Here is a 57,231-nt window from a genome sequence, read left to right on the forward strand (position 1 = left end):
CCTCGACGCACACCGGTAGCCCGGGGCTCGGACACCACCCGTTCGGACGACAGGCCAGCCGCCCGGATGAACCCTCCGTTACGCCACACTTGCGGCCGAACGCCGCGAAAGCGGACGTGATGGAGGAGGTTGACGATGGCCATTTCCATTTCCGTGGTGCTGCTGCTCTTGATCCTTGCGGTCGTCTTCATGCGCAACAGCGGACTGAAGATCTCGCACGCCCTGACCTGTCTGCTGCTCGGCTTCTTCCTCGCCGGCACCAGCATGGCCCCCACCATCCACAGCGGCCTCATGGCGACGGCCGATCTCGTCGGCAGCCTTCGCCCTTGAGGCCGCTCCGGACCCGGTGGGGGACCGGCCCTACGACGTGAACACCCCGATGCCGTTGGCCACCGACCGCTCCACCCCGTCCGACGGATGGTTGCGGACGCCGACCCTGGTCGAGCCGGTAGGCCGGGACACCAGGGTCGAGGAGCCGCCGCCGTCCAGTCCGAAGCCCTCGGTGGCCCCGAGGTTCCTCAGGGCCGAGGCGACCTCGGCGACCGTCAGGCCCCTGCGGTAGGCGCTCCCGCCGTCGAGGGCGAGCAGGAACACCCGTCGGCCGCCGTCACCGATGCCCACCGCCGTCCGCACGGCCGAGGTGCGCGTGTCCAGTCCCGCCAGCGGCTGTCTGCCCGTCAGCAGCGGCTGCCCGCCGATGGCGAAGCGGTACGCCGTCCGCGAGCCCGACGTGAGCCCGTAGCGCACCGTCACCCGGTCGCCCACCTTCAGCACCCTCAGCTGCTGCGCGCCCGCCTCCCTGCCGACGAGGACCGTGGTGCCCGCGGCGACCGCGCCGCTGCCGGGCGCCGTGGAGACCGCGACCACCCGGTCGTCGCGGACCGTCACCTCGTGGGTGCGCGTACTGCACGGCGCGCCCCGGCTGGTGTCGGTGCCGCAGGTGGCCCGTTTGCGCGAGGCGCTGCCCCAGTCCGCGGTGAACGCGCCGACGGAGTTCTCCGGCAGCGCGTACTGGTTGAGCCCGGCCAGTCTGAGCTGCCCCGGCGCCGCGGTCACGGTGCCGTCGAGCGTGAGCGTGTCCAGCCGGGCCCGGCCGTCCGCACCGACCCCGAGGACCGCCCGGGTGCTGGTGCCCCGCGGCAGCGCGGGCCCGAACCGCTGGCCGTTCGGCACCGCCGCCTTCAGCTCCCTGCCGTCCGCGATCGCCGGACCCACGCTCGCCCCCGTCACCGGCACGCCGGGGTGCTGGGTCTCGGAGACGTTGAAGAAGTCGCCGTTGACCCCGGCGACGGCCTGCTGGGCGTCGGCCATCGCGGAGACGGAGGCGCGGGAGGCGACCTTCCCCGGGTAGAGCAGGCCCAGCCGCACCCGGCTGTCGGCGAGGTCCACGTCGAGCACATGGACGCGGGCGACTCCGGCGGAGGCCGACACGTCGTACTGACGGTAGGTCACGCCCGGCGCCACGGGGGTCCAGCTCGCGGCACCGGCCGGCGCGGCCCCCGCGAGGACCGCGCCGGCCAGTGTGCCGAGTGCGGTGAGCAGGGTCGCCGCCGTACGGCGTGATCGGGACCGGATATGACGTCTTGTCATGAAATCCCCTGACTGGATGGGGCCGCAACCTTCTCACGGGCCAGGGGACCGACCGCCAGAAGGCAAGCGGGCAGCACCACGAGAACGGGTGACAGAACCACGAATCCGGGTGTCTTCCCGCGGCATTCGGGCGTGCCGCCGTGCGGTTCGTGCTAGGGGGTGTTGGCGTACAGCCCGGACCGGTCAGCCCACGGGCGGGGGAGCGGCGAGGGGGGCCGCGTAAGGCGTGAAACGGGCCGGGGCGTGATCGATCGGCAGGTCCGGGCGCCACGCCGTCAGGGACTGGGCGCTGCACTCGAACAGGGACGGCGGCAGCCGGTCCAGCGGATACCAGCGCCAGTCGCCGACGCTCTCGCCCGGCTGGTCGGCCGCGTCGCCCGTCCACCGCTCGACGACGGCGCCGACCGTCATCCGCACCACGCCGCCGACCCGGTCCAGGCTGGTGCCGAGGAGCCGTACGTCCGCCGGGTCGGCGCGCAGCCCGGTCTCCTCGCGCAGCTCCCGGACGACCGTCTCCTCCAGGGACTCCCCGGGCTCCACCGTGCCGCCGGGCAGCTCCCAGGTGCCCCGGCGGTGACGGCCGAGCAGCAGTCCCCGGGGACCGTGCAGGATGGCCCCCACGCCGAGGGCCGCGTGTGCCACGGGCGGGTGCGCCGTGCGGGGGCGGGCGGAGATCCGCGACGGGCGGCGGGCCCGGAACACCCGGTAGGACGCGGGGTTGACGGCCGGGTCGGGAGCGGCGACCGTCTCCACCCGCTCGACGCGCAGGCCGTGACCGGCGATCAGGTCCTCCCACACCTCGGTGCCGAGCACCCACATCCGTACCGTCGCCTCGCCGCCGCCGGCGAACCGCAGGACCTCCGGCCGGGCGGAGAACTCCGCGCCCGGCCCCTCCCCGGCGGAGTCGGTGTGCAGCACGCTGAAGCACAGCGTCCCGCCGGGTTTCAGGGCGGTGGCCAGCGCGGGCAGCAGCCGGCGGGGATCGACGTACGGCACGGCGTTGACGGAGTAGATCACGTCGTACGGCGCGCAGTCCCGCAGATGGGCGACGGCGTCCGCGTGGACCAGGCGCAGACCGGGCAGGGAGCCGTACCGGGCACGGGCCCGTTCGACCTGACCCGGCGCGAGGTCCACCGCGTCCACCTCCGCGCCGTACGCGCGCACCAGCCGGGCGGCGTGCCGGCCCGTGCCGCAGCCGAGGTCCAGCACACGCCGCCCCGACAGCTCCCCGAGGAACGACTCGTCCGGTCCGGCGCCCGGGAACCCCCAGTCGATCCGCTCCGCCTCCGCCAGGACGGTGCCGCGCCGCAGATGGTGGACCGCGTACGCCTGCCAGGCCGCGGCGTTGACGGACTCGGGTCCGGGGGGCGTGACGGGTTCGGGCATCGGGCGGGCCTCCGGGGGGCGACGGTCGACGGACCCGGCGATTCTTACCGGGCCGGGCGGCCGGCAATCACCCGGTGGCCTCCGGCGGTTTGCGTGGGCCGGGTGTGCGCAGAGGCCGACTGCCGCGCCCAGCCCCGGGTCACCTTCACCGACCCCGAGATCGCGGCCGGGGGCCTCACCGAGCGGCAGGCCGGCGAGCGGGGGCTGCGGGTGCGTACGTCGTCGGTCCCGCTCTCCGCCTCGACCCGCGGCCGGATCCACGGACCGGGCGGCGAGGGCGTCCTCGAACTCGTCGAGGACGCCGACCGGACGGGGTCAGCGCACGGGGTGCTTGCTGAGGACGGACACCCGGTTGAAGGCGTTGATGGTGACGGCGACCCAGACGACCGCGGAGATCTGGTCGTCGGTGAGCACCTCCCGGGCCTCGGCGTACGCGGCCTCCTGGGCGTCCGCGTCGGTGGGGTGGGTGGTCGCCTCGGCGAGCGCCAGGGCCGCGCGCTCCAGCGGGGAGAACAGCGCGGTGTCCCGCCAGGCGGCGAGCACACCGAGCCGCCTGGTCTCCACGCCGGCCCGCACCGCGGCCTTGGTGTGCACGTCCAGGCAGAACGCGCAGCCGTTGAGCTGAGAGACCCGCAGGTTGACGAGCTCCACGACGGTCCGTTCCAGGCCCGCGTCGGCGGCGGTCGTCCGTACGGCCTCGGAGGTCTGCACCAGAGCGTGATAGGCCTTGGGGCTCTGCTTGTCTATGAAGATCCGACCGGTCATAGTTGAATATCTAACCATCCATGGAGGGGGCCCAGTGGTGAGCGAGCCGAGCAAGGTGGAGGTTCTCACGCCGCGTGACGTACCGCTGGGCGGACCCCGGGCCATGACCGTCCGCCGCACGCTCCCGCAATGGCAGCGCAGCCTGATCGGCGCCTGGTGCTTCGCCGACCACTACGGCCCCGACGACGTCGCCGCGACCGGCGGCATGGACGTCGCCCCGCATCCGCACACCGGGCTCCAGACCGTCAGCTGGCTGTTCAGCGGCGAGATCGAACACCGCGACAGCCTCGGCAGCCACGCCTTCGTCCGCCCCGGCGAGCTCAACCTCATGACCGGCGGCCACGGCATCGCGCACACCGAGGTCTCCACCCCGCGCACCACGGTCCTGCACGGCGTCCAGCTCTGGGTGGCCCTCCCGGACGCCCACCGCGACGCCCCCCGCGACTTCCAGCACCACGTACCGCAGCCGGTCCACCTCCCCGGCGCCACCCTGCGGGTCTTCCTCGGCACCCTCGCCGGGACCAGCTCACCGGTGCGCACCTTCACACCCCTCCTCGGCGCGGAGCTGCTCCTCGACCCGGGAGCGGACCTCACCCTCCCCGTCGACCCCGCCTTCGAACACGGCCTCCTCGTCGACACCGGCACGGTCCGCTTCGCCGGCACCCCGCTCGAGCCCGCCGAACTCGGCTGCGCCGACCCCGGCCCCGACCACCTCACCCTGACCAACGACTCGGACACCACCCCGGCCCGCGTGATCCTCCTGGGCGGCCCGCCGTTCGAGGAGGAGATCATCATGTGGTGGAACTTCGTCTGCCGCACCCACGACGAGGTCGCCCGGGCCCGCGCGGACTGGATGGCGGAACTGGGCGGGCTCCGGTTCGGCGAGGTGGAGGGGTACGACGGGGCACCGCTGCCGGCGCCGGAGCTGCCCACGGTCGCGCTGAAGCCGCGGCGGAGGGTCCGCTGATCCGCCCGGGTGGTGACCGTCCGCCGCCGGCCCGGACGGATCGCCGTCGCCGTCGCCCCGATGCCTGATGCCCGCCGCGCGCCGCGCGAGGATGGCCTCACGCGCCCGCCCCCACCCCCCGTTCCGCCGCCTCGACGATGTTCGTGAGCAGCATGGCGCGGGTCATCGGGCCCACGCCGCCGACCGGCCTGGTGAGGGTGCCGGCCACTCGGTCGACGTCGGGGTGGACGTCGCCGAGGATGCCCTCCACCGTGCGGGTGAGACCGACGGACAGGACCGTCGCGCCGGGCTTGATCCAGTCGGGCCGGACCAGATGGGCCACCCCGGCCGCGGCCACGACGACGTCCGCCTCCCGGGTGTGCGCGGCCACGTCCCGGGTCGCCTCGTGGCAGAGGGTCACGGTGGCGTGTTCCGTGCGCCGGGTGAGCATCAGCCCGAGCGGCCGGCCCACGGTCACGCCGCAGCCGATCACGCAGAACTGCGCGCCGGTGATGGGGACATGGTGCCGCCGCAGCAGGTCCAGGATGCCCCGGGGCGTGCACGGCAGGGGCGCGGGGACGCCCAGGACGAGGCGGCCGAGGTTCGTCGGGTGGAGACCGTCGGCGTCCTTGTCCGGGTCGACGAGCTCCAGGACGGCGTGCATGTCGAGGGTGCCGGGCAGGGGCAGCTGCACGATGAAACCCGTGCACGCCGGATCGGCGTTCAGCCGCAGGACGGCGGCCTCGACGTCCGCCTGCGTGGCGGAGGCCGGCAGGTCGACCCGCAGCGAGGCGATGCCGACCTCGGCACAGTCCCGGTGCTTGCCGCCCACGTAGGAGTGGCTGGCCGGGTCGTCGCCGACGAGGATCGTGCCCAGTCCGGGGACGATGCCGCGCTCCCGCAGGGCGGCGACGCGCCCGGTGAGTTCACGCTTGATGTCCGCGGCGGCTGCGGAGCCGGAGAGGACGGTCGCGGTGGCCATGGTGGACGCCTTCCGTGTCAGCTGAAGATGACGGTGCGGTTGCCGTGCAGCAGGATGCGGTTCTGGCAGTGCCAGTTGACCGCCCGGGCCAGCGCGAGCCGCTCGGCGTCCCGGCCGACCAGCACGAGCTGGTCCGCGGAGAGCCGGTGGTCGACGCGGATCACCTCCTGCTCGATGATGGGCCCCTCGTCCAGGTCCGCCGTGACGTAGTGGGCCGTGGCACCGACGTGCTTCACACCGCGCCGGTACGCCTGGTGGTACGGCTTGGCCCCCACGAAGCTCGGCAGGAACGAGTGGTGGATGTTGATCGCCCGGCCTTCGAGGGCCTTGCACAGGTCGTCCGAGAGGATCTGCATGTAGCGGGCCAGCACCACCAGGTCGACGGCGTGCGCCTCCACGAGGTCCAGCAGCCGGGCCTCCGCCCGCTGCTTGGTCGCGGCGGTGACCGGGATGTGCTCGAAGGGGATGCCGGCCGCGTCCGCCATGGGCTTCAGATCGGGGTGGTTGGAGACGACGAGTGCGATGTCGGCGTCGAGCGTGCCGCTCCGGGAGCGGTAGAGCAGATCCGCCAGGCAGTGGTCGAACTTCGACACCATCACCAGGACCCGGGGCCTCGCCGTGGCGTCCCGCAGCTCCCACCGCATCCCGTACGTGTCCGCGATCGCCCCGAACGCGTCCTTCAGGCCGTCCAGGGTGACCGCCCGGTCGGTGCTGGTGAAGCCGGTGCGCAGGAAGACCCGGCCGTGTTCGGGGTCGTCGAACTGCTGGTGCTCGGTGATGTCGCAGCTGTGCCGGACGAGGAAGCTCGTCACGGCGTTCACGATGCCGGGGCGCTCGGGGCAGCTCAGGGTCAGGACGAACGGGGTGCTCATGGCTGTCTTCTCCTTGTACGTGTCCGGGACGCCGGCGGTCATCCCGCCCCTCCGCCGTACTCCGTGGCCGCGTCGACCAGCCACGCGGCGGCGTACGGGGCGAACGAGGAACGGACCAGCAGCCACACGGCGGCCGCGGCCTCCGCCCGGACGACCAGCGTGATCCCGGTCTGTGCGAGCAGGGTGCTGTAGCAGGCGCCGACGGGCGCCGCCCGGCGGTCCAGGTCCAGGGCGCAGCCCTGCGCCAGGACGTCGCGGGTGAGGCCGCCCCGCAGGGACAGCACCGTGCGCTGCGCGGAGACGTCGGTGACGGTGGCGAACTCCTCGCCGATCGCCGTCCTCAGCCGTCCGGCCAGCTCCTCACCGGTGTCCGCCGGAGCGACCAGCAGCCATTCGTCGGGGCCCATCCACAGGGCCTTCACCTCGCCCGCCATCTCGGCGCGCGAGGCGCACGGCAGCCGGACGCCGAGCACCGACTCGACCGCCTTCGCCGCGGGACTGTCCGCGGTCACCCGCAGGGTGAGCTGGGTGAGGTACGGCAGCTCCCGGACCTGGAAGCCGTCGGGGAGCCGGCCGAAGGCCTCCTGCCAGTCGGCGAGCGGGCTGAGACGGGCGGGGGCGTCAACCGTCACGGCGGGTTCCCTCCTTGTCGTAGAGCACGGGATCGGTCACGGTCACCGCGACGGTGCGGTCCTCCAACGGGACGTAGAGGGTCTCGCCGACCCGCCCGGTGCCGCCGCGCAGCAGGGCGAGGGCGAAGGTGCGGCCCAGGGCGTCGCTGCGGTAGCTGGAGGTGACGTGCCCGAGCATCGGCACCGGCGGCGCGGGCACCGTCTCGGTGCCGATGATCTGGGCGCCCTCCGGCAGCAGGGTGCGTTCGTCGACGGGCAGCAGCCCCACCAGTTGCTTGCGGTCGGAGCGCCGGTTCTCGGCCCGGTCGAAGGAGCGCTTCCCGACGAAGTCGTCCTTCTTCCTGGACACCACCCAGGACATGCCGAGGTCCTGCGGGGTGATCGTGCCGTCGGTGTCCTGTCCGATGATCGGGTACGCCTTCTCCGCGCGCAGCACGTGCATGGTCTCCGTGCCGTACGGCGTGATCCCGAAGGGGCCGCCCGCCGTGTACAGGGCCTCCCACACCGTGCGCGCGTACCAGGCCGGGACGTTGATCTCGTAGGCGAGTTCACCGGAGAAGCTGATCCGCGCCACCCGGGCGGGTACGCCCGCCACGACGGTGTCCTGCCAGGTCATGAACCCGAACGCGTCGTTGCCGACGTCGAGGGCGGGCGCCACCAGGGCCAGGACGTCACGCGAGCGCGGCCCGACCAGCGGGATCGTCGCCCAGTGCTCGGTGACGGAGGTGAGGTGGACCCGCAGGCCGGGCCACTCCGTCTGCAGCCACTCCTCCATCCAGTCCAGCACCTTGGCGGCGTTGCCGGTGGTCGTCGTGACCAGGAACTCCTGTTCGGCCAGGCGCAGTACGGTTCCGTCGTCGAGCGCCATGCCGTCGACCCCGCACATCACGCCGTAGCGGACCCGGCCGACCTTCAGCGAGCTCATCACGTTGGTGTAGAGCCGGTCCAGCAGTTCGCCGGAGTCCGGGCCCTGGACGCTGATCTTGCCGAGGGTGGAGCCGTCCATCATGCCGACGCCCTCACGGGCCGCCCGGCACTCCCGCAGCACGGCCTCCTCGAGGGTCTCCCCGCCGACGGGGTAGTACCACGGCCGCTTCCACTGGCCGACGTTCTCGAAGAGCGCCCCGTGCTCGACGTGCCACCCGTGCAGGGACGTCACCCGGACCGGGTCGAACAGAGCGCCGCGGTTGCGTCCGGCGAACGCGGCGAACGCCACCGGCAGCGCGGGCGGCCGGAGCCGCGGGGTGCCCAGCTCGGCGATGTCCACGCCCAGGGCCTCGGCGACGATGCCGGAGGTGAGGACGCCCGAGGTACGGCCCTGGTCGTGGGCGGTGCCGATGGTGGTGTACCGCTTGACGTGCTCCACCGAGGTCAGGCCCGCCCCGGTGGCCCGCAGGACGTCCGCGACGGTCCCGTCGCGCTGGAGGTCGACGAACTGCAGGGAGTCCTCCGTGGCGCTCGGTACCCGCCAGAGCACCGCGCCCGGTGCGTCCGCGGGCGCCTCGGCGACGGCCGGCAGCGCCACCCGCGGGGCGCTCCGGCCGAGCGCCGACAGTGCCTGCCGGGCCGCCTCCGCGCCGTCCGCCAGGGCCCCGGCCAGGCCGGGGACCCCGCTCGCGGCACCCGCCGTACGCACCGTGTCCAGGGCGGCGGCCGGGACGAAGGCGCCCAGCTCACCGTCGTAGCGGAGCCGTCCGCCGGACTGGCTGAACAGGGCCACCGCCGGGTTCCAGCCGCCCGAGACCAGCAGCAGGTCGCAGCCGAGGTGTTCGGGGCCGAGACGGACCCCCTCGATCCGCCCGGTGCCGCTGGTCCCGGTCATCACCTGCCCGGCCCGCACCTCGATGCCCCGCGCGGCACACGCCTCGCGCCAGTGGGCCGGTACCTCCTGCCGCACGTCGACCACGGTGTGGACGCGGGCACCGGCGTCGGCGAGTTCGACCGCCGCGCGGTAGGCACTGTCGTTCGTGGTGAACACGGCGATCTCACGGCCCGGGAGCACGCCGAAGCGGTTGAGGTAGGTCCGGGCGGACGCCGCGAGCATGATGCCGGGGCGGTCGTTGTCGTCGAATGCGATCGGCCGCTCGTAGGCGCCCGTGGCGAACACGACCTGCCGGGCCCGGACACGCCAGACACGCTGCCGGGAGACATGGGCGGGCGCGGCGGCGCCGAGGTGGTCGGTGCGCTTCTCCAGGGCGAGGACGAGACCGTCGTCGTAGGACCCGATGGCGGTGGTCCGCCGGAGCAGCCGGACGTCGGGCAGCGACGCGAGTTCGTCCGTGACCTCGGTGACCCAGCCGTCCAGACCGTCCCGGCCACCGAGCAACGAGCCGCCGGGGCTGGGGAGTTCGTCGATCACGACGACGCGCACGCCGGACCGGGCGGCGGTCAGGGCGGCGGACAGACCGGCCGGACCGGCGCCGACGACCAGGACGTCGCAGTGGGCGTGCACGGTGTCGTACCGGGCCGGGTCGGGCCGGCTGCTCAGCCGGCCCCGGCCGCTCAGCCCCCGGGCGACGAGCCCGTCGTAGAGCTCCACGGTGGTGGCCGTGAGCATCGGCTCGGGGAAGGGGGCCTCGATCTGCACCAGCGCGTTGGGCTCCTCGACCCCCGCGGTCATGATGCCGCGGGGCCGGCCGTAGGTGATGCCGGTCGCCACGTGGTGGACGCCGTTGGCCAGCAGCGCCGAGGCGAGGGTGTCGCCCGGGTGACCGGTGTACGCGGTTCCGTCGAAGGTGAACGACAGGGTCGTGCCGCGGTCCACGGTGCCGGCTCCGTCGACACGGAACGGGTTGCTCATGCGCCGGCCTCCTGACCGTCGGCGCCCAGGAGGGGAGCCGCGAGGAACTGGTGGGTGGCGGTGTCGCGCACGGCGTTGAACCAGCGGCGGCATCCCGCGGCGTGCATCCACCGCTCCGCGAACGGGCCCTTGGGGTTGTCGCGGAAGAAGACGTACCGGGCCCACTGCTCGTCGTCGAGGTCGGCCGGGGCAGCGGGGTAGGGGACGTGCGCCTGTCCGCCGTAGTGGAACTCGGCTTCCTCGCGCGCGCCGCACCAGGGGCAGGCGATGAGTTGCATCGGAGTCTCCGGGAGAGGGGTCAGTGGGCCACGGCGGCCGCGCCGTGCTCGTCGACCAGCGCGCCGGTGACGAACCTGGACAGGGCGAAGGGCGCGTTGTACGGGTGGGGTTCACCGGTGGCGATGGTGTGGGCGTAGCACCAGCCGACGCCGGGGGTGGCCTTGAAACCGCCCGTCCCCCAGCCGCAGTTGAGGTACAGGTCCTCGACCGGGGTGAGCCCGACGATGGGGGAGGCGTCCGGGGTGGTGTCGACGATGCCGGCCCAGGTGCGCAGCATGTGGGCGCGGGCGAACACCGGGAACAGCTCCAGGGCGGCGGCCATCTGGCGTTCGATGATGTGGAACGCGCCGCGCTGGCCGTAGCCGTTGTAGCTGTCGATGCCGGCGCCCATGACCAGTTCGCCCTTGTGCGCCTGGGAGACGTACACATGGACGGCGTTGGACATCACGACCGTCGGGTGCACCGGTTCCAGCAGCTCGGACACGAGCGCCTGCAGCGGGTGGCTCTGCAACGGCAGTCTGAGGCCGACCATCTCGGCGAGCACGGAGGTGTGTCCCGCGCCGGCGAGCGCCACCTTGCCGGCGGAGATGTCGCCGCGTGTGGTCCGTACGCCCGTCACCCGGCCGTCCGTCACGTCGATGCCCGTGACCTCGCAGTTCTGGATGAGGTCGATGCCGTACGCGTCGGCCCGCCGCGCGAAGCCCCAGGCGACGTAGTCGTGCTTGGCGATGCCGGCGCGCGGCTGGTACGTGGCGCCGAGCACCGGGTGGCGCACGTCCTGGTCGATGTTGACGACGGGGCAGACCTCGGCGACCTCGTCCGGCTCCAGCCACTCGGCGTCGATGCCGTTGAGCCGGTTGGCGTACACCCGGCGCTTGCTGTCCCGGATGTCCTGGAGGGTGTGCGCGAGGTTCAGCACCCCGCGCTGGCTGAACAGAATGGGGTAGTCGAGGTCCTCCTCCAGCGTCTCCCACAGCTTCAGGGAGTGCTCGTAGATGCCGGAGCTCTCGTCCCACAGGTAGTTGGAGCGGATGATGGTGGTGTTGCGGGCCATGTTCCCGCCGGCCAGCCACCCCTTCTCCAGGACCGCGATGTCGGTGATCCCGTGGTTCCTGGCCAGGTAGTAGGCGGTCGCCAGGCCGTGCCCGCCGCCACCGACGATCACCACGTCGTACGACCGCTTGGGGTCGGGGTTGCGCCAGAGGAAGTCCGGGTGGTCCGGAAGCGGCGTGCCGGTCATGCCGCGGCTCCGTTCAGCTCGGGGTGCAGGGGGAACGAGGCGGCGACCTCATGGTCGAACAGGGTCAGCGGCTGGGAGAGGCTCATGCGGTCCCCTTGGACGACTGGGCGCGTACAGCTGGGTAGCTGATATATCAGTTGTAGGCGCAGTGTGGGTCAGTCGTCAAGGAGTCGTCGGGTAGTCTGGACGGCGTAGGAGCAGCAGAGTGGGCGAGGAGGGCGCGCCATGTCGGTCGTGGTGGCGGAGGAGGGGCTCACCCTGGCCGAACGGGCCTATCGGGCCCTGTGCGACCGCCTGGTGACGCTGCGGATCGCGCCCGGGACACCCATCAACGACGAGCAGATGGCGGCGGAGCTGGGGGTCGGACGCACCCCGGTGCGCGAGGCGCTGAAGCGTCTGGAGGCCGACCGGCTCGTGGTCTCCTATCCGCGGCGCGGCACGTTCGCCTCCGAGGTCCAGATCACCGACCTCGGCCATCTCACCGAGGTGCGCCTCCGGCTGGAGCCGCTGGCCGCCGACTGCGCCGCCCGCCGTGCGGGCGCGGGGGACCGGGCCGTACTGAGCCGGCTCCTGGAGGAGCTGGACGCGGCCGCCGGGCGGGAGGTCGGCGAACTCCTCGCGCTGGACCTCCGGTTGCACCGGGCGCTGTACACCGCCACGGCCAACCCCTTCCTGCAGGACACGCTCGTGCGCTACGACAACCTGGCCACGCGCATCTGGTGCCTGTTCCTCGACCGCCTCCCCGGACTGGCCGGCCACGTCGGCGAGCACGGTCCGCTCGTCCGCGCGGTCCTGGCGGGTGACGGGGACCGCGCCGCGGCCCTGGCCGCCGAGCACGTGGAGCATTTCGAGAGCGCGATCCGCTCCCTGCTCTGAGCTTTCGGGGCGGGAGTCCGGCGAGCGGGACGCGGGCGGCTCGGCCGCGGGGGACGAGCCGGTGCGCACCGGCGTGGACGTCAGGCGGTCCGCTCCCGGCGAAGGCGCCTGACGTCACGCACCCACGCGGACAACGCGCCCAGGAAGACCACGCCTGCCGCCGCGAGCCCCGGAGCCGAGGCTCCCGAGCGGCGCTCGCGAGCGGCCGCGACGAGCAGGACCGCGCCGGCCACGGCGCCGAAGGCCGAGAGCGGCGCGCCGAGGCGAGAGGTCGGATGGGCACGGTCGGCGATGACGTCGGCCGGCGGGCGCACCGGACCCTACCCGGCTTGATCCGTCGGGTCCGTCAGGGGGAGGGGGCAGGTCAGGGGGAGGGCGCGTTCGGTGAGTTGTCCGGTCAGGCGGGTGTCGGTGAGCGTGGCCTCGGTGAGCCAGGCCGCCGCCGTGAGTTGGTCCAGCAGGTGCGGCAACTCGCCGGCGTCCACCGGGACCGCGGCGGTGAGGAAACTCAGGTCGATGCCGCGCTCGTCGGCGCCGAGGCGGCCCGAGCCGTCGGCGTGCGCGGCCAGCGTCATGGCCAGCAGGCGGGTGCCGGCGTCGGCCCGGGCCTTGCGGAGCTTCTTGTCCGAGACGACCCGCTGGGCCCATCCGCTCAGCCTGGGCCGGGTCTTCCTGCCGAACGCGAACGGTCCGGAGCCGTCCTCGCGCGGCGCCAGCGAGGGGACGGTGACCGCGACGGGGCTCTCCGGCCGGGCGGCGATCAGGTCCTCGGCGGTGCCGGGGACGACCAGCCATCCGCAGTCGATCAGCTTCTCGACCAGGTCCTGCGGCTCCGTCAGGTTCAGCGCGGTGACGTCCTGGCCCACGACGTTGCCGGCCCCGGAGTGCGCGGCGCGCAGGGTCAGCATCAGGACGAGCAGCCGGGCGTCCGGCCCCGGCAGCGGGCTGTGCCCGGCCACGTGGGCGAGGACGGAACGTACATGCTCCCACTGAGCCGGAGTGTTCAGCACACGGCTGACGGCCGGCCCCTCGGCGTCCGTGCCGACACCCGTGCGCTGGAGGTGCTGGGAACGGGCCGCGGCGGCGGCCTGCTCGGCGCGCAGCGCCTCCCGCCGCAGCGCCCTGTCCCCACTGACCTCGGCCCAGGTGGTGAAGGCGCGCGCCTTGCGTTCATGGAGGTCCGCGAGGAGCGCCAGATCGGGTTCGGCCTGCTTCTGGTACGTGCGGAACAGGTCGCCGAGTGCGACGAGTTCGTCCCGCAGCGCGGTGGGCCGCAGATCGTGCGGGACGATCCGCTGAGCGATCTTCCCGTGCGGGCGGATGCGCGGCGCGGGCGAGGAGCGGGGCGCCGGCACACCGCGCGCACCGGCCGCGGACGGGGAGGTGTCGGAGAACCGCGGCGTCCCGGCCGACGCGGCCACCGGGCGGCCGGCCGCCGGCCCGGCCGGGAGCGGGGCGGCGGTGACGACCTTCGCGCCGGGGGTCGCGGCCGCGCAGCGCGCGCAGCACTCGATCGCCTGCCACCAGCGGCCCTGCCGGTCGCCGACCACGGCCAGGACGACCGCCCCGCCGCACCGCCAGGGCTGGCCGCCCGGCTGCCGGTCGGCGGGAGAGATGTGCGTACGGCAGCTGTCGGCCCGGCACGCGCAGTACGCCCCGGCCCGGGGCTCCGCGACCGCCCGCAGATGGGACTTGAGGTGTTCGACCGCGGCCGCGCGGCCGGCGGCCGCGGACGGCAGTCGCTGCTCGGCGCAGGCAGGGCGGCTGCACGAGACGCGTACCGCCGCGCTGCCACGGCCGGCGGGGTCCAGTCGCACCGTCCACCGGCGCCCCAGCACCCGCTCGTCCGGCTCGCTCGCCGTGGCCTCCGTCATCCTCGCCCGTTTCCTTTCCCTCTTGCCGTTCCCTCACTGTGCGTATCCGCCCCACCGCACAGAGCGAGGCGTGGCAGCGGGGCTGCCGTACGCGGCAGACGACACCGTGACCTGAGAACTCGCAGGACGCCCGGACGTTGCGGGTCGGGGCGGGGGAACGGAAGTTCGAGTACGAGGCGGGGCGGGGCGTGAAGGGCGAGGGATTTCGGCGCGCGGTGTCGCAGGAGGCGCGGGTCGACGGCGTGCCGGGGGCCGTCAGGCCCGGTGCTGCCAGAGGTCGCGCAGCAGGGCGATCTCGGACATGTGGTGGATGAACTCCAGGTTGCCGCCCCAGAGCACGTCCACGAACGGGTCGTCGGGGTCGGAGCCGTACGGGTACTGGGAGAAGCCGACGGTGTCGAGCTGTTCGTCGGTGACCGTGGCGACGGCCTCGCGCCAGCGGTCGACCGCGGTCCAGAACCGTTCGAGGGCGAGGGAGGCGTCGGGGGTGAAGTCGACCATCAGCTTCGGATCCCGGCGCCGTTCGCCGAAGGTCCATTCCCAGCCGCCCGCGAAGCCGTAGTGGAGGTGTCCCAGCCGCCAGGCGATCGTGGTGATCGGGGTCCGGTCGGGCAGCACCGGCCCGGTGTGCGCGAGGACCTCCTCGACCCGCGGCACGCCGACGCTCCAGTCCTCCGCGATCTTGGCCACGGACATCCCGTCCGCGGCCTGCCGGGCGACCTCGGCGTACTCGCTCGGCGGGATGTCCGGGGCGCCCTGGTCCAGCACCCAGTCGCCCGGCCCGAACGCGCGGGGGGTCCTCGCCTCCGCGCGGCGCCGGATCGACCAGCAGTCCGCCACCGGCTCCCAGAGGTACTCCTCGTCCCCGAGCCCCGCCAGCCGTACCTGGGCCCTCTCCCTGGCACAGTCGAACTGGTCGAGCAGCAGATCCAGACGGTCGGTCCCCATGCGTGCCCCTCTCGCGGTCGCCCGCCTCTTCGTCATGTCCACGCAGAGGCTAGTGCCGTGCCGGACGCCGCGAGCCGGTGAACCTTTCCGGTCACGGCACTGGGGGGTGTTTCGAAAGTCCTGTGCGGTGCCCGCGGTGTCCGGTGCGTGCTCTGGGGGTCCCCCCGGCCGAAGGCTGGGGGAGTGCCGGACGAAAGCCCTCGTACTGGACGTACTTGGGGTTTCGGCCGGTGCGGCGAGTGGGGGTGCCCCCTCCGGGGGAGCGTGCCGGGCGCCGCGGGTGCTGTGCGGGACTTTCGCAACACCCCCTAGCGGCCCCGCCCTCGGGGCGCGACGCAATGGGGGCCGGCGCCGGGGCGCCGCCGTCGAGGGCACCCGGGGTTCAGTTCCAGCCGAAGCGCCGGTCGACGACCGCGGCGAACTCCTCCAGGGTCAGCACCGCGTCCCCGTTCTGGTCGGCCGCGTCGAACAGGGCGGAGGAGGCGTCGGCGTCCCCCAGGCCATGGAACGGCAGCACCCCCGACGCGGCGAGCGACGGACCCCTGGTCCGCAGGGCGGTGATCACCTCCGCCCTGGTCAGGGTCCCGTCCTGGTCGAGGTCGAGCGCCTCGAACAGTCGTCGGGCCTTGTCACTCGTCACATCGCCCTCGTTCCTCTGGATCGGCCGCCGGGTCCACCCCGGGCACAGGGGAAAACGCCCGTTCCGGCCCTCCGGTTCCATCAGGCTCATGCCACGACCGCGTCTCCTTCCGGCCCGGTCACCCCAGGTAGGCCGGGGCGACGGCGGAGTCCATCAGCCGGCGGGCCGTCCCGCCGCCGTCGGCGGGCACGGTCCACAGATCGGAGCCGTAGTCGCCGGGGAGGGCGTAGACGAGCGTGTGGTCGTCGGCCCACAGCGCCTGGTCGTCGATGGTGCGGCTCTCGGCCGTCGGGCTCTCCTTCATGGTCCGCAGATCGAGCACGTACAGTCGCCAGGGCGCGTCGGGCGAGGCCCCCTTCACCCGCTTCTTGTACGCGATCCGGGTCCCGTCGGGCGACAGCGAAGGGCATTCGACGTTCCCGTGCACGGTGGTGAGGGTGCGGTCCGTGACGTCACCCCGGACGAGATAGGTCTTCCCGCCCGTCGCCAGGGTGGCGTAGAAGCGGCGGTCGTCGGCGAAGGTGACACCCCAGATGTTGGTGTCGGCCGCGTGGTGGGCGTGCCCGTCCTTGACGACGCGGAAGGTCTCCAGATTGTCGTCGACCGTCCAGGTGCGGGTGTCGACGATCGTCGTGCGGGTGGAGAAGTCCGTACCGGCGTACGAGTCCCCGCTCACGAAGACCGTCCAGGCGACCAGGTGCCCCGAGGGGGAGACCCGGGCTCGCGTCGGGATGCCCGGCACCGCGAAGTGGCGCAGCTCGTGCAGGCGCGCGTCGAGCACCACCGCCCGGTAGGTGTCCCGCAGCGCCCCGTGCACGGCCTGGAGGCAGATGCCGGTGCCCGCCGCCGCGTGGAAGCGCAGGCACTTGACGCCCGACACGGTGCGCGGCCCCGTCGGATCGTCGGCGGGCACGCCGGCGATCTCGTCGCGGTGCGGCCCCCAGGCCAGGTTGCGCACCAGCAGCCGGCGGCCGGAGGTGGGCCGCAGGGAGACACTGCCGGTCCGCACGGCCGGACCGTCGGCCTGCTGCTCGTCCCGCAGGCCCGACCGGTGCGCCGCGTACAGCACCGCCCCGGTCCCGACGCTCCCCAGCAGCAGGACGGCCACCAGCAGGATCACCAGCCGTCGGCCGATACCGGTCAGGCCGGTCTGAGGCGTGTCGGTATGGGGCGTGCCGGTTTGGGGTGTGCCGGATTGGGGCGGGTCGGTCCGGGGCGTGCCGGTGCCGGTCATGCGGACACCGCCTCGTCCGGTGCGCGGACGGCGGAGGGGCGCAGGACGTACCCGGCGGCCAGCGCGCTGAGGGCCAGGGCACAGGCCGTGGCCGCGAGTGCGGTCCGCCCGCCCCACAGGCTCCAGGCCGCGCCGAAGGCCAGCGAGCAGGTGAACCGGGCCAGCGCCTGACCGGTGCCGACCAGGGCCTGCCCTGCGCCCTGGTGCCGGTCCGGGACGGCACCGGCGGTGGCGGCGGCGAGGACCCCGTCGGTGGCGGCGTAGAAGGTGCCGTGCAGGACGAGGACCGCCGGCACGGCCGGGACGCCGTGCCACGGGGAGAGCACCAGGCCGTACCCGAGCAGCAGGGCCCCGTGCCCGGCGAGGAAGAGCCGGCGGCGGCCAATCCGGTCGGCGAGCGCCCCGAGCGGGACGGCGAGCAGCAGGAAGACGGCGGCGGTGCCCAGCGGCAGCAGTGGGAACAGATCGGCGGGCAGCCGTCCCTCGCGCTGGAGCAGCAGATAGAGGAAGGAGTCGCTGACCGTGGTCAGGCCGAGCAGCGCCGCGCACACGGTCAGCCGCCGCAGGGCGGGGCGGCGCAGCAGCGCGAACGCCTCCCGCAGCGTCGGCCGGGCCGTCTCGGGCGGCCGTACGGCCCCCGCGGGAGTGATGCGGGCGGGTACGAACAGGACCAGCACCAGCACTGCGAGCACGGCCACGCAGCCGCTCACGGCGAAGACCGCGTCGTAGCCGTCGACGGTGGCCCGCAGCACGGCGAAGGCGACGAGGGGGCCGAGCAGTGCGCCGGTGGTGTCCATGGCCCGGTGCACCCCGAAGGCGCGCCCCCGGCGCTCGGGCTCGGTGGCCAGCGAGATCATCGCGTCCCGGGGCGCGGTGCGCAGCCCCTTGCCGGTGCGGTCGGCCGCGAGCACGCCGCTGATCACCGGCAGGGTGTGGGCGAACAGCAGCAGCGGCTTGCACAGCGCCGACAGACCGTAGCCGAGGCCCGCGACCACCTTGTGCCGACGGCCCCCTCGGTCGGCGAGATGGCCGCCCGCCAGCCGTACGAGCGCCCCGACGCCGTTGTTGATGCCGTCGAGGAGTCCGAAGCCGAGCGGCGACAGACCGAGGCCCGCGACGACGTACAGCGGCAGGACGGCGGTGACCATCTCGGAGGAGACGTCCGTGATCAGGCTGACCGCGCCCAGGGCCAGCACGGTGGAGGGCACGGCGGCCGGCCGCCGCCCGGGACGGATGTCCTGGGCGACGGCCGGCGCGGTGCCGCGGGAGTCCGCGAGGTACACCGGCGTCAGTTCCAGATGCCGGTGATGTCGGAGGCAGAGGCGGCGTTGCCCGCGTGCGCGGACAGGCCCGCCAGGTCCTCGATCGTGCGCAGCACGTTGTAGTGGTTGTAGGTGGTGGCGCTGGAGCTGCCGGCCGTGACGTGCTCCCCGTAGAACAAGGTGGGGATGCGGTTGCCGGAGAGCTTGTTGTCCTCGTCGAAGGTCACGGCGAGGACGCTGTTGTGGGTCTTGGCCCAGGTGGCGTAGGCGCCCAGGTTGTTCTGGATCCAGGTGTCACCGGTGGAGACCGAGCAGTCGTGCATGTCGCTGCACAGGTTCGGCACGACGAAGGAGACCTTCGGCAGGGTCGTGTAGTCGGTCGGGAACTGCGCGAAGGTCTTCGCGGTGCTGGTCGGCACGTTGGAGAACCCGAACCAGGGGTTGTGCTTCTGTGCGTACTTGCCGCTGCTGCAGGTCGTCGAACCCTGGCTCGGCAGCGACTCGTTGTAGCTCGCCCAGGTCTTGCCCGCGGCGATCAGCTCGGAGGCCAGGTTGGGGGCGGAGATCGAACCGACGGAGACACAACTGTCGTCGGTGCGGCCCTGGTTGGAGCCCGAGAAGAGCATGTAGTAGTTGGGCTCGCTGGGGTGGGTCAGACCGTAGGACTGGGTGAGGTTCGCCCCGCCCGCCTTGATCGTGTTGTTGAGGTAGGGGGCGCTGGAGCTGCCGATGACCTGCGAGTAGGCGTGGTTCTCCAGCACCACGACCACCACGTGGTCAGGGGTGGGGAGCCCCGCGGCCCGGGCGGTGGTGGCCGTGGTGGCCCAGACACCGACCGAGGCGGCGGTGAGGGCGACGGCGCCGGCGAGTGCGGCGAGGGGGCGTCGGTTGCGCTGAGAAGCCTTGACGGCGGCCATGACTGTCCTCCGGGACAGAAGCGACGGACGTTCGGGGAGCGGCGCCGCACACCCTAGGAGCCCCGGGCCTGCCCCGCGTGAAGGCCAGGCGAACGGCGGACACCGGCAGGCAAAGGTCGGGTCAGTCACAGGTAATGCACAGCAAAATCAAGGGGCTGAGCCACGCCCGCGAAGGAGTGCCCGACCCCTTCAGCCTACGCTCCGGGATCCCGGCGGCCCGGCGCCCGCACGAGGGGGCCGCACGCGGTGGGTCCGGTGGGCGGACGGCGGCATCCCGCCCGCCCACCGGCGCGACCGGCTACGCGTCCTTCGGGCCCGCCTGCTGTACCACCTCGAAGGACCACAGGGTCGCGGCCGAGGCGGCGGGCCTGGCCTGCTCGCCCTCGGCGCCGCCCCGGTGCGCGGACTTCATCGGACCCTCCATCCACGCCTGGAACGACTCCTCGTCCCGCCAGCGCGTGTAGACGAGGTAGGTGTCGGTGCCCTCGACCGGGCGGAGCAGCTCGAACCACTCGAACCCGTCGGAGTTCTCCACGGCGTGCGCCCGCGCCGCGAACCGCTTCTCGAGGGTCTCCCGCTGCTCGGCCGGGACCGTCAGTACGTTGATTTTTACTACGCTGGGCACTTGACACCTCTCGTCGAACGGGGCCTCGACCGGACCCCTGACCTTGACCATGTGCGCGCAGTGTCCTACATCCCACAGTCAAGGAAGCGTGAGGACGACCCCGCGTCGCTCCCCTAAGCGCAGCGGCCCACGTGCGAGGCGCTGATCACCGCGAGTCCTTTCCAGCCTCGCACGCCCTGCGCCACACCTCCACCGTCGGCCGGTCCGGCGTCGTCGAGGGCAGCTTCGCGGGGCGGGTCAACGCCCGAGACGCATCGACGACGTCGCCGCCTGCGACGCTCAAGGGTCAGCCGAGCTGCCGTACCACCCGCCCTACAACCCGGTCGGCGGGGACGCAGCCGAAGTGCCGTGAGTCATGGCTCTTGTCCGGGTTGTCGCCCAGGAGGACCACCATGCCGTCAGGGACAGTGCCCTCGGCACCCAGGGCGGCAGGGACGGCAGTACCGCCGACAGCCGCGATTCGCTTGATGATCAGCTGCTCGGAGTCGGGAGCGGAAACCACGACGATGTCTCCGATGGAGAGAGAGTGGGGAGGGACTCGTCGAGCGATGACCTCAGAGCCGGGGGCGAGAGTCGGTTCCATGCTCCAGCCGATGACCTTCACCCGGGACACGTGGCGCCGGAGGCGCATTACAGGCCACAGGAGACCCAGGAGACCCAGACTCGTCACCGCGATCCACCACACGCTAGACGACCTCCTCAGCCGGTCCCTGGTAGCCCATGGCCTGCAGGGAGAACAGGCGCGCGTAACTCCCGCCCCGTTTCATCAGTTCCCCGTGTGTGCCCCGCTCGACGATCCGGCCGTCCTCGAGGGTCACCAGGAACTCGGCTTCACGGACTGAACCGAGGCGATGCGAGATCAACAGGCTTGTGCGCCCCCGCCGATGGTGCCGCAGGCCTCGGTGGATCGCGTGCTCCGCCTCGGCGTCGAGTCCCGAGCTCGGCTCGTCCAGGATCAGGAGATCACAGTCGTCGCGAAGGTAGGCGCGAGCCAGTGAAAGCCGTTGCCACTGACCACCGGAGAGTGTTACGCCATGGTCCCTCGGCCCCTCGGCCTCGTCCGCGTCGAAGAAACTACGGGACAGCAGTGTCCCGTAGCCGCGCGGCAGTTCGGAGACGAAGGCGTGCGCGCCCGCCTTGTGCGCGGCGGAGGCGATCTCCTCGGGGCGGGTCAGTAGTGAGAGGTTGCCCAGGCCGATGTTCTCTGCGGCGCTGAGCTCGTACTGCATGTAGTCCTGGAACACCGCTCCGATCCGCCGCCGGAGCTCGACCGGGTCCACCGAGCGGAGATCGACACCGTCCCAGAGAATCTGGCCGCGATCGGGGTCGTACATCCGGCACAAGAGCTTGATCAGCGTGCTCTTCCCCGCACCGTTCTTGCCGACCACGCCGACCGACGCACCGGCCGGGATGGTCAGGTCGACACCGCGCAGGACCCAGGGGTGGTCGGGGGAGTAGCGGAACCAGACGTCGCGGAACTCGATTCCCCTGCGCAGGTCGGGCATGGGCAGGGGGTCGGCCGGGACCGGAAGGTCGGGTTCGGCGGTCACGATGTCGAGGTAGTGCTGGAAGAGCAGCAGTTGCTGGTGCGTGAGGGCGGTGTCGCGGGCGATGGACGTCATCGCGCTCTGCACGCTCGTGACCGCCGCGACCAGCAGGGCCACGTCGCCTGCGGTGATCCGACCGGCCGCCGCTGCGAAGGCCGACCACAACAGGGCGGCGCCGGTGATGACAGCGGTCACCGCGCTGGCCCCCGTCTGCAGGAGGAGCTCGTGGCGGTCGAGCACCGACTGCTCGCGATTGGAGGCCCTGCGTTCGTCGGCCATGCGGGTGCGAAGAAAGGCGCCCGTTCCGAACAGGCGTATCTCCTTGGCCGCCTGAACGTCGGTCAGTAGTTCGCGGTAGAAGATCTCACGCCGCTGGGTGGGACCGATACGCCAGAACACGCCCGCGCGACGCCTGGCAAGCCACATCTCAGCCATCACCGTCGACACCCCCGAGGCCAGGACCAGGACGGGCATCCAAGCCGACAGCACGAGCATCGAACCGAGGAAACCCAGGGCGGTCATGGCCGAGCCGACGACGGACATACTCCCCGAGACCACGGCTCCGGGCGTGGAACTTCCGGCCTGGAGGGCAAGCCGCAGCCGGTCCAGGAACTGGGGCTCCTCGAAGCGTGCCATGCCGACGAAGTGTTCGGTCGCAGCGAAGAGACGGTCCTGGGCCAACAGGCCGACCTGACGCTCGGTCTCCCGGTGGGCGAACAGGATCCAACGGGGGATCAGAGCGGTCATCAGGCCCATGCAAGCGAGTCCGAGGCCGAGCCCCAGAAGCGCTCTGGTGCCGACGGCACCACTGACCAGGCCGTCGAGAAAGATCTTGGTGAGCCAGGCGGTCACGAGGGGGACACCCGCGAAGGCCAGCGTCAGTGCGACGGCCACGGCGGTCAGCGCACGGCTCGCCTGCCAGCTCAGCCGCAGGGCATGCAGGATTCTACGCATCTCCGGCCGACCCGCTTCAGACGTTGACCGGCTTGCCGGTGATGTGCTCAAGCAGGACACCGGAGGCCTGCACGACGGCCTGGTCGTCGAGAACACCGAAGGCAGGGTATCCGCGGACCCCCAACGCTGAGCCAACCGCGCCGTCCTTGCCCTCGAGTACGACACGCGCCACCGGCTCCAGCATCGCGATCTTGTCACGGAGCGCATCGGGATCTCCCACGAGTACGGCGACCACGTGTCCGGGGCCACCCTGGAACCCGGCGGCGTACTCTGCGAACAGCGGGAGCCGCTCCTCGCACTCGGGACACCCTTGGGCGAACGCTCCGACCAGGGTGGGGGCCCCGCGGAGCAGGGCGTCGGAAAGCATCGCTCCGTCGGTGGCGGTCGCCCGGAAGGCGCCTACCCGCTCGCCGGCGGCGTGCATCACCGGCGGACCGGCCGACCGTGCAGCCGTCTTGGCGGTGTCCTCACGGAGCCGTCGGATGAGCCCGAGCGACAGCACGAGGTTGAACAGCGACAGCACGCCGAGCAGGACGAGGAAGGTGATGACGTAGGGCATGGTCTTCTCTTTCTGCTAGGTCCGGACCCGGAACAGGTCGGCGAGTTCGTCCGTGAGGTAGGCGAGAGTGGCAGCTACCGCGCCCACCGCGACGGCGGTGAGGGAGCCGGGCCAGGCCGGGGTGGCGCCCGTCGAGTCGGGATGGGCGATGATTCCGGCCAGCGCACCGGCTGCCAGTAGGCAATTCCGTGCGACGGTGAATCCACTGACCGGGGTGGTGGACGTGCCGAAGCACCCGCAGGAGACTCCGCGGCGGCGCCGTAACGCCACGACCAGGGCGACGGTGAAGCAGAGCAGCAACAGCATGGCCCCGGCCAGCCCGTACACCGCGCTCCTCGCCGTGACGACCAGCGATACGACGGATGTCTCCGCGACGCACACCACGACCGCAGCCGTCCGCGCCGGAAGACGCGGAGCCAGTCCACGCACGGAGTCCGTGAACTCGGACCAGCCGTTCTCGCGGAGAAGTCTCGTGGTCAGAGAGACAGCGAAAATCGTCCCGATGAGAACCCGGGAGGCGATGCATACGTAGGCCATCATGGCGGCTCCTCGTGGTGGCCCAGGGTGTGCCACCCCCACGAAAGGGGGTGGCACACCCTGGGCCGGTCGGTCAGCAGTTGCCGGAGCCGCAGGCGCTGTAGCGGATGAAGCTGTCGCCGTTGTCGCACACGACGTGGTAGGCGCGCCGCCACCACCAGAACGGGCACCCCCCGTCACACCAGCTGGAGTCGTCCCGGCAGGCGGCGGCAGCCGTCGCACGGGGCGCGAGGAGCGCAACCAGCTTGTCGCCGGCCGCAGATATCGCAGTGCGCATGATGTTTCCCTTCCGTGGGCTGTTTGCGTGCTTCTGCGCGAGGCGGACAGCCGTCCGCGCCGCGGCCTCCAGGGGAGTGCTGTGCCCCATGTGCAGGGCGATGAGTTCCGCTCACTGCCCCGCCTGTCGTGGGGCGACCCCGGGGACGAGTCGAGTTCAGCGGCCGGCGCATTGTTCGGCAGGGCTGTTCCGGCGGCCGAACAATGGCCGGGCGCGATCTTTGCCGGGCAATGAGGTGTGCGTAGGTTGGCCGTCCGGGCTGATAGGGGAGCAGCTGAGGGGGAGCGGCGTGGCGGGACGTCGTGAAGTGCCGGTGGATCCGGGGGCGGGTCCGGTGCAGCGGTTCGCGTACGAGTTGCGCAAGCTGCGTGCCGAGGCGGGCGGCTTGACCTACCGGGTGCTGGCCCAGCGGGCGGGGTATGCGGTGACGACGCTGTCCCAGGCAGCCGCAGGAGAGCAGTTGCCGACGCTGCCGGTGGTGCTGGCCTACGCGCAGGCGTGCGGGGGCGACCGAGCGGAGTGGGAGGCGCGTTGGAGGCGGGCGGTGGACGAGGCCGCTGCCTCGGGTCCGGGGGTGGACGAGGAGAGCGGGACGCCGCCGTATCGGGGGTTGGCACGGTTCGAGCTCGGCGACAGCGGCCGGTTCTTCGGCCGCGACAAGCTCACCGCCGAACTGTTCGACGTGCTGCGCAAGCACCGGTGTGCCGCAGTGTTCGGGGCGTCCGGCAGTGGCAAGTCCTCCCTGCTGCGCGCCGGACTCATCCCCGCCCTGCAGCACACCCAGGACCTCGCACTGCGGCCCGCCGCGATTCGGATCCTGACCCCGGGCCGGCACCCGGCACGCACCCACGCCCAGGTGCTGGACACCGGCCCCGGCACGGAGAGCGCCCAGACCGACGTGTTCGTGATCGTCGATCAGTTCGAGGAAGTCTTCACCCTCTGCCATGATCCCGCCGAACGCGCCGACTTCATCGACCTGCTCCTGACCGCCCGACGACCGGAGAGCCGACTGCGGGTACTCCTGGCTGTGCGCGCCGACTTCTACGGCCGCTGCGCCGAACACCGCGGCTTGGCCGACACGCTGCGTGACGCCAACGTGCTGGTCGGCCCGATGAGTCCGGCGGAACTGCGCCAGGCCATCGTCAAACCGGCCGTAGCCGAAGGCTTGACCGTGGAACGCGCCCTGACCGCTCGCCTGGTCGACGAGGTTGCGGACGCGCCCGGTGGGCTGCCGCTGCTGTCGCACGTGCTGTGGGAGACCTGGCGCCGCCGCCGCGGCAAAACCATGACCTTGACCGGTTACGAGGCGGCCGGAGGCCTGGAAGGCGCGGTCGCCAAGACCGCCGAGGACGTCTACGGTCGGTTCACCACAGCCCAGGCTGCTGCGGCCCGCCGTCTGCTGCTGCGCCTGGTCACCCCCGGCGACGGCACCCCCGACACCCGAAGACCGACCCAGCACGCGGAGCTGCGGGACATCGGCGGAGAAGAAACCGCAGGCGTTCTGGAATCCCTCGCCCGCGCACGGCTGCTCACCCTGGACGACGACACCGTCGAGCTGGCCCACGAGGCGCTGCTGACCGCCTGGCCCCGGCTCCGCCGTTGGATCGACGCCGAGCGGGAACGTCTGCGCGACCACCGCAAACTCGCCGAAGCCGCCCGGACATGGGAAGACCTGGGCCGTGATGCGGGGGCTCTGTACCGCGGCGCCCGCCTCGCCACCGCCCGGGAACACTTCGGCTCCGCGCCGGCTGCCGACCTCACCAGGCTGGAACACGCATTCCTCACCGCCAGCCTCACCGCACGCGAACAGGAAGAACAGGCCACCGCCCGCACCAACCGCCGTCTGCGTGCCCTCACCACGTCCCTGTCCGTCCTGCTGGTCCTGGCCGTCACCGCAGGGCTCCTCGCCTGGCAGCAGAGCCGGCTCAGCGACCAGCAGAAGCGCAACGCCGACAGGGCCCGGCAGGTGGCCCTCTCCCGTCAGCTCGCCGCGCAATCCTCCGCTCTCCTCGGCACCAACTCCGACCTGGCCGCGCTGCTGGCCGTCCAGGCCTACCGGACCAGTGCGACCTCCCAGGCGACAGAGAGCCTCTATGCGGCCGCGGCCGTGCCTCTCGAGCACAGGCTGACCGGCCAGCGCGGCGTTGTCTCCTCGGTGGCCTTCAGTCCCGACGGGCGCACCCTCGCCACCGGCAGCACCAGCGGCGACCAGCTGTGGCTGTGGGACACGCGCACCGGGCGCCTGAGCAGAACCTTCAACGGGCAGGGCGAGGCTGCGGCGTTGGTGGCGTTCAGTCCCGACGGGCAGAACCTGACCACCGCCGGCAACTTCGGACACTCGGTGGACCTGTGGAACGTGACCACCGGACACACGCGCATCAACGCGCTGGCGTCTCCGGAAGCCGCCGGCCGGGAGGATCAGTGGCCAGCCACGGAGGCGTTCACCAGGGACGGGCGCATCCTGGCGGTGGGGCGCGAGGACGGCACGCTGCGACTGTGGGACACGCGCACCGGCCGTGTCCGAAGGACGCTGGCCGAAGGCGCCCGGGCCGCGGACGGTGAAGCCACCGCAGGGGTGACCTCGATCGCCTTCAGCGCAGACGGACGCACTCTCGCATCCGGCAGCGAGGACCGCACCGTGCGGCTGTGGGACACCGGCACAGGCCGCCTCCGAACACGCCTGGCCGGCGACCCGGTCACGGTGGCCTCGCTGGCGCTCACCCCGGACGGGCGCATCCTGGCAGTGGGGGGTGAGGACGGCACGCTGCGACTGTGGGACACGCGCACCGGCCGTGTCCGAGAGACGCTGGCCGAAGGCGCCCGGGCCGCGGACGGTGAAGCCACCGCAGGGGTGACCTCGATCGCCTTCAGCCCGGACGGACGCACTCTCGCATCCGGCAGCGAGGACCGCACCGTGCGGCTGTGGGACACCGGCACAGGCCGCCTCCGAAGAAGCCTGGCAGGCCACGCCCACATCGTGGGCTCCTTGGCGTTCAGCCCGGACGGGCGCACCCTGGCATCCGGTGACGACGACGGCAGCGTGCGGCTCTGGGACATGACACCCGGCGCGTCCGAGTCCGTTCTCGCCGATCCCCGCATGCAGACGGACTTGATGGTCTTCAGCCCGGACGGCAGCACCCTGGCCACCGCGAACCATGGGGGCCGTACCGTGCACGTGTGGGACGTAGCCGCACGCCGCCTGCGCGCGAGCGTTGCCGTACCCACCTCGGAAGCAGGCTCGATGGTCTTCAGCCCGGACGCCGGCGCTCTGGCCACCGCGAGCATCTACGGACTCGGGGCGTATCTGTGGGACACGCGCACCGGCAGCCTCCGCGTGCGCTTGGACGTGGGCGCCGCCCCGCCGGTCAACTCGGTCGCGTTCAGCCCCGATGGGCGCACCCTGGCCACCGCCACCACCGCCATCGGAGTGCAACTGTGGAACGCCGCCACCGGCGGTCTTCGACGGAACCTGGAAGACGACACCGCCACAGTCACCTCAGTGGCGTTCAGCGCGGACGGGCGCATGCTGGCCACCGGCAGCGAAGACGGCACGGTGCGGCTTTGGGATCCGGGCACCCACCGCCGTCTCAAAATCCTGCCCGGGAACTCCAGCGCAGTGACCACGTTGAGATTCAGTCCCGACGGCCGCACTCTGGCCACCGGTGGCGTCAAGGACCGCACCGTACAGCTGTGGGACACCGCCAGCGGCACCAGCCGCGCGAGCCTTGCCGGGTACAGCGGCGAGGCGGGATCCGTGGCGTTCACCCCGGACAGTCGCGTTCTGGCCATCGGCGCCCCGGACGGCACGGTGCGTCTGTGGGACACCGCCACCGGCAGCGCACTGGCCACGCTCACCGGGCACACGAATACCGTGCTCGCGCTGGTCTTCGGCTCAGACGGCCACACCCTGCTCACCGCCGGCGCCGACCGGACCGTACGCCGGTGGAACATCGCTGTGCCTCCCCCCGACACAGCGATCAGCAGGATCTGCCGCGCCATTGGTCGCGACCTCACCTCGCGGGAACACTCGGTGTACCTGCCCGACCAGTCACCCCACCCCACCTGCCTGCATTGATCCCGGGCTCGGCAGGCCCGGCAACCCGCCGCCGACGTGTCCTGGCCCTTGGGCCAGCCACTCCAGGGCAGGCGGGGCCCAGTCGGGACTCGGCCACCGGCCGCGGCCGACGAGCCCGGCCCGGTCCATCGCCACGCGGGCGCCGGCAATCAGGTCGGACGGCCGGACGGCATCGGTTGACGCCGTCGGTGCCCCCTACTCGGGGCCGTCCCCTGGAGCCGGTTCCAGCCGTTCCGTCTCCCGGGCGGTCCGCCGGGCCTCCCGCTCCGCACGGGCCAGCGCGTCGCCGGCCGCGCGGGACCGCTCCTCGGCCTGCCGCTCCTCCTCGGCCGCCGACCGGAGCGTCTCCCGGGCCCGCCGCAGCGCCTCTTCCGCGTCCTCCGCCTGCCGCCGGGCCCGCCCGTGGTGCTCCCGTGCCCTGCGTACGACCGCCTCGGCGGCGGTGTGCTCCGCGTGCCGCTCGTCCCGTTCCCGTGCGGCGGTGTCGGCCGCCGCTCGGGCCCGGGAGAGGCGTTCCCGGCGCCGCCGGGCGAGGTCGTCCGTACGGGGAGGGGACGGCGGACCGCGCCGCACCGCGCGCGCCGGTGCGGCTCCCGCCGGAAAGCCCGACGGCGGGACGAGGGCGTTGTCCAGGCGGCCCGTGGCCCACCGGTCCGCCGCTTCGGGGTCGGCGAGAACGGCCTGCAAGGTGGCGGTGACCTCGGTCAGCACGGCGGCCGACAGCCGCTGCCCGGCGTCGAGCGCGAGGTCGGCCGTCCGGCGGGTCAGCGCGGCGACGATCCTGCGACGCTGGTCGGACAACTCCCTCACCGCGGCCGGATCCAGGTCCCGATGGGCCCTGCGCAGTGCCTCCCCCAGCTCCAGGAACCGTTGGCTCTCCTCCGGCCGTGACCGCAGCAGCAGATTCGCGGCCCAGGCGGCCAGGGTGGGCCGACGGGCCCCGTGGATCCGGCGGGCGTCCTCCGCCCGGCCCGCCGTCCTGGCGGCCATCGCCAGCTCCTCACGGCGCGCCACGAAACCGGACGGCGGAGTGGTGTACAGGCCGTCGAGCGCCGCCTCCACGTCCTCCGTCCCGTCCCCGCGCCCGCGCTCACGCACCATGCCGTCCAGCCTCCACCGCGCTACGCGCCCGCGCACGCCGGGACCGGGTCGGTGCGTCGCCGGGTGCGTGCGGGTTCAGGCGGTTCGGGGGAGTGGTGTCCCGGTGGGTGAGGGTCGGGTGTGTGCTCGGTCGTGCAGCAGGGTCCAGCACACGGCCGCCAGGGCGCACGAGGTAGGAGACGGACTCCCGCCGCCACAGCGGCAAGGTATGCCTGGGCCGCCGCGCTCAGCGGGACGCGGGTCAGTGCGCCGGCGCCGTCGGGTGCGCGCGGCGGCTCAGGCGGTTCGGTGGAGTGGTGTGCGAGTGGGTGGGGGTCGGGTGCGTGCCCAGTCGAGCAGCAGCACCGAGCACACGGCCGCCAGCGCACACCAGGTCGAGACGAACTCCAGCCGCCACAGCGCCCAGCACACCGACGCCCCGACGGCGACGAGCACGCCGAGCAGGGTCAGCCGGCGGTCGCCGGACAGCAGCAGCGAGCCCACGGTGGCCAGCAGGTAACCCGCGACGAGGACCGGTGGCTGAGGGAGGCCGAACGTGTAGCCGACGGTCCGGCCGTGGATCTCGGCCGTCACCGGGCCGGTGGCCAGCCCGTACGCGAGGGCCGCGGCGGTCGCGGCTCCCACCGCGAGCGGCACGGCCAGCCTGCGACGGGCGGCCGGCGCGCCCGGGCCCGTGGCAGCGCACCACACCCCGGCGGGCACCCACACCGCCAGCAGCGGCAGAGCGATGACGCCCCAGACGACGGTGGCGGCCCCGCCGCCCCCGCCCCGGTGCCAGACGACCGCCTCGACGATCTGATGCGCCCCGAGCAGCAGCGGCAGCGCGGCGAGCGGCAGATCCCGTCGCGCGCGCACCCGCGCCACCGCGGCCACCCCGACGGCCGTGACACCGGCGCCCGCCACGAGATCGGCCGTCGCACTCCAGCACATCAGGCCACCATAGGGTTGGACTTCGGGGTCCGTCCTCCAGGCCATGCGCCGCCGTGCCCGAGGCCCGTTCCCGGCCCCCGGGGGAATCGTCGTCATCGTGCCGGGGCCGGCCTACGGATCGGGGCAGTCCTCGTCGGTGCCCTCGGCGTGCCGCCCTCCGGCGGTGGTCACGGTCACCGTCACGGGCTGCGTGTCCCGCAGGACGAGGCGGCGGGCCCGGCCCGCCGTGCAGATCAGCTGCCGCTGCGCCAGGGGGGAGAGTTCCGTCGACACGCCCTTCGGCAGGACGACCGAGACCCTGCTGCCGTCCGTCGTGGCCCGTACGGGCTCCTTGGCCGACTCGGACGCCGAGGGGACCGGCGTGGCGGCCCGCTCGCCCGCCTCGGCGAGGTCGTCCCGGGTCTGCGAGGAGTCGTCGGTCGGGAGGAAGGAGTCCGGCCCCGACGACCAGGCCACCTGCGTGGTCACCCCGCGGGACCGTTCCACCACGTCCGGGCCCTCCAGCATCTGCTCGACGGCCACCGCGGCGTCCCCGGCCTCCGGGACCGCACGGCGCACGGCGAACAGCGCGCCGTCCCGGACGAAGTACAGCGGCGTCGTCGCGGTGATGCCGCTCGCCGGACCGCCCGCCTCGACCACGCCCGTCTCGGGGATGCCGCAGGAGCAGAGCGCGAGCGCCGCGCCGACGATCAGCAGCGCCGTACGGCCGGCACGTCCCGTCACTGGTTCTCCCACGCCGACTCGTCCCGCCGCAGCGGGAGTTCCACCGTGAAGACGGCACCGCCGCCCGGACGGTTGGCCGCGCGGACGGTACCGCCGTGCATGCGTACGTTCTCCTCGGTGATCGCCAGGCCCAGCCCGCTGCCCTCGGTGCGGGTGCGTGCCGTGTCGGACTTGTAGAAGCGGTCGAAGACGTACGGCAGCACGTCCTCGGGGATGCCCGGCCCGCTGTCGGCCACCTCCAGGACCGCGTGCCGCAGGGTGGCGTGCGGCCCGCCCTCCGACAGCGTCAGCCGAACCGGACGGCCGCCGTGCCGCAGGGCGTTGCCGACCAGGTTGGCCACCACCACGTCCAGCCGGCGCGGATCGACCCGGCCGCGCAGTTCGTCCGGTCCCGGCAGCCGGGTCTCGACCGCGTCCGACCAGCCCCGGGAGGCGAGGGTGCGCCGGACCGACTCGGCGAGGTCGACCTCGTCCAGGTGCAGGACCGCCGCCCCCGCGTCGAAGCGGGAGATCTCCATCAGGTCCTCCACCAGCCGGGCCAGCTTCACGGTCTCCTCGCTGATCAGCCGTACCGCGGTCGCCGTGTCCGGATCGAGGTGGGCGGCCTCCTCGTCCAGCACGTCGGTGACCGCCGACATCGCGGCCAGCGGGGTGCGCAGCTCGTGCGAGACGTCCGAGGCGAAACGACGGGCCCGCGCCTCCATGCCGCGCAGTTCGGCGACGGACTGCTCCAGCGCCGCCGCGGTCTCGTTGAACGTGTGGGACAGATCGGCGAGTTCGTCGGAGCCGTTGACGTCCAGCCGGGTGTCGAGCCGGCCCTCGGCGATGCTGCGGGTCGCCCGGCGCAGCGCCCGCACCGGCCGCAGCACACCGCGTGCCGCGAACAGGGCGAAGAGCACGGCGACGCCGAGCGCCGACGCGGTCGCCCGCTCGATGGCCGTGACCAGCGCGTCGACGGACCGCTGTTCGTCGGTCTGGGGCACGGTCAGGAAGACCCGGATACCGGTCGGTGTCAAAGCCCCTTCGGCGGAGGCGAAGACGACCGACATGCCCACGACGAGGGAGGTGCGTCCCCCGCTGCGCACCCGCTGGAACACCGTGGCCATGCTGGAGCCGACGGCCTCGCGCACGGCGGGTGTCACCTCGTCGAAGCGGTAGCCGGGCAGGGAGGGCGCGCTCAGTCCCTCGTAGGTGACGAGGACGCGCCAGGTGCCGGAGGGTTCGGCGAGTGCCACGTTGCCCGCGAACTGCCGGAGCATGTCCTCGGTCGGCGGGTAGGCGACGCCGGTGGAGAGCCGGCTGACCTGGGTGCGCAGCTGCCGGATGACGGTGTCCTGGCTCTGCTGGAGCACCCCGTTGCGCGCCTCGCGGAAGGTCAGCGCACCGGTCGTGGTGGTGGCCAGGGCGGCGACCAGCCCGAACGCGACGACCAGCCGGACCCGCAGCCCGCGCAGCACCACCCGGGACGGCGCGCGTGACCCTTTGACCGGCGTGCTCGCCTCGTGCCGCGGAGCGGCCGGTCGCGGCTCGGGAGCGGGCGCGCCCCCGGTTCCGGTTCCCCTCCGTCGGATCCTCGCCCCCACCGAGCCTCTCCCCGAGCTCCTCCTGGAGCTTTTCGCCGTGCCATGCGCCGTGCCATGCGCCGTGCCATGCGCCGCGTCATGCGCCGCGTCCTGCACCGTGTCGTTCACCGCGCGTCTCACCGCGCCGCGAACCGGTAGCCGAAGCCGCGGACCGTCTGGATGTAGCGCGGTTCGCGCGGCGGGTCGCCCATCTTGGCGCGCAGCCGTTTGACGCAGGCGTCCACCAGCCGGGCGTCGCCGTGGTAGCTGTGCTCCCAGACCGCCTCCAGCAACTGCTGCCGGCTGAACACCTGGCCCGGGGAGGCGGACAGGGTCAGCAGCAGCCGCAGTTCGGAGGGGGCGAGCTGGACCGGGGCGCCCCGCACGGTGACGGTCAGTCCGGCCCGGTCGACGGCCAGCTCCCCGTAGGTGTCGATCTTCGGCAGACCGCCGTCGCCCGGGGCCGCTCCGCCCGCCCGGCGCAGCACGGCCCGGATGCGTGCGTCCAGCACCCTGGCCTGCACCGGCTTGACGACGTAGTCGTCCGCGCCCGCTTCCAGACCGACAACGATGTCCACGTCATCACCCCGTGCGGTCGCCATGATGATCGGCAGGGTCTGGTCGACGGCGCGGACGGCACGGCACACGTCCAGGCCGCTCATCCCGGGCAGCATCAGATCGAGGACGACGACGGCGGGCCGGAAGGACCGCAGCCGGTCCATGCCCTCCTCCCCGGTCGGGACGGCGGCGACCTCATGGTTCTGGCGGCGCAGCCCCAGCGCGACCCCTTCGCGCACGGCGGGGTCGTCTTCGATCAGCAGAACACGTGGCATGGGCTCAGTATCCGGACCGCCGGACCCCGCGCGGGGCACTGTTACCGGATGATCACATAGACCGGATGATCACCCGTTACGATTCCGTTATTGTCTGACCCGGACCTGAACACATCAACTTCACAGTCTGGCTGACCATGAGCGAGCACAAAGCACAGTCCTCCACCGCCGGCCGTCGCCGCGGTCCCGCGCACGCCGCGGGGCGGCGCCGCGGGAAGGGCCCGCTGTGGGGCGGGCTCGCCGCGACGGCCGCCCTCGGGGTCGCCGGCTTCGCCGCCGTGGGCTGGGCGCTGCCGGCCGGCAAGGACGTGCTGGCGGGGGTGGGAAGCGCCGGTCGCGCCGAGCCCGGAGCCGCGGAGCCGGGCGCCGCGGAATCCGGCGCGTCTGGGGCCGGTGCATCCGCGGCCGGCGCCTCCGGGGCGGGGGCCGTCGGGTCCGGCGCCGTCGGGTCGGGTACCCGCGGCTCGGGTGCCGGTGGGGCGGACACCTCCGAGCCCGGGGCCTCCGACTCGGCCGGGACGGCTCCCGGCCGTACCGCCCCGAGCCCCGGCGCGTCCGCCTCCGGCTCGTCCGGTGCGGCCCCCGGGAGCCCCTCGCCGAGCCCCACCGGGACCACCGTCCCCATCCCGGCCACCGGCCCCGGAACCTTCGTCACCGCCGCCGGCGGCAGCGACCCGGTCGGCAAGGGGAAGAAGCCCCTCCGCTACCGGGTCGAGGTCGAGACGGGGCTGCGGCTCTCCACCGCGGACGTGGCGCGGCAGGTGGACGCCGTCCTGGCCGACCCGCGCGGCTGGACCGCCGACGGCGCCGTCGCGTTCCAGCGGGTTTCCGGCAAGAGCGCCGACTTCGTCGTCAGGGTGGCCACCCCGGGCACCGTCGACAAGGTCTGTCTGGGGGGCGGGCTGGACACCCACGGCGACTTCAACTGCAACGTCTTCGACAAGGTCATGGTCAACCTGGAGCGCTGGGAACTGGCGACCCCCGTCTACGCCCGGGACGTCCCCTCCTACCGGGCGCTGATCATCAACCACGAGGTCGGCCACTACCTCGGCCACAACCACGTCGGCTGCCCCGGCGCGGGGAAGCCCGCGCCCGCGATGATGCAGCAGATCAAGGGCATGAACGGCTGCGTCCCCAATGTGTGGCCCTACGGCGACGACGGCAGGCAGATCACCGGCCCCGCCGTGCCCTGACGGGCGGGCACACGGGAGGGTGGTTCAGGTGGACGCTTCGGGCGGGCGGCGGCCCACGATGGCGGACGTCGCCGCGAAGGCGTGGGTCTCGCGGGCGCTGGTCTCGCTCGTGTTCCGCAACCAGCGGGCGCGAGCGAGGAGACCCGGGAGCGGGGTGCTGAAGGTCGCCGACGAGATCGCTACCGGCCCGACAGCGCGGCCCGCTGCTCGCGCGCGGCCGCAGCCGCCACCCTCGGCGTGATGTTCACCTTCGTGCACTCCGCCGAGGGCGAGGGCGTACGGCAGGCCATGGACCACGCCGCCGGACACGACCTTGAGACGACGTACGAACCCTGACGCCTCTCGCCGACGCGGCCCCTGACGCGGGTCGCCGACACCGCACGCCCCGTCAGCGGGTGCCGTCCGCCGCGAACTTCGCCGCCGCTGTGCCGGTGGCTGGTGGTCCCGGAGGGGCTCGGGCTCAGATCCCGGGGGCCGGATCGCCGCCTTGGTCCCGTACCGCCTCCGCCGCTCGGCGCAGTGCGGCGAGAACCGTGCGCACGGCTCTGCGGGCCGCGCGCTCGGGGCGGTGCAGTACGTCGATGTGGCGGGCGGCGCGGATACCGCTGAGCGGGCGCAGGACCACCGCCGGGTGCGGGCGGGAGGTCCAGCGCGGCATCAGGGCGACGCCGCCGCCCGCGGCCACCACCTCCGCCACCACCGCGATCTCGTTGATGCGATGGACGATCTCCACCCTGCGGCCGGCCGCGGCGGAGACGGCCTCGACGGTGGCCATCAGCGGAAAGCCGTCGTGCACGGTGATCCAGGGCTGGTCGGCGACCTCCTGGGGCGTCAGCACCGGTTTCGCGGCCAGCGGATGGTCGGCGGGCAGGGCGATGTCCAGGGGTTCCCGCAGCAGCGGGGTGGCCGTCGCGGTCGGCGGCCAGGGCGGCGCGTGATCGAGCCGGTGGGCGAGGACGAGGTCGTAGTGGCGGGTCAGCGGCGGGAAGTCGTCCTGCGCCACATCCGCGTCGTGCAGGCGGACGCGCGGCGACCCCGGTGTGCCGAGGCCGCGCAGCAGGAGCGGGAAGAAGGCGGCGGCCCCGCTGTGGAATGCCGCCACCGACACCGCGCCGTCGGGCCGCTCCACGAACTCGTCCACGGCGTGGCGCGCCCGGGCCAGCGCCGTCTCCACCCCGATCGCCGCGTCGGCCAGCGCCTGACCGGCGGCCGTGAGGACCAGCCGGCGGCCGTCCCGCTCGGTGAGCGGCACCGGGATCGACCGCTGGAGCAGCCGCAGCTGCTGCGAGATCGCCGACGGCGTCACCCGCATCGCCTCGGCGGCCGCGGTGACGCTGCCCAGCTCGCCCAGTTCCCGCAGCACCCGCAGCTGCCTCTCGTCCATGCCGTGAGTGTAGCCTCGCTTAAACATCGTTTGAGCAACTCGTCGTTTACTTCAACATGCAGGTCCGTCAGGGTGGCGTCATGCCAGCCACCCGCCGCACCGATGCGGTGCTGCTGGCCGTCGCCGTCGTCTGGGGTTCCAGCTATCTCTCGGCGAAGACGGCCACGGCCACCACCCCGGTGCTCCTCGTCCTCTTCCTGCGCTACGCCCTCTCCGCCGCCGCCTGCGTCGCCGTGGTCATCGCCCTGCGCGCGAGGTCCGGCCCGCTGACCAGGGACGAGGCGGCGCGCGGCGCCCTGCTCGGGGTCACCCAGGCCGCCGTCCTCGTCGTGGAGACGTACGGCGTCACCCGCACGAGCGCCGCCAACGCGGGCCTGATCATCAGCCTCACCCTCGTCCTCACCCCGGTGCTGGACCGCGCCGGACGCCCCGGCGGACCGCCGCCGGCGTTCTTCCTCGCGGCCGGCGTCTGTGTCGCGGGCGTGGGGCTGCTCGTCTCGGGCACCGGTCTGCGCACCCCCGGCGCCGGGGATCTGCTGATGCTCGCGGCGGCGGTGGTCCGGGCGGGCCACGTGGTGCTCGTCGGACGGCTCACCGCGGGCCGGGCGATACGACCCCTGCACCTGACGACCGTGCAGGTGGTCGTCGGCACGGTCCTGTTCCTGCCCTTCGCCGCGACCGGGCTGCCGCAAGTGGCCCGCATCGACGCCGTCACCTGGGCCCAGCTCGCCTATCTGGCCCTGTTCTGCGGTCTGTTCGCCTTCCTGGCGCAGACCTGGGCCGTGCAGCGCACCTCGGCGACCCGCGCGAGTCTGCTGCTGGGCACCGAGCCGGTGTGGGCCCTGCTGGTCGGCATCGCCTTCGGCGGCGAACACCTCACCGCGCTCTCCGCCCTCGGAGCCGCGCTGATCGTCAGCGGCACGTACTGGGGCCAGGCCGTCGAACGCCGCACACGCGAGCCGGGCCCCACCGTCCCCCCGGGGACGGAGGACCGGGCAGCTGTGCTGCCCGGCCCCGCGCCCATCAGTCGACGCTGACGGTGGGACCGGTGGCGAACGTCGTCGTACCGGAGGGGGCCAGCCACAGTACGGGGCTGAGGATCACTCGGTGCTTTGGCTCGGAGGGGTGCGAGGCGAGCGGTCGCCGTGGCGTGCGGTGGGCACGTCGGCCCTGATCAGGCCCTGCGCACGCAGCTCGTCCCAGAGGCCGTCGGGGACCCCTCGGGCGTGCAGCTCGACGTTGCGCCGGACCTGTTCCGCGGTGCGCATGCCGAGGGTGACGTTGACGACCGCGGGGTGTGTGCGGGGGAAGCCGATGGCGGCGGCGGGCAGGGTGGTGCCGTACCGCTCGCAGACCTCGGCGATGGCCAGGGCCCGCTGCACCAGCTCCGTCGGCGCGTCCCGGTAGTCGTACTTCATGCCCTCGGCGGGCCGGTCCTCGGAGAGCAGGCCGGAGTTGAAGACGCCGACCGCGACGACGCTCTTGCCGTGGGCCTGCGCCGCGGGCAGGACGTCGTCGAGGGCGGACTGGTCGAGCAGGGTGTAGCGGCCGGCCAGCATCACCACGTCGGCGGCACTCTCGCGCAGGAAGCGGGCGAGCATGGCGGACTGGTTCATACCGGCGCCGATCGCTCCGATCACGCCCTGGTCGCGCAGTTCCGCGAGGGCGGGCATGGCCTCGTCGGCGGCCTGGCGCCAGTGGTCGTCGGGGTCGTGGAGGTAGACCACGTCGAGGCGGTCCAGGCCGGTGCGCTCGAGCGTCTCCTCCAGGGAGCGCAGCACGCCGTCCCGGCTGAAGTCCCAGTGCCGGCGCAGGTCGTCCCTGACGACGAACCCCTGGTCGTCGACGCCCCGAGGGTGTTCGTTGGGGACGAGCAGGCGGCCCGCCTTGGAGGAGACCACGTACTCCGCGCGGGGCCGGTCGCGCAGGGCGGCGCCGAGCCGGCGTTCGGAGAGGCCGAGGCCGTAGTGCGGCGCGGTGTCGAAATAGCGGATGCCGGCGTCCCAGGCGGTGTCGACGGCGGCCGCCGCGGCCTCGGGGGCGGTCACCCGGTACAGGTTGCCGATCACCGACGCGCCGAAGCCGAGTTCGGTGACCTCGACGGGGGTGCGAGGGATCTGGTGGCGGCGCATATGAGGCTCCTGACAGGGGCGTTCGGCGGACCGGGCCGCCGGGGCGCGCTTCGTGCGGAAGGTACCGGAGGGGCCGGCGGTCACCGGCCGAGCCATCCGCCGTCCACGGGGAGGACGGTGCCGTGGACGTAGGCGGCCGCGTCCGAGGCCAGGAACACGGTGGCGCCCGCGAGGTCGTCGGCGCCGCCCCAGCGCGCGGCCGGGATGCGGTCCAGGATCGCCCTGCTGCGCACCGGGTCGTCCTGGAGGGCCTGGGTGTTGTCGGTGGCGATGTAGCCCGGCGCGATGGCGTTGACGTTGACGCCGTGCGGGGCCCACTCGTTGGCCAGCGCCTTGGTGAGACCGGCGACGCCGTGCTTGGCGGCGGTGTAGCCGGGGACGGTGATGCCGCCCTGGAAGCTGAGGAGGGAGGCGGTGAAGATGATCTTCCCCCGGCCGCGTGCCGTCATCGACGCGCCGACCGCACGGGCCAGCGCGAACTGGGCGCTCAGATTCACCTGCAGGACCACGTCCCAGTCCGCGTCGGGGTGTTCCGCCGCGGGTGCGCGCCGGATGGTGCCCGCGTTGTTGACCAGGATGTCCACGGGACGTTCCCGGCCCGCGAGGTCCGCGCCCAGGGCCCGGACGGCCTCGGGGTCGGCGAAGTCGGCGCGGATCGCCTCGAAGGTGCGGCCGGTGGCGGTGACGTCCTTCTCCACCGCGCTGCCGGACTCCTCCAGCGAGGCGCTCACCCCGATGACGTCCGCCCCGGCCCCGGCGAGCGCGCGCGCCATGGCCCGGCCGATCCCGCGTCGCGCGCCGGTGACGACGGCGAGCCGTCCGGTGAGGTCGAAGGCGTTCATACGGCGGCCTCCTGGGCCTCGCCCGCGCAGTCCACCAGGATCTTCATCACGTCACCGCCGCCCTCCAGCGCCTCGAAGGCTGCCGGTGCCTCGGTGAGCGGCACGATTTTGCTGATCAGCCGGTCGGCGGGAACGGTGCCGTCGGCCACCAGGGCCACCGCCTTCTCGAAGTCGCGGCGCTCGTACAACCGGGCACCGACGAGGGTGAGTTCGCGCCAGAAGAAGCGGTGCAGGTTCACCTCGCGGGGGCGGGAGTGGATGGCCACCAGACACAGCCGGCCGCGCACGCCGAGCACGTCGACCGCGGTGTCCACGCCGCCCGCGGCGCCGGACACCTCGAAGGCGACGTCCGCTCCCGCGTCGCCGGTCCACTCCGCGACCAGGGTGGGTATGTCCGCTGACGCCGGGTCCCAGGTGGTCAGTCCCTGTTCCTCGGCGAGCAGCCGGCGGTGGGTGTTCAGCTCGACCACCCGGACGTCCGCGCCCGCGGCCCGGGCCACCAGGGCGATCAGGACGCCGACCGGGCCGCCGCCGACCACGACGACCCGCTCGCCCTCGCGCACCCCGGCCCGGCCCACGTCGTGCACCGCGACCGCGGTGGGTTCGACGAGGGCTGCCCGGTGCAGGGGGAGGGAGTCGGGCAGCCGTACCAGAGTCGAGGCGGGCACGGTCCAGCGCTGCTGCATCGCGCCGGGTGAGTCGATGCCGAGGAAGTCCAGGTGCCGGCAGATGTGCTGGTGGCCGTTGCGGCAGGCCGGGCAGGTGCCGTCCCAGCGCAGCGGCATCACGGTGACCGCGTCGCCGGGCGCCCAGCCCGCCACGCCCGGGCCCACCCGGACGACACGGCCGGCCGTCTCGTGCCCGAGGACGGCCGGTGCGGTGACCCGGGCGTCCATGTCGCCGTGGAAGATGTGCAGGTCGGTACCGCAGATACCGACGTAGGCGGGGGCCAGCTCCACCTCGCCGGGACCCGGTGGTGTGCTGGGGACCGGAGCGGTGTCGAGGGTGCGGGCGGACAGGTAGCGGGTGGCGAGGGTCACGGGGTGGGGTCCCTTCGGCGCGGACCGGATCGGGCGCATGCCGGGCCTCGGCATGCGCGGCGGTGTGTCGGCGCGGGTTCGGCGCGTTGTGCGGGGTGGCGTGGTCAGGACGTTCGGGCCGCTGCGTCGGCCTGCCCGGCGACGGGGGCGAGGCCGTAGAACGCGGTGGCGGTGCCGGAGAGGAGCGCGTGGACATCGCTCTCGCTCCAGCCGGTGAGCAGTTCGTCCACGGCGGCGGCCCACCGGTTCCAGCCGCCCGCCAGCTCGGCGACCGGCCAGTCCGAGCCGAACATCAGCCGCTCGGGACCGAAGGCGGAGACCAGCACGTCCCAGACGGGCCGGAGGTCGGCGGTGGTCCAGCGGGTGTGGTCGGCTTCGGTGATCAGCCCCGAGACCTTGCAGACCACGTGCGGATGTACGGCCAGCCGCCGGATCCGGTCCTCCCAACCCTCGATGTCCTGCCGGGCGATGTCCGGCTTGCCCGCGTGGTCGAGCACCTGCGGCAGGTCGGGGAAGCGTTCCGCGAGCCGGATCGCCTGGTCGAGCTGGTGGTCGCGGACGAGTACGTCGTAACGCAGTCCGCGGTCCCGGGCCGCTCTCAACCCACGTTCCACATCGGGGCGTTGCAGCCAGTTCGGATCCGTCTCGCTCTGGACGAGATGCCGCAGGGAGCGCAGGTACCCGCCGCCCGGCCCGGCGAGCAGCGCGTCGAGCACGTCACCGATCGCCGGGGACGTCAGGTCGGCCCAGCCGACCACGGCCTGGATCAGCGGCTCCCGCTCGGCGAGCGCGAGCAGGTCCTCGGTCTCGGCGACCTCGGCCACGCACTGGACGACCACCGTGCCGTGCAGCCGCCGGCCCGCGATGCGGTGGGTGGCGGTGGAGCGCAGGTCGTCGGGGGTGAAGGTGCGGCGGATGGACGCCACTTCGGGAGCGTCGAGCCAGGGTTGCGGTCGCTGGGAGAGGTCCCACAGGTGGTGGTGGGCGTCGACGAGCACGGGTGCGTTCACGAGGTGATCCAAGTCGGTCGGGCGGGCCGGGTCAGGCGGTGGCGTCGTCGCCGGGCGGGCTCAGATGCCAGATCTCGGAGAGCTCGCTCCACTGGCGGCCCTCGCCCCGGTCGGGCCAGGGTTCCTGGCACGGGTCGGTGAGTTTCCACCAGCGCCGGGTCTCGGGGTCGGCCTCGATGGACGCCATGTCGGCCTCGAAGTCCTCGCCGTGGTACTCCAAGTAGGCGAACAGCACGTCACCGTGGAGGAAGATGCTGTAGTTGCGGATGTTCGCCCGGTGCAGGGCGGCTTCGACGCCGGGCCACACGGCCGAGTGGAGCCGGAGGTACTCCTCGCGGTGTTCGGGGCGGAGCCTGATGGTCTGGGCGATGCGCTTCATGCCGATTCCCCTGTCGTGTCATGCGAGTGGGACGCGTCGAACGGTGTCCGGTAGCTGGGAGTCCGGGTGCGCAGCCCCAGCCGCAGGGTGAGCCGGACGCGCGTGGAGGCGGGCAGCTGGACCGTCAGATACGGCCCGTCACAAGCGACTTCCGCCTCGGAGACCTCCGGCTCGGTGTGGCCGTAGTCGTACATGTCCCCGATCCAGCCGTCGTCCGCGCAGGTCGTGTACCGGACGCCGGTGATGGTGTGCTCGGCGAACGCGCCCGCCTGGACGACGACCGTGCGGTCGGTGCCGGGCGAGAGGTTGACCAGTTCGACGGTGGTCGCGTCGGGGTCGATGGAGGTCACCAGCGCAGCGACGTCCGCCGGCAGACCGGCCCGACGGGCGTCGGCGTCGTGGTAGCGCAGCCGCGCCTGCTGCAGGCCGCCCTGGTACAGCACCTGCGGGCCGCCCCAGGTCAGCTGCACCAGGGCCTCGGTGGCAACCGGGTTGCACTGCTGCCACACATGGATGTCGGCCTCGGGCACGTCCAGGTCGCGGTAGCGCTCGACGCGCCGCAGCCGGTGGCGGATCTGGGCCTGGGCGGCCGCGAGGATCCGCTCCGGGTAGCCGGGGTCGTCACCGGCGAGGAAGGCGAACCACGCCTTCTCGTGACCGGACTCCTCCTTGGCGCGGAACGGGCGCACGGTGCGCCAGTCGATGCCCTCGGCCGCGCGCAGCCGCTCCAGCCGGGCGCGGTCGGCCTCCGAGGAGGTGTGGTGCCACAGGGCCACCGGCACGGGAGGCGTGGCCGGGTTGTAGTCGAACCAGCCCGAGTCGTTGTGCCGGAACGGCAGGTGGAGGGTGGGCGTGTGCCGGTCCGGGCCGAGCTCCGCGACCCACTTGGAAGGCAGGCTGGAGTCCGCCTCCGTGTGGGGCATGACCTTGCCGCGGTCGATGAGGGCGTCGAGCGAGGTCGAGACCAGGGAGAGGTGGTCGTCGTCCCCGGTGACCGTCGCCGCCGCGATGGCCGCCACGCAGGCCGCGTGACCGACGCTGTGCCAGCCGTGCGGCCAGGACCAGCCGTAGTGGCCGCCGTACCAGCGCCCTTCCAGCAGGCTGCCGACGACTCCGTCCGGGCCGACGTTGTCCGGGATCAGGCCGCCGTTTTCGCGGGTGCGCTCGCGCCAGGCGCCCACGTACGAGACGATCCAGTCGCGGTAGCGCTCCTCGCCGGACAGGATCCAGGCGTTGAGGACCAGTCCGGCCGCGGCGAGGTTGAGCGCGGTGTCACCGACACCCATCCGGTCCCGCATCTCGTCGCCCAGCCGCGGGTCCGCCGACAGAGGGAAGGGGCCGTCCGCGGCCTCGGGGAGCCAGTCGAGGGGGAATCCGTAGGTCTCCGCCTCCTTCGGCAGCCAGGGGTACACGTCGCCGTCGAAGAGGCCGGTGCGCTCGGGGTCGCTGCCGTTGTGCGGGCGGGTGATGATGCGGTGCTCGGGGTCGTAGTTGCCCTTGGCGGGGTCGACGTACAACTCGGCGAAGCGCAGGGCGCGCTCACGCCAGCGGTCGGGGGCGGCCATGCACAGGAAGTAGAGCAGCAGCAGGCTCTCGCCCTGGTGGAACCAGTCGTAGCCACGCTCGAACTCGTCGCGCAGCATGTCCAGTTCGGTCAGCTGGCGGGTCACGCCCTCCCAGTGCCTCTCGCTGGCGGGCAGGAGGTCCTCGGCGCCGCCGAGGAGGTACAGCTGGGGCCAGTTGAAGAACACCTCGTAGAAGTCGTCCACGCCGTCGCGGCTGGTCAGCCGGCCGTCGTAGGTGAGCCGTCCGTCGGGGCCGGTGAAGGCGTCCTCGAAGCGCCGCCAGGCGTGGTCGAGCAGGTCGAACAGCGCGCGCTGGGCGACGGCCCAGCCGGGGGGTTCGAGCAGCGGGACCGTGGCCTGGACGTCGGGTACGGGGACGGGCCGGCCGGCCGTCGCGCTGTCGTCGCCGGAGGCGTCGGGGTGAGGGCTGAAGGGCATGAAGCTGTCACTCCTTGGTGGCGCCGGCGAGCATTCCGCTGACCAGGAAGCGCTGGGCGAACAGGAACACGACGAGGACCGGTGTGATGGCGACCAGCGTCGCCAGTGCCAGTTGCGGGCGTTGGATCGCGAGGTCGCCGACGGTCGGGTTGAACGACGGCACATTGCTGAGCAGACTGCCGACACCCACCTGGATCGGCATCTGATCGCTCTCGGGGAGCATCACGTACGGCAGGAAGTAGTTCGTCCAGTTGGCGACGAAGCTGAAGAAGCCGACCAGCGCGATGACGGGGGTCGCCAGCGGCAGGGCCACATGACGGAAGACCCCGAACTCGGAGCAGCCGTCCATCCGCGCCGCGGCCAGGAGGTCCCTGGGCACGGCGGTGGTGAAGTAGATGTACGTCAGGTACACCCCGAACGGGTAGAACGAGTACGGCAGGATGATCGACCACATCGTGCCGATCAGGTGCACCGCGTTGATCTCCAGGAACAGCGGCACCACCAGCGTGGCGTTCGGCATCAGCATCACGACCAGGGTCGCGATCAGCAGCGCGTGCCGGCCGCGGAACTCGGTCATCGCCAGCGCGTAGCCGGCAGGAACGGCCAGGCCGAGCGTGATGACCAGCGAGATGGCGGCGTAGAGGGCGGAGTTGCGCAGCCACATCAGGACGGCGTCGTCCTGGAAGGCGGTGAGCGCCCGCCAGTTGGCCGACAGCGCGTGCCAGGACCCGAAGGACAGCGGGTGGTCGTGGACCAGCTGCTGGTCGGTCTTGGTCGCCGCGAGCAGCAGCCACAGCACCGGCAGCACGAAGAACACCACGAACACGGTGAGCACCGAGCCCGCCATCAGCCGGGACGCCAGGTGCCGCGGTGGCCGCCGGCGCTGCCGCGGATCGCCGTACCGGCTTGCCACGTTCCGCTCCCGTCGCGTGCGCGGAGCGGCGGCAGGAGGGGTGGTCCGTGTGTCAGTCGGCATCGAAGAACCCCGATCGTGCGACGAAGACACCGGCGACCGACAGACTGACGACCAGGAGTTCCACCGAGACCGCGGCGGCGCCGTTGATGTTGTTCATCTGGAAGGCGAAGTCGTACGTCAACTGGTTGAGCGAGTAGTCGCGCCCGGCCACGCCCGTGCTGGCGAGGGAGAGCAGCTGCGGCTCGACGAAGAGCTGCGCGCCGCCTGCGAAGGCCAGGATCACCATGTACACGATCCACTTGCGGAGCAGGGGGATCTGCACCCGCCAGGCGGTCTGCCAGCCGTTCGCGCCGTCGATGCGCGCGGCCTCCATCACGTCCTTGGGGATGTTGTTGAGCGCCCCGTACATGACGACGATCCAGCCGCCCGCGCCGGTCCAGAACGCGATGATCGTGAACAGCAGCGCCAGATTGCCGGGGGCGATGACCTCGCCGAAGGTGTGGAAGCCCAGTGTCTCCAGCAGGGAGCTGACGGGGCTGACGGTGGGGTCGAGCATGAACAGCCACACCAGGACGCTCGCCGCGCCGGCGAGGGCCCCGGGAATGTAGTACAGGAAGCGCAGAGCCTGGCTGACCGGCCCCGAGGACAGCCGGTGCAGGAGCAGTGCCAGGACCACCACGAACACCACGAGCGACAGCAGCCAGAAGACCAGGTACAGGGCGACGTGGCCGAGGGAGTCGACGAAGCGGAAGTCCTGTGCCGTGGTGACGAAGTTGGAGAGGCCGGTGAACGCGCCCCCGGCGTCCGTGAACGCGAAATAGACGGCGTAACAGGTGGGGAGCACGCCGAAGGCGATCAGCAGCAGTACGTAGCCGGCGACGAATGCCACGCCGGCCCGGCTCTGCCGGGAGGTGCCGCGAGGGCGCCCCCGGGCGGAGCCGGCCGAGGAGGTCGTGAGGGTCACGGGGAGACCTTGTATCCGTCGGCCTTGGCGTACTTGACGATCGAGTCCTGCCAGGCGGGCAGCAGCGACTCGATGGTCTTGCCCTGCGTGATGCCGGGCTTGACGGTGGCGGCCCAGATCGCCTCCTGGCTGAACTGGCCCGAGCCCCAGTCGGACCACACCTGCGAGGAGGCGTCCTTGAGGGCCGTGAGGTCGCCGGCGAAGTATCCGGAGGCGGCCTGCGCCTTGAGCCAGTTCTCGGCGGCGGGCGCGTACGCCGGGAAGCCGGGGGCCTTCTCGCCCTGGTAGGCGTTGTCGGTGGTGACCCACTTCAGGAAGTCGGTGGCCGCCTTGATGTGGGTGGAGTGCTGGGACAGCAGCCAGGTGCCGCCGCCGACGTTGCCGGTGGACGGTGCGGTGTCACCCTGCCACTGCGGGATGGGCGCGACCGCTGTCTGCTGGGCCGGGATCTTCAGGCCGTCCTTGAACACCGCGCCTCCGTACCACGCCGGGCCGGGCATCAGCAGGACCTTGTCGGCCTCGTTCTTGGCGAAGTCGGTGCTGAAGACGCCGCTGATCGACATGGACTTGTTCTTGATCAGTACGTCCATCAGCTTGGCCATCTTGGTACAGGCCTCGCTGGTGGTGTCGACCGACACGGCCTTGGGGCCGGTGATGTGGTTGGCGCCGCACTTGCCCGCCCACAGGTAGATCTCGGGGGTGAACGAGTCGCCCGCGTCGCCCACCAGGTAGCCGGGGTGCTCCTTGGCCACCTTCTCACCGAGCGCCTGGTACTCCTCCCAGGTCGTCGGGACCGTGTAGCCGAACTTCTTCAGCAGCGGCGCGTTGTACCAGAGCACCGCCTGGGAGAGGTCGTTGCGCAGGCAGTACAGGGTCCCGTCGACCGTGCAGACGTCGTTGGCCCCCTTGGCGAATCCGCCGAGGGTCGCGTCCGGGATCAGGCCCTTGTTCAGGGGCGCCGCGAAGCCCGCGTCGACGGCCCAGCTCGCCTCGTTGTTCTGCGAGCTGAAGACGACGTCCGGCCAGCCCTTGCCGGTGCGGTTGAACAACTGCACCTTCGTCTGCAGGTAGTTGGACCCGTTGGCGTCACCGTCGTAGCTGACGATGTCCATCTTCACGTCCGGGTGCAGCGCCTGGTACTGCTTCGCGGCGTCCATGCGGGTCGCGTCCACCCAGACGGTCAGCGCCCCGTCCTTCTGCGGCGCCTGGGCGAAACCGTCCTTGTTGGTCTTGCCGGCGGTGCCGCCGCCACAGGCGGTGACCGTGAGCAGCACGGTGGCGGCACAGCCCGCCAGCAACGCGGCGCGTCTCCTGCTGATCCCCGTGTCCCGGTCGGCCGAGGGCTTGTAGACGGACATGAGCGACTCCACTGGGTTTGCGTGAGGCTGACGGCTCTGTCGGTACCGCCGCGGAAGAAATTAGCCGCCATATCGAGTGGCGAGTCAAGGGGTGTGTACGGCTTTTCGAGGGTGCAGCGCGTCTTTTCAGGCGACCGTGTGGGTCATATACCAGGGCAAATGGCTAATAAGTTCACAATCCTCCTGCGTACTCTTCTCGGCGATCTCCAAAAATGAGTACGACTTATTGCTCGACTGGGGTACGATGGGCGCGGCTCCAGGGCCGAACGGTCACCCTCGTCGCAGTCATCCGGAGGCAGCACCCATGAACGACACGCCCGCCGTGGCAGCAGTGGTGAACGGCGCGGACGAGCGGCGCGACTACCGGCCCGGGTACGAGGTCGTGGCGGAGCGGATCCTCGAGTTCATCGCCGAGGCCCGTCTGGTCCCCGGTGACCGGATGCCCACGGAGAACGACCTGGCCCAGCAGCTGGACACCAGCCGAGCGGTGGTCCGGGAAGCCGTGAAGATCCTGTCGGCGCTCGGCCGGGTCCGGGCGCACAAGGGACGGGGACTGTTCGTCGCCGACGACGACGGCATGCTGGTCTCCAGCCGCTGGGGCGGCTTCTTCCGGCCTGTGGACCTCGATCACGTGCTCATGCTGTTCGAGTTCCGCAGGGTCCAGGAGATGGCCGCCGCGAGCTTCGCGGCCACCCGGGCCACGCCCGCCGAACTGCGTACCATCGAGGTCGCCATGCAGCAGTGCCGGCACGGGTACACGCACGGCGAGGTCGACGTCTTCAACCAGGCGGACGACGACTTCCACGCCGCCGTGGCCGCGGCCTCGCACAACACGTTCCTCGGCAGCGCGGTGCGTGACGCCCGGAGGCTGCAGCGCCGGTCCAGCGCGATCGGCATCCACAACACCTTCAACGAGGGCACCGCGGCCGCGGTCGAGGAGCACGAGGCGATCTACCGCGCCATCCGGGACGGCCGACCCGACGAGGCGGCCACGGCCACGGCCGTACACCTCGACCGGACGTTGGAGGACTACCGGCGGGAGATCCAGCGACGCCTCTTCGGCTGACCGCCGCCGCCCGGGGACCACGAGGAACGGGGACCGCGGCTCGCTCCCGAGCGAGCCGCGGTCGCGGGGGTGGGGGCTACCTTCCGTAGCCGGCCGCGGTGATGTTGGCCTGTACGGCGTTCTCGGTCGCGTCGGAGGGGTAGCCGGAGGTCATGACGCCTTCGTAGAAGGTGCCCGCGGCGCCGTGGCTGTTGTCACCGCCGATGCCGAGGATGATCGCGCCCTCCTTCTTCATGGGGTTGTAGCCGGCGACGTTGGGGCGGACGCCGTTGTAGAAGGTGGACAGGGACCCGCTCTGGGCGTTGCCGCCGCGGATGGCCCATTTGTTGGGGCCGCCCTTGACGACGGCGGTCAGGTAGCGGTGGCTGATGGAGGGATCGCCCGGGTTGTATCGCTGGTTGACGCCGGAGAACAGGCCGTTCTCCAGGTCGGCCATGATCCAGGGGCCGTTGCCGCTGCCGTAGCCCCAGACCTTGATGTTGCCGAAGTAGATGGCCTCCATGGTGCCGTTGCCGTTGTCCCGGCTGTTGGTCTCGGCGTTGCCGTAGTCGAAGCAGCAGCCGCCGTTGTAGTGCGTGCCGTCGAGCACGGCGTACATGCCCTCCGCCTGGTCGCCCTTGGCGACGCCGTTGGTGCGGTTGTTGCGGTACCCGGTGCCGGGGGCCACGAAGACGCCGTAGGCCTTGTGGCCGGCGACCGTGATCGGTGCCGCGGTGGCGTTGGCGAGGTTGTCGTAGCCGCCCGCGGCCGGCCCGGAGAAGCCGCCGGGCGGCGCCTGGGTGAGACGGTTGCCCCGCCCCGACTGGTCGTAGACGACCGTGATGAGGCAGGAGGTGCCGGCGCAGAAGGAGTCCTGGGCGGCCGCGTTGGCGACGCCGCCCGCGTTCAGGACCCCGATGTCGCGGGTGGCGTTGTCCGAGGCGCGGCGCACCTGGTACAGCGGGCCGTTGTAGGCCGAGTACAGGGCGCGGGTGGTGCTGTGGGCGGCCACGCAGGGGGTGCCGCCCGCGGCGTAGAGGTCGCAGGGCAGCGATCCGGCGGCGTGGGAGGCCGGGGCGGTGCCGGTGAGGATTCCGGTGGTCAGCGCGGCTGCCGCGCCCGTGGCGAGCAGCGCGTGCCGCACGGAACGGGCCCGTGGTCGAGTGGACATGGGTGAACTCCCGTGACGGTGGGGGGTGTTGCCCGGCCGAAGCCGGAGAAGGGCCTCAGAACTGGGTGAAGAACTTCCAGACCTCGGCCGGCACCCAGGTCCTGGAGCCGCTGTCGCCGCCCGCGCCGTCCTGGGGTGCGGCGATGTGGCCCTCGTCGAACGCGGCCCACACGACGGGGTGCCCGGCCGAGCAGCCGGTGTAGGCGGTGACGCGGTGCGTCCGGCTGCCCTGTGCGGGCTCGGGGGGGTTCTGCGCCGCGCAGCCGTTGTTGCGCACGAACCGGTCGCGCAGGGTGCGTCCACCGGAGACGCCGAGGACCGAGTCGCGGATGCCGTGCACGCCGAGGTAGGCGACGGGCTGGGTGCCGCCGGCGCAGCCGCTGAGCAGTCCGCCGGACTGGACCGCGACCGCGCGGAAGACCGTGGGCCTGGCACAGGCCAGTGCGTAGGTCATGGCCGCGCCGTAGCTGAAGCCGAGGGAGAAGCGCCGGGTGGTGTCGACGCAGAGGGCGTTGTCGATCTGGTTGAGCACGGCGTCGGTGAGCGCCACGTCCTCACCGCCGGAGTTGGCCCAGCCGTTGTTGAGGCCCTGGGGCGCGACGAAGATGGTGCTGTTGTTCGCCAGCCGCTGCAGCCCGTAGTACGCCCAGGTGCCGTTCTCCACGGTGCGTCCCGTCGCCACGTCGTTGGCGGTGCCGCCGAGCCAGTGGAAGCCGAGGACCAGCCGGTAGGCACGGTTGCGGTCGTAGTTGTCCGGCACCTTCAGGATGTAGTTGCGGCTCTTGCCGTTGACTTGCAGGGTATGGGTGCCACTCGCCAGTCCGGGGGCCCTGCCGCACCCGGCTGTCGCCGCGGCGGTGTCGACGGCCGCCGGGGTGGTGCCCCGGCCGCCGGTGTCCGGGGCCGCGGCCGCGGTGGTGCCGACCAGGGCGAGAACCGCCGCGATCACGGTGGGCCATAACTTGGCTTTCTGCATGACATCACTCCTTCGATCGATCAACCGGGTGAGGGTGGACAGCCGCCGGGGCTGAGTCGGGGCTGAGTGGTGGCTGAGTGGTGGCTGAGTGGTGGCTCGGCGAGGACTCAGCGGTATCCGGCCGCGGTGATGTTGGCCTGTACGGCGTTGTCCGTCGCGTCGGAGGGGTAGCCGGCGGTGATGGCGCCCTCGTAGAAGGTGCCGATGCTGAGGTTGGTGTTGCCGTTGCAGCAGTCGCCGCCGCTGCCGAGGATGATGGCGCCCTGTTTCCTCATGGGGCTGTAACCGCCGGGCAGTGAACCCGCGTACAGCGTGGTCAGACCACCGGACTGGGCGTCGCCGCCCTTGATCGCGAACCGGGAGGTCCCGTTGTTCTTGAGCATCGCGGTGACGAACTTGCCCGTATAGGCCCGCTGGTTGGGGTTCCACGAGGTGCTGCCGCCGGGGTACAGGCCCCACTCGAGATCGGCCTGCACCCAGGGGCCGGTTCCGGAACAGCCGCCGAACCAGCACGACTTGCTGAAGTTGATGGCGTCCATCGCCCCGGGGCCGTCCGCCTTGCGGGTGGTCTCGCTGTTGCCGTAGTCGAAGCAGCAGCCGCTGTTGACGTGCGTGCCGCTGGTGACCATGTACATCCCCTCGGGTGCGCTGCCGGTGGGCACGCCCGTCGAGTGGCCGTCGCGCCAGTAGCTGTTGCCGGCGTTGATGTAGAGGGAGTAGGCCTTCCTGCCGCCGACGGTGAGCGACTCGCTCGTCGCCTTCGCCGCCGTGTCGGAGCCGCCGACCCCGCCCGGTCCCTGGTAGCCCAGATGGTTGCCGTGCCCCGACTGGTCGTAGACCCAGGTGATGACGCAGGTCGTACCGGCGCAGAAGGAGTCCTGGGCCGCGGCGTCGGCCGGCCCGCCGGCCACGGTGACGCCGATGTTCCGGGTGGCGTTGTCGGACGCGCGCCTGACCTGGTAGAGGGGCCCGCCGTACGCGCCGTACAGGGCGCGCACGGTGCTGTGCGCGGCGATGCAGGCGGTACCGCCCGAGGCGTACAGGTCACAGGGGCCCGTGCCGGCGGCGGAGGCCGGAACCGGTGAGATCAGGAGGGCCAGCAGGGCGGCGCACAGCGCCGTCAGGCAGGCCGCCGCCCTGGTCGCCGCGCGTCGGACGCGCCTCGGGGAGTGCCGGGGGAGGAGCCTGCGCGCAGGGGTCCGTGGGACAGATGGGCATGGGCATGACAGTGCTGGAGGCATGGCGAACTCCAGAGGGATTCGGCGGCTGGTCACGCTCGTCGGCGCGGGGCGCGCAGGGGTACGTGTCCGAAATGCCGAACGTAACTCGGAGTTTCGGACACTTTGGATGATAGGAACGCCGTGACAATCGTCAATGCCTGTCACAGGATTTTGTCTGGCGGGTTGACGAATTCGAGCCGCCGGCCGAGGAGGCCGGCGACGCCCCCGGCGGTGTCGCTCCCTACGCCTTCTCGCCGGGCCGTGCCCGACCGGCCGCCGGCTCGCTTCCCCCGAGCGCGCGCAGTGCCGCCACGCGTTCGGCCAGATAGGTACGGCACCAGGCGAGGTGGTCGCTGTCCTCGTAGCCGCGCGGGCCGCACTCCACGACCACCAGCAGCCCCAGATAGAGCTCGTAGAGCGCCAGACGGTGCCGGAGGGCGGGGGTGAAGTCGAGCCGGCCCCCGGCCGCCCGGTATCCGGCGACCAGATCGCTGTCCGGACCCACGTCCCCGCCGAACTCCAGGGAGACCAGCTCGGCGGCGGGATCGCCCCAGAAGGCCCGCTCGTGGTCGATGAGACCGGTGATCCGGGGATCGGGGCCCCCGGCTCCCTCCGCGTCGAGGACGCTGACGAAGATGTTCCCCGGCCACAGGTCGAAGTGGACCAGGCACGGCCGGGTGACCTCGTCCAGGGCGGTCCCGCCCGCCGCCACCAGGGCCCTGATCTCCTCGTGGGACGCGCCGAGTTCGGCCCGCCAGTGTCCGGCGTCCGCCAGCAGCGCCTCCACCATGGCGGTGAACGCGGTCCGCCAGTCGGGGGCGGACAGCCCGGACTCGGGCGCCGGGTAGCCGAACCGGCCGTCCTCGGCGACCAGGGTGTGCAACCGTGCGGTGATCCCGCCGAGTTCGCGTCGCAGCGCGCTCTCGGCCGCGGCGGGCAGCCGGTCGGCCACCTTGTCCCACGGCATCCCGTCCAGCACGGACACCGCGAGGAAGTCCTCGCCCGCGTACAGCAGATCGGGGGTGGGCACCCCGGCACCGGCCGGGGACGCGAGCCGCCGGTACATCGCCGCCTCGGTCGCCATGATGCCCCGCTCGTAGCGCAGGACGGGCGTGCCGACGGGCGGCGCCAGCTTCACCACCGCCGCCCGGCCGTCGTCGAACCGCACCCGGTAGGCGGTGTTGAACCAGCCGTCGGTCAGCTCCGCCTCCAGCCGGCACCCGACCCCCGTCGCCTCGCGCATCAGGGCGTCCAACTCTTCGGCGGACAGGCGGCGTTTGGTCAGGCTCTGCATACGGCGGCTCGCCTCCGGTCGTCGGCACGAGGTGCGGGGAGCGCCCACATTCTGCGCGGTGGTCCGACCGGTGGTCCAGTGCTCAACCGCCCGGGGAGCCGCCTTTCTCCTGCGCGGGGGTTCAGTCCTCAGCCGGCGGCTGGACCGGCCCACCGAACGCCCCGAGGATCCGCTCGGCCGCCAGCGTGGCCGTCAACTCGCCCCCCCGCACCTGCTGTTCGAGAGCCGGCGCCAGTGCCCGTACCGCCGGATCGGCGTGCAGCCGGCCCAGGAGTTCGTCGCGGACCATGCTCCAGGTCCAGCCGACCTGCTGGTCCCGGCGCTTGGCGGTGAGCCGGCCGGTCGAGTCCAGCAGGGTGCGGTGCTGTTCGAGACGTTCCCAGACGGTGTCCAGACCGGTCGACTCCCGGGCGCTGCAACTGAGCACCGGCGGCGTCCAGAACGGGTCGGCGCCGTGCATCAGCCGCAGGGCGCCGGTGAGTTCGCGGGCCGCCGCCTTCGCGTCCCGTTCGTGCGGGCCGTCGGCCTTGTTGACGGCGATCACGTCCGCCAGCTCCAGGACGCCCTTCTTGATGCCCTGGAGCTGGTCGCCGGTGCGCGCGAGGGTGAGCAGCAGGAAGGAGTCGACCATGTCGGCCACGGCGGTCTCGGACTGGCCGACGCCGACCGTCTCCACCAGGATCACGTCGTAGCCGGCCGCCTCCATGACCACCATGGACTCCCGGGTCGCCTTGGCGACCCCGCCGAGGGTACCCGCGCTGGGGGAGGGCCGTACGAAGGCCGCCGGGTCGACCGCGAGGCGCTCCATCCGGGTCTTGTCACCCAGGATGGACCCGCCGGTCCGGGTCGAGGACGGGTCGACGGCCAGTACCGCCACCCGGTGGCCCAGCGAGGTCAGCAGCGTGCCGAAGGCGTCGATGAACGTCGACTTGCCGACCCCCGGCACCCCGCTGATCCCGATCCGCCGCGCCCGGCCGCTGTGCGGCAGCAGCGCGGTGAGCAACTCCTGGGCCAGCGCCCGGTGCTGGGGCCGGGTGGACTCGACGAGGGTGATGGCGCGGGCGATCAGCGCCCGCTTCCCGTCGAGCACACCCTTGGCATACGCGTCGACATCGATCACAGCTCGTGTCCGAGGTCGGCACCCAGCCTCGCCACCAGGTCGTGCGCGGCGTCGGGGATGACCGTGCCCGGCGGGAAGACGGCCGCCGCGCCCATCTCGAGGAGCGTCGGCACGTCCTGCGGCGGGATGACCCCGCCCACCACGATCACGATGTCCTCGCGCCCCTCCTCGGCGAGCGCCTCACGCAGCGCCGGCACGAGGGTGAGGTGCCCGGCGGCCAGGGACGACACCCCGACGATGTGCACGTCCGCCTCGACCGCCTGCCGGGCCACCTCGGCCGGGGTCTGGAACAGCGGGCCGACGTCGACGTCGAAGCCGAGGTCGGCGAACGCGGTGGCGATCACCTTCTGGCCGCGGTCGTGGCCGTCCTGGCCCATCTTGGCGACCAGGATGCGCGGACGGCGGCCCTCGGCCTCCGCGAACGCGTCCACCAGGGCGCGGGTGCGCTCCACGGACGGGGACTCGCCTGCTTCGTTGCGGTACACGCCGGAGATCGTACGGATCTGGCTCGCGTGCCGCCCGTACACCTTCTCCAGGGCGTCGGAGATCTCCCCGACGGTCGCCTTGGCGCGGGCCGCGTGCACGGCCAGCTCCAGCAGGTTGCCCTCGCCGCCGGCGGCCCGCGTCAGCGCGTCCAGCGCGTCCTGGCAGGCCCGCTCGTCCCGCTCCGCGCGCAGCCGCCGCAGCTTCTCGATCTGCTGGGCGCGCACCGAGGAGTTGTCGACCTTGAGGACCTCGATCGCCTCGTCGTTCTCCACGCGGTACTTGTTGACGCCGATGACGGGCTGCCGGCCGGAGTCGATCCGGGCCTGGGTGCGGGCCGCGGCCTCCTCGATGCGCAGCTTGGGGATGCCCGCGTCGATCGCCTTGGCCATGCCGCCCGCCGCCTCCACCTCCTGGATGTGCTGCCAGGCCCGGCGGGCGAGGTCGTACGTCAGCCGCTCCACGTAGGCGCTGCCGCCCCAGGGGTCGATCACCCGGGTGGTGCCGGACTCCTGCTGGATCAGCAGCTGGGTGTTGCGGGCGATGCGCGCCGAGAAGTCGGTGGGCAGCGCGAGCGCCTCGTCGAGGGCGTTGGTGTGCAGCGACTGGGTGTGCCCCTGGGTCGCCGCCATCGCCTCCACACAGGTCCGCGTGACGTTGTTGAAGACGTCCTGCGCGGTCAGCGACCAGCCCGAGGTCTGCGAATGCGTGCGCAGCGACAGCGACTTGGTGTTCTGGGGGTCGAACTGCCTGACCAGCTTCGCCCACAGCAGGCGCGCCGCCCGCAGCTTGGCGACCTCCATGAAGAAGTTCATCCCGATCGCCCAGAAGAACGACAGCCGGGGCGCGAACGCGTCCACGTCCAGGCCCGCCTCCCGGCCCGCCCGGATGTACTCCACACCGTCCGCGAGCGTGTACGCCAGCTCCAGGTCCGCCGTCGCACCGGCCTCCTGGATGTGGTAGCCGGAGATGGAGATGGAGTTGTAACGGGGCATCCGCTGCGAGGTGTACGCGAAGATGTCGGAGATGATCCGCATCGACGGCTTCGGCGGATAGATGTAGGTGTTGCGGACCATGAACTCCTTGAGGATGTCGTTCTGGATGGTCCCGGCCAGCTTCTCCGGCGGCACACCCTGCTCCTCCGCCGCCACGATGTACAGCGCCAGCACCGGCAGCACCGCGCCGTTCATCGTCATCGACACGGTCATCCGGTCGAGCGGGATGCCGTCGAAGAGCTGCCGCATGTCGTAGATCGAGTCGATCGCCACGCCCGCCATGCCGACGTCACCGGTCACCCGCGGGTGGTCACTGTCGTAGCCGCGGTGCGTCGGCAGGTCGAAGGCGACCGACAGGCCCTTCTGGCCGGCCGCGAGGTTGCGGCGGTAGAAGGCGTTGGACTCCTCGGCGGTGGAGAAGCCCGCGTACTGACGGATCGTCCAGGGCTGGTTGACGTACATCGTCGGGTACGGGCCGCGCAGGTACGGGGCGATGCCCGGGTGGGTGCCCAGGAAGTCCAGGCCCTCCAGGTCCTGCCCGGTGTACAGCGGCTTGACCGCGATGCCCTCCGGGGTCTCCCAGAGCAGGTCGTCCCCGCCGGCCGCCTTCTTCACGGCCGTACGCCACTCGTCGGCGCCGCCGTCGGCGGCCGGGGTCCCCAGCTCGATCCCGGAGAAGTCGGGGACGGAGGGGCCGGAGGGCCCGGAAGCCGCGGTCATCGGGACACTCCCATGCGGTCGAGGGTGGCGGACAGGACGGCGACAGCGTCACAGCCCGCGAAGACGTACGCGTCGACATCCGGGTACTCCCCGGGACGCCCGGCGAGGAACACCCGCGTGGCACCCGCGGCCTTCAACCGCGCGGCCACCGAACCCGCTTGCTCCTCGTACAGCGCGTCACTGGAGCACAGACAGACCTCCGTGGCCCCGCTCTCCTCGAACGTGCCCCCGGTGACCGGCTCGATGCCACCGGCCTGGAAGAGGTTGGCGGCGAAGGTCAGTCGCGCGGTGTGCGCCGCGGCCGGGCCGAGCGCCTCCAGGAACACGCGCGGCCGGGACCCGGTCGCGGCGAGGTGGGCGTCCGAACGGGCCCGCAGCTCCTCGAACGCCTCGTCGCGGCGCACCCGCGGCAGACCGCCGGAGCGGGCCGAGGGCGCGCTCTCCCGCACGACCGGCTTCTCGGCCAGGAACGGGAACTCGCTGACCCCCGTGACGGGTTCACGGCGCTTGGCGAGCCGCTTGGAGCGCTCCGCCCAGGTCGTCGCCAGGTCGGTACGGATCCGGCCCGAGCGCAGCACGGCCGCCTGGCCGCCGTCGCGCTCGATCGTGCGGAAGAACTCCCAGCCTGCATGCGCGAGTTCGTCCGTGAGCCGCTCCACGTACCAGGAGCCGCCCGCGGGGTCGATCACCCGGGCGAGGTGCGACTCCTCGATGAGGATCGTCGAGGTGTTGCGGGCGATCCGGCGCGCGAACGCGTCCGGCAGCCCGGCCGCGTCGTCGAACGGCAGCACGGTCACCGCGTCGGCCCCGCCCGCGCCGGCGGCCAGGGTGGCGACGGTCGCGCGCAGCATGTTCACCCACGGGTCGCGGCGCGACATCATCACCGGCGAGGTCACCGCGTGCTGGACCTGGGCGCCCGCGCCGGGCGCCCCGCACACCTCGGCCACCCGGGCCCAGAGCCGGCGCGCGGCCCGCAGCTTGGCGATCGTCAGGAACTGGTCGGCGGTGGCCGCGTAGCGGAACTCCAGCTGGGCGCAGGCCTGTTCGACGCTCAGCCCGGCCTCGGTCAGCGCGCGCAGATAGGCCACACCCGTCGCCAGTGACGCACCCAGCTCCTGGGCCGCCGAGCCGCCCGCCTCGTGGTACGGCAGCGCGTCCACCGTCATGGCCCGCAGGCCCGGGTACTCCTCGGCGCACAGCCGCGCCAGCGCGGCGGCGGGCGCGAGGTCCGCCGCGCGCCCCGTGCGGGCCTCGTGCCCGAGCGGGTCTGCGCCCAGACCGCCGCGCACCGCGTCCTTGCCGACGCCGCGCTCCGCGTACAGCCGCAGCAGCTCCCGCGCGGCCGGCTCGACGTCGGCACCGGCGTCCAGGACGACCGGCGCCAGGTCGAGGTAGACGCCCTCCAGGAGCGTGGCGAGCGACGGCACCGGGATGCCCGCCTCGCCGACGACCAGCCACAGGGACGTGACGCCGTTCTCCAGGTCCGTGAGCACCGCACCGTTGTCGGCCACCTCGTGCCGCTGCCGTACGTCCCACCCCCCGAGCGTGTTCCCCTCCGGCCGGCCGGACCGTACGAAGGGGGCGAATCCGGGGAAACCCGGCTCGGGCGCGGTGTCGTGCGCGGTGTACAGAGGACGGGTGCGCAGCCCGTCCTCGAGCGCGGTGGACAGGGCTTCCTCGGCCTGAGCGCCCTCGACGTCCTTGCCCGACTTGCGCAGCACGCCCGCGACGAGGCGCTGCCACTGCTCGTGGGTGGAGTCAGGGAACTCGGCGGCCAGCTCAAGCCCGTCGTCAGGCAGGACCGTCATGCTCGGATGGTAGGCCAGAGGTACAAAGGGGCAGCAGAGGGCGCGGCTGTGACCTTGCCCTCGCCGAGAATGTGACCCCGTTCACCGGCCCCGCGCCGCACCCGAAACGGCAGGTCAGACGCCGCGGATCGGTGAAATCACTAGTTCTGCCCGGCACGCTCCGCCTGCCTCGCCCCGAGCGCGGCAGCGGGCGCGCGCCGGATGCCTCCGTT

The 57,231-nt window shown here is 72.5% G+C and carries 48 protein-coding genes and 4 pseudogenes (1 of these 52 only partly in view); 9 read left to right on the plus strand and 43 right to left on the minus strand.

Annotation, left to right across the window (positions count from 1 at the left end):
- On the plus strand, positions 1-19 hold the final stretch of the coding sequence (locus U5640_RS38810) for a phosphatidylinositol-specific phospholipase C/glycerophosphodiester phosphodiesterase family protein (protein ID WP_340383863.1). The gene continues 836 nt to the left of window position 1, outside the view; 19 of the gene's 855 nt are visible here — the last part of the coding sequence; its start codon lies beyond the left edge, outside the window; it ends in the stop codon at positions 17-19.
- Positions 20-135: 116 nt separating this feature from the next.
- Positions 136-330, plus strand: a complete 195-nt coding sequence (locus U5640_RS38815) for a hypothetical protein (RefSeq protein WP_340383865.1) — start codon at positions 136-138, stop codon at positions 328-330.
- Positions 331-360: 30 nt separating this feature from the next.
- On the opposite strand, the gene U5640_RS38820 is transcribed toward U5640_RS38815, so the two are convergent.
- Both U5640_RS38820 and U5640_RS38825 read right to left on the minus strand, forming a co-directional pair.
- The gene (locus tag U5640_RS38820; RefSeq protein ID WP_340383867.1) at positions 361-1,590 is read right to left on the minus strand and encodes a phosphodiester glycosidase family protein; all 1,230 of its coding nucleotides are present in this window, start codon (positions 1,588-1,590) and stop codon (positions 361-363) included.
- 183 nt (positions 1,591-1,773) lie between these two features.
- Positions 1,774-2,976 carry a bifunctional class I SAM-dependent methyltransferase/NUDIX hydrolase gene (locus U5640_RS38825; RefSeq protein ID WP_340383869.1) on the minus strand — a complete coding sequence of 401 codons (1,203 nt, stop codon included), beginning with the start codon at positions 2,974-2,976 and terminating at the stop codon, positions 1,774-1,776.
- On the opposite strand from U5640_RS38825, the pseudogene U5640_RS38830 reads away from it, so the two are divergent.
- Positions 2,902-3,270: pseudogene (locus U5640_RS38830) on the plus strand (hypothetical protein); the annotation flags it as partial. The gene U5640_RS38825 and the pseudogene U5640_RS38830 sit on opposite strands and share 75 nt — an antisense overlap.
- Positions 3,271-3,291: 21 nt before the next feature.
- Here the strand turns inward: U5640_RS38830 and U5640_RS38835 are convergent.
- Positions 3,292-3,741 carry a carboxymuconolactone decarboxylase family protein gene (locus tag U5640_RS38835; protein ID WP_340383871.1) on the minus strand — a complete coding sequence of 150 codons (450 nt, stop codon included), beginning with the start codon at positions 3,739-3,741 and terminating at the stop codon, positions 3,292-3,294.
- 103 nt (positions 3,742-3,844) lie between these two features.
- Here U5640_RS38835 and U5640_RS38840 point away from each other — a divergent pair, with 103 nt between their 5' ends.
- A complete protein-coding gene (locus tag U5640_RS38840) occupies positions 3,845-4,708 on the plus strand; it encodes a pirin family protein (RefSeq protein WP_340385593.1) in 864 nt (287 codons plus the stop codon).
- A 97-nt stretch (positions 4,709-4,805) separates the two neighbouring features.
- Here the strand turns inward: U5640_RS38840 and U5640_RS38845 are convergent, their stop codons facing one another.
- The 5 genes and pseudogenes from U5640_RS38845 to U5640_RS38865 all read right to left on the minus strand — a co-directional run bounded on the left by U5640_RS38845 (position 4,806) and on the right by U5640_RS38865 (position 11,492).
- A complete protein-coding gene (locus U5640_RS38845; RefSeq protein WP_340383873.1) occupies positions 4,806-5,669 on the minus strand; it encodes a bifunctional methylenetetrahydrofolate dehydrogenase/methenyltetrahydrofolate cyclohydrolase in 864 nt (287 codons plus the stop codon).
- A gap of 17 nt (positions 5,670-5,686) precedes the next feature.
- The gene (purU, locus tag U5640_RS38850) at positions 5,687-6,541 is read right to left on the minus strand and encodes a formyltetrahydrofolate deformylase (protein WP_340383875.1); all 855 of its coding nucleotides are present in this window, start codon (positions 6,539-6,541) and stop codon (positions 5,687-5,689) included.
- Between the two features lie 38 nt (positions 6,542-6,579).
- A complete protein-coding gene (locus U5640_RS38855; RefSeq protein WP_340383877.1) occupies positions 6,580-7,173 on the minus strand; it encodes a sarcosine oxidase subunit gamma family protein in 594 nt (197 codons plus the stop codon).
- A pseudogene (locus U5640_RS38860) lies at positions 7,163-10,251 on the minus strand (sarcosine oxidase subunit delta family protein). The gene U5640_RS38855 and the pseudogene U5640_RS38860 overlap by 11 nt, the downstream one beginning before the upstream one ends.
- A gap of 20 nt (positions 10,252-10,271) precedes the next feature.
- Complete coding sequence (locus tag U5640_RS38865; RefSeq protein ID WP_340383879.1) at positions 10,272-11,492, minus strand: sarcosine oxidase subunit beta family protein; 1,221 nt, start codon at positions 11,490-11,492, stop codon at positions 10,272-10,274.
- Between the two features lie 225 nt (positions 11,493-11,717).
- Between U5640_RS38865 and U5640_RS38870 the strand changes: the two genes are divergently transcribed.
- Positions 11,718-12,368: a GntR family transcriptional regulator gene (locus U5640_RS38870; RefSeq protein WP_340383881.1), complete on the plus strand. Its 651-nt coding sequence runs from the start codon at positions 11,718-11,720 to the stop codon at positions 12,366-12,368.
- A gap of 80 nt (positions 12,369-12,448) precedes the next feature.
- On the opposite strand, the gene U5640_RS38875 is transcribed toward U5640_RS38870, so the two are convergent.
- The 13 genes from U5640_RS38875 to U5640_RS38935 form a co-directional block, all read right to left on the minus strand.
- Complete coding sequence (locus U5640_RS38875; RefSeq protein WP_340383883.1) at positions 12,449-12,682, minus strand: hypothetical protein; 234 nt, start codon at positions 12,680-12,682, stop codon at positions 12,449-12,451.
- A gap of 6 nt (positions 12,683-12,688) precedes the next feature.
- Positions 12,689-14,242: a hypothetical protein gene (locus U5640_RS38880; RefSeq protein WP_340383885.1), complete on the minus strand. Its 1,554-nt coding sequence runs from the start codon at positions 14,240-14,242 to the stop codon at positions 12,689-12,691.
- Between the two features lie 255 nt (positions 14,243-14,497).
- Positions 14,498-15,190, minus strand: a complete 693-nt coding sequence (locus U5640_RS38885) for a DinB family protein (RefSeq protein WP_340383887.1) — start codon at positions 15,188-15,190, stop codon at positions 14,498-14,500.
- A gap of 382 nt (positions 15,191-15,572) precedes the next feature.
- Positions 15,573-15,830 (minus strand): EF-hand domain-containing protein, encoded by a 258-nt coding sequence (locus U5640_RS38890; protein ID WP_340383889.1) that lies wholly within the window; start codon positions 15,828-15,830, stop codon positions 15,573-15,575.
- Positions 15,831-15,948: 118 nt separating this feature from the next.
- Complete coding sequence (locus U5640_RS38895; RefSeq protein WP_340383891.1) at positions 15,949-17,064, minus strand: TolB-like translocation protein; 1,116 nt, start codon at positions 17,062-17,064, stop codon at positions 15,949-15,951.
- On the minus strand, positions 17,061-18,347 hold the full coding sequence (locus tag U5640_RS38900) for an MFS transporter (RefSeq protein ID WP_340383893.1): 1,287 nt from the start codon (positions 18,345-18,347) through the stop codon (positions 17,061-17,063). The genes U5640_RS38895 and U5640_RS38900 overlap by 4 nt, the downstream gene beginning before the upstream one ends.
- Positions 18,348-18,352: 5 nt before the next feature.
- Positions 18,353-19,243 (minus strand): alkaline phosphatase family protein, encoded by an 891-nt coding sequence (locus U5640_RS38905; RefSeq protein WP_340383895.1) that lies wholly within the window; start codon positions 19,241-19,243, stop codon positions 18,353-18,355.
- Between the two features lie 298 nt (positions 19,244-19,541).
- The gene (locus tag U5640_RS38910) at positions 19,542-19,868 is read right to left on the minus strand and encodes an antibiotic biosynthesis monooxygenase (protein WP_340383897.1); all 327 of its coding nucleotides are present in this window, start codon (positions 19,866-19,868) and stop codon (positions 19,542-19,544) included.
- Between the two features lie 286 nt (positions 19,869-20,154).
- Entirely contained in the window at positions 20,155-20,499 is a 345-nt protein-coding gene (locus U5640_RS38915) for a S26 family signal peptidase (protein WP_340385595.1), read from the minus strand.
- A gap of 55 nt (positions 20,500-20,554) precedes the next feature.
- Positions 20,555-22,420, minus strand: a complete 1,866-nt coding sequence (locus U5640_RS38920; protein ID WP_340383899.1) for an ABC transporter ATP-binding protein — start codon at positions 22,418-22,420, stop codon at positions 20,555-20,557.
- Entirely contained in the window at positions 22,386-22,928 is a 543-nt protein-coding gene (locus U5640_RS38925) for a TlpA disulfide reductase family protein (RefSeq protein WP_340383901.1), read from the minus strand. Before U5640_RS38925 ends, U5640_RS38920 begins: the two co-directional genes overlap by 35 nt.
- A 15-nt stretch (positions 22,929-22,943) precedes the next feature.
- Positions 22,944-23,468, minus strand: a complete 525-nt coding sequence (locus U5640_RS38930; protein WP_340383903.1) for a MauE/DoxX family redox-associated membrane protein — start codon at positions 23,466-23,468, stop codon at positions 22,944-22,946.
- A 70-nt stretch (positions 23,469-23,538) separates the two neighbouring features.
- Positions 23,539-23,742, minus strand: coding sequence for a hypothetical protein (locus U5640_RS38935; protein ID WP_340383905.1), 204 nt, complete (start codon positions 23,740-23,742; stop codon positions 23,539-23,541).
- Between the two features lie 100 nt (positions 23,743-23,842).
- Here U5640_RS38935 and U5640_RS38940 point away from each other — a divergent pair, with 100 nt between their 5' ends.
- Positions 23,843-27,817 (plus strand): helix-turn-helix domain-containing protein, encoded by a 3,975-nt coding sequence (locus tag U5640_RS38940; protein WP_340383907.1) that lies wholly within the window; start codon positions 23,843-23,845, stop codon positions 27,815-27,817.
- A gap of 195 nt (positions 27,818-28,012) precedes the next feature.
- On the opposite strand, the gene U5640_RS38945 is transcribed toward U5640_RS38940, so the two are convergent.
- The 5 genes from U5640_RS38945 to U5640_RS38965 form a co-directional block, all read right to left on the minus strand.
- Entirely contained in the window at positions 28,013-28,918 is a 906-nt protein-coding gene (locus U5640_RS38945; protein ID WP_340383909.1) for a hypothetical protein, read from the minus strand.
- A gap of 276 nt (positions 28,919-29,194) precedes the next feature.
- The gene (locus U5640_RS38950) at positions 29,195-29,848 is read right to left on the minus strand and encodes a DUF6629 family protein (RefSeq protein ID WP_340383911.1); all 654 of its coding nucleotides are present in this window, start codon (positions 29,846-29,848) and stop codon (positions 29,195-29,197) included.
- Between the two features lie 111 nt (positions 29,849-29,959).
- Positions 29,960-30,571, minus strand: a complete 612-nt coding sequence (locus U5640_RS38955; protein WP_340383913.1) for a hypothetical protein — start codon at positions 30,569-30,571, stop codon at positions 29,960-29,962.
- Positions 30,568-32,028 (minus strand): HAMP domain-containing sensor histidine kinase, encoded by a 1,461-nt coding sequence (locus U5640_RS38960; RefSeq protein ID WP_340383915.1) that lies wholly within the window; start codon positions 32,026-32,028, stop codon positions 30,568-30,570. The genes U5640_RS38955 and U5640_RS38960 overlap by 4 nt, the downstream gene beginning before the upstream one ends.
- 242 nt (positions 32,029-32,270) lie before the next feature.
- Complete coding sequence (locus U5640_RS38965; protein ID WP_340383917.1) at positions 32,271-32,966, minus strand: response regulator transcription factor; 696 nt, start codon at positions 32,964-32,966, stop codon at positions 32,271-32,273.
- A gap of 224 nt (positions 32,967-33,190) precedes the next feature.
- Between U5640_RS38965 and U5640_RS38970 the strand changes: the two genes are divergently transcribed.
- Positions 33,191-34,159, plus strand: a complete 969-nt coding sequence (locus U5640_RS38970) for a DUF3152 domain-containing protein (protein ID WP_340385597.1) — start codon at positions 33,191-33,193, stop codon at positions 34,157-34,159.
- 460 nt (positions 34,160-34,619) lie between these two features.
- Here the strand turns inward: U5640_RS38970 and U5640_RS38975 are convergent, their stop codons facing one another.
- A complete protein-coding gene (locus U5640_RS38975; protein WP_340383919.1) occupies positions 34,620-35,543 on the minus strand; it encodes a LysR family transcriptional regulator in 924 nt (307 codons plus the stop codon).
- Between the two features lie 80 nt (positions 35,544-35,623).
- Here U5640_RS38975 and U5640_RS38980 point away from each other — a divergent pair, with 80 nt between their 5' ends.
- Positions 35,624-36,580 carry a DMT family transporter gene (locus tag U5640_RS38980; RefSeq protein ID WP_340383920.1) on the plus strand — a complete coding sequence of 319 codons (957 nt, stop codon included), beginning with the start codon at positions 35,624-35,626 and terminating at the stop codon, positions 36,578-36,580.
- A gap of 63 nt (positions 36,581-36,643) precedes the next feature.
- Here the strand turns inward: U5640_RS38980 and U5640_RS38985 are convergent, their stop codons facing one another.
- The 9 genes from U5640_RS38985 to U5640_RS39025 all read right to left on the minus strand — a co-directional run bounded on the left by U5640_RS38985 (position 36,644) and on the right by U5640_RS39025 (position 46,187).
- Complete coding sequence (locus tag U5640_RS38985) at positions 36,644-37,675, minus strand: aldo/keto reductase (RefSeq protein WP_340383921.1); 1,032 nt, start codon at positions 37,673-37,675, stop codon at positions 36,644-36,646.
- A gap of 80 nt (positions 37,676-37,755) precedes the next feature.
- A complete protein-coding gene (locus tag U5640_RS38990; protein ID WP_340383922.1) occupies positions 37,756-38,517 on the minus strand; it encodes an SDR family oxidoreductase in 762 nt (253 codons plus the stop codon).
- Entirely contained in the window at positions 38,514-39,557 is a 1,044-nt protein-coding gene (locus U5640_RS38995) for an alcohol dehydrogenase catalytic domain-containing protein (RefSeq protein WP_340383923.1), read from the minus strand. Before U5640_RS38995 ends, U5640_RS38990 begins: the two co-directional genes overlap by 4 nt.
- Before the next feature lie 104 nt (positions 39,558-39,661).
- Positions 39,662-40,567, minus strand: coding sequence for an amidohydrolase family protein (locus U5640_RS39000; protein WP_340383924.1), 906 nt, complete (start codon positions 40,565-40,567; stop codon positions 39,662-39,664).
- A gap of 31 nt (positions 40,568-40,598) precedes the next feature.
- Positions 40,599-40,946: an L-rhamnose mutarotase gene (locus U5640_RS39005; protein WP_340383925.1), complete on the minus strand. Its 348-nt coding sequence runs from the start codon at positions 40,944-40,946 to the stop codon at positions 40,599-40,601.
- Complete coding sequence (locus U5640_RS39010; protein WP_340383927.1) at positions 40,943-42,949, minus strand: hypothetical protein; 2,007 nt, start codon at positions 42,947-42,949, stop codon at positions 40,943-40,945. The genes U5640_RS39005 and U5640_RS39010 overlap by 4 nt, the downstream gene beginning before the upstream one ends.
- A gap of 7 nt (positions 42,950-42,956) precedes the next feature.
- The gene (locus U5640_RS39015; RefSeq protein ID WP_340385599.1) at positions 42,957-43,796 is read right to left on the minus strand and encodes a carbohydrate ABC transporter permease; all 840 of its coding nucleotides are present in this window, start codon (positions 43,794-43,796) and stop codon (positions 42,957-42,959) included.
- A gap of 118 nt (positions 43,797-43,914) precedes the next feature.
- Complete coding sequence (locus tag U5640_RS39020) at positions 43,915-44,829, minus strand: sugar ABC transporter permease (RefSeq protein WP_340383929.1); 915 nt, start codon at positions 44,827-44,829, stop codon at positions 43,915-43,917.
- A complete protein-coding gene (locus tag U5640_RS39025; protein WP_340383931.1) occupies positions 44,826-46,187 on the minus strand; it encodes an ABC transporter substrate-binding protein in 1,362 nt (453 codons plus the stop codon). Before U5640_RS39025 ends, U5640_RS39020 begins: the two co-directional genes overlap by 4 nt.
- A gap of 304 nt (positions 46,188-46,491) precedes the next feature.
- Here U5640_RS39025 and U5640_RS39030 point away from each other — a divergent pair, with 304 nt between their 5' ends.
- Complete coding sequence (locus tag U5640_RS39030) at positions 46,492-47,253, plus strand: FCD domain-containing protein (protein WP_340383933.1); 762 nt, start codon at positions 46,492-46,494, stop codon at positions 47,251-47,253.
- A gap of 85 nt (positions 47,254-47,338) precedes the next feature.
- Here the strand turns inward: U5640_RS39030 and U5640_RS39035 are convergent.
- From U5640_RS39035 to U5640_RS39065, 7 genes and pseudogenes are all read right to left on the minus strand, one after another.
- Positions 47,339-48,403 (minus strand): annotated as a pseudogene (locus U5640_RS39035) (arabinofuranosidase catalytic domain-containing protein); the annotation flags it as partial.
- Positions 48,404-48,461: 58 nt separating this feature from the next.
- A pseudogene (locus U5640_RS39040) lies at positions 48,462-49,331 on the minus strand (PHB depolymerase family esterase); the annotation flags it as partial.
- Positions 49,332-49,486: 155 nt separating this feature from the next.
- Complete coding sequence (locus tag U5640_RS39045; protein ID WP_340383935.1) at positions 49,487-50,620, minus strand: arabinofuranosidase catalytic domain-containing protein; 1,134 nt, start codon at positions 50,618-50,620, stop codon at positions 49,487-49,489.
- A 220-nt stretch (positions 50,621-50,840) separates the two neighbouring features.
- Positions 50,841-51,893, minus strand: coding sequence for an aminoglycoside phosphotransferase family protein (locus U5640_RS39050; protein ID WP_340383937.1), 1,053 nt, complete (start codon positions 51,891-51,893; stop codon positions 50,841-50,843).
- Between the two features lie 121 nt (positions 51,894-52,014).
- Positions 52,015-53,013 carry a methylmalonyl Co-A mutase-associated GTPase MeaB gene (meaB, locus tag U5640_RS39055; RefSeq protein ID WP_340383939.1) on the minus strand — a complete coding sequence of 333 codons (999 nt, stop codon included), beginning with the start codon at positions 53,011-53,013 and terminating at the stop codon, positions 52,015-52,017.
- Positions 53,010-55,211, minus strand: a complete 2,202-nt coding sequence (scpA, locus tag U5640_RS39060; protein WP_340383941.1) for a methylmalonyl-CoA mutase — start codon at positions 55,209-55,211, stop codon at positions 53,010-53,012. Before scpA ends, meaB begins: the two co-directional genes overlap by 4 nt.
- On the minus strand, positions 55,208-57,019 hold the full coding sequence (locus tag U5640_RS39065) for a methylmalonyl-CoA mutase family protein (protein WP_340383943.1): 1,812 nt from the start codon (positions 57,017-57,019) through the stop codon (positions 55,208-55,210). The genes scpA and U5640_RS39065 overlap by 4 nt, the downstream gene beginning before the upstream one ends.
- Positions 57,020-57,231: the final 212 nt, after the last annotated feature.

Origin of the sequence: Streptomyces sp. SS7, assembly GCF_037993025.1 — a bacterium.
In the GTDB taxonomy this organism is placed as follows: domain Bacteria; phylum Actinomycetota; class Actinomycetes; order Streptomycetales; family Streptomycetaceae; genus Streptomyces.

Coding starts and splice junctions, on each gene's coding strand:
- U5640_RS38815 (WP_340383865.1), top strand. CDS start 136: ATGGCCATTTCCATTTCCGTGGTGCTGCTGCTCTTGATCCTTGCGGTC.
- U5640_RS38820 (WP_340383867.1), bottom strand. CDS start 1,590: ATGACAAGACGTCATATCCGGTCCCGATCACGCCGTACGGCGGCGACC.
- U5640_RS38825 (WP_340383869.1), bottom strand. CDS start 2,976: ATGCCCGAACCCGTCACGCCCCCCGGACCCGAGTCCGTCAACGCCGCG.
- U5640_RS38835 (WP_340383871.1), bottom strand. CDS start 3,741: ATGACCGGTCGGATCTTCATAGACAAGCAGAGCCCCAAGGCCTATCAC.
- U5640_RS38840 (WP_340385593.1), top strand. CDS start 3,845: ATGACCGTCCGCCGCACGCTCCCGCAATGGCAGCGCAGCCTGATCGGC.
- U5640_RS38845 (WP_340383873.1), bottom strand. CDS start 5,669: ATGGCCACCGCGACCGTCCTCTCCGGCTCCGCAGCCGCCGCGGACATC.
- purU (WP_340383875.1), bottom strand. CDS start 6,541: ATGAGCACCCCGTTCGTCCTGACCCTGAGCTGCCCCGAGCGCCCCGGC.
- U5640_RS38865 (WP_340383879.1), bottom strand. CDS start 11,492: ATGACCGGCACGCCGCTTCCGGACCACCCGGACTTCCTCTGGCGCAAC.
- U5640_RS38870 (WP_340383881.1), top strand. CDS start 11,718: ATGTCGGTCGTGGTGGCGGAGGAGGGGCTCACCCTGGCCGAACGGGCC.
- U5640_RS38880 (WP_340383885.1), bottom strand. CDS start 14,242: ATGACGGAGGCCACGGCGAGCGAGCCGGACGAGCGGGTGCTGGGGCGC.
- U5640_RS38885 (WP_340383887.1), bottom strand. CDS start 15,190: ATGGGGACCGACCGTCTGGATCTGCTGCTCGACCAGTTCGACTGTGCC.
- U5640_RS38895 (WP_340383891.1), bottom strand. CDS start 17,064: ATGACCGGCACCGGCACGCCCCGGACCGACCCGCCCCAATCCGGCACA.
- U5640_RS38905 (WP_340383895.1), bottom strand. CDS start 19,243: ATGGCCGCCGTCAAGGCTTCTCAGCGCAACCGACGCCCCCTCGCCGCA.
- U5640_RS38915 (WP_340385595.1), bottom strand. CDS start 20,499: ATGCGCCTCCGGCGCCACGTGTCCCGGGTGAAGGTCATCGGCTGGAGC.
- U5640_RS38925 (WP_340383901.1), bottom strand. CDS start 22,928: ATGCCCTACGTCATCACCTTCCTCGTCCTGCTCGGCGTGCTGTCGCTG.
- U5640_RS38930 (WP_340383903.1), bottom strand. CDS start 23,468: ATGATGGCCTACGTATGCATCGCCTCCCGGGTTCTCATCGGGACGATT.
- U5640_RS38935 (WP_340383905.1), bottom strand. CDS start 23,742: ATGCGCACTGCGATATCTGCGGCCGGCGACAAGCTGGTTGCGCTCCTC.
- U5640_RS38940 (WP_340383907.1), top strand. CDS start 23,843: ATGAGTTCCGCTCACTGCCCCGCCTGTCGTGGGGCGACCCCGGGGACG.
- U5640_RS38945 (WP_340383909.1), bottom strand. CDS start 28,918: ATGGTGCGTGAGCGCGGGCGCGGGGACGGGACGGAGGACGTGGAGGCG.
- U5640_RS38950 (WP_340383911.1), bottom strand. CDS start 29,848: ATGTGCTGGAGTGCGACGGCCGATCTCGTGGCGGGCGCCGGTGTCACG.
- U5640_RS38965 (WP_340383917.1), bottom strand. CDS start 32,966: ATGCCACGTGTTCTGCTGATCGAAGACGACCCCGCCGTGCGCGAAGGG.
- U5640_RS38975 (WP_340383919.1), bottom strand. CDS start 35,543: ATGGACGAGAGGCAGCTGCGGGTGCTGCGGGAACTGGGCGAGCTGGGC.
- U5640_RS38980 (WP_340383920.1), top strand. CDS start 35,624: ATGCCAGCCACCCGCCGCACCGATGCGGTGCTGCTGGCCGTCGCCGTC.
- U5640_RS38985 (WP_340383921.1), bottom strand. CDS start 37,675: ATGCGCCGCCACCAGATCCCTCGCACCCCCGTCGAGGTCACCGAACTC.
- U5640_RS38990 (WP_340383922.1), bottom strand. CDS start 38,517: ATGAACGCCTTCGACCTCACCGGACGGCTCGCCGTCGTCACCGGCGCG.
- U5640_RS39005 (WP_340383925.1), bottom strand. CDS start 40,946: ATGAAGCGCATCGCCCAGACCATCAGGCTCCGCCCCGAACACCGCGAG.
- U5640_RS39010 (WP_340383927.1), bottom strand. CDS start 42,949: ATGCCCTTCAGCCCTCACCCCGACGCCTCCGGCGACGACAGCGCGACG.
- U5640_RS39015 (WP_340385599.1), bottom strand. CDS start 43,796: ATGGCGGGCTCGGTGCTCACCGTGTTCGTGGTGTTCTTCGTGCTGCCG.
- U5640_RS39025 (WP_340383931.1), bottom strand. CDS start 46,187: ATGTCCGTCTACAAGCCCTCGGCCGACCGGGACACGGGGATCAGCAGG.
- U5640_RS39030 (WP_340383933.1), top strand. CDS start 46,492: ATGAACGACACGCCCGCCGTGGCAGCAGTGGTGAACGGCGCGGACGAG.
- U5640_RS39045 (WP_340383935.1), bottom strand. CDS start 50,620: ATGCCTCCAGCACTGTCATGCCCATGCCCATCTGTCCCACGGACCCCT.
- U5640_RS39050 (WP_340383937.1), bottom strand. CDS start 51,893: ATGCAGAGCCTGACCAAACGCCGCCTGTCCGCCGAAGAGTTGGACGCC.
- scpA (WP_340383941.1), bottom strand. CDS start 55,211: ATGACCGCGGCTTCCGGGCCCTCCGGCCCCTCCGTCCCCGACTTCTCC.
- U5640_RS39065 (WP_340383943.1), bottom strand. CDS start 57,019: ATGACGGTCCTGCCTGACGACGGGCTTGAGCTGGCCGCCGAGTTCCCT.